This is a genomic window from Roseovarius sp. MMSF_3298, from assembly GCF_030733705.1.
Classification (GTDB): Bacteria; Pseudomonadota; Alphaproteobacteria; order Rhodobacterales; family Rhodobacteraceae; genus Roseovarius; species Roseovarius confluentis.
The window spans coordinates 1-57,200 of sequence record NZ_JASHIN010000007.1 but is presented as its reverse complement, the minus strand read 5'-3'; the positions used below and the strand labels follow the sequence as shown (position 1 = coordinate 57,200).

General features: G+C 60.2%; 52 protein-coding genes and 3 pseudogenes (1 of these 55 running past the window's edge). 18 read left to right on the top strand and 37 right to left on the bottom strand.

Translation table 11 applies throughout. The features are described 5' to 3' along the window. A pseudogene (locus RBB18_RS08370) lies at positions 1-496 on the bottom strand (IS3 family transposase) (its annotated part extends 8 nt beyond the left edge of the window); the annotation flags it as partial. Between RBB18_RS08370 and RBB18_RS08365 the strand changes: the two are divergent. The 4 genes from RBB18_RS08365 to RBB18_RS08350 all read left to right on the top strand — a co-directional run bounded on the left by RBB18_RS08365 (position 464) and on the right by RBB18_RS08350 (position 4,436). Beyond that, the gene (locus tag RBB18_RS08365; protein WP_306121245.1) at positions 464-790 is read left to right on the top strand and encodes a DMT family transporter; all 327 of its coding nucleotides are present in this window, start codon (positions 464-466) and stop codon (positions 788-790) included. The pseudogene RBB18_RS08370 and the gene RBB18_RS08365 sit on opposite strands and share 33 nt — an antisense overlap. A 385-nt stretch (positions 791-1,175) precedes the next feature. Continuing rightward, complete coding sequence (locus tag RBB18_RS08360) at positions 1,176-2,144, top strand: ABC transporter substrate-binding protein (RefSeq protein WP_103763659.1); 969 nt, start codon at positions 1,176-1,178, stop codon at positions 2,142-2,144. A 202-nt stretch (positions 2,145-2,346) separates the two neighbouring features. Beyond that, positions 2,347-3,375: a proline/glycine betaine ABC transporter permease gene (locus RBB18_RS08355; protein ID WP_103763660.1), complete on the top strand. Its 1,029-nt coding sequence runs from the start codon at positions 2,347-2,349 to the stop codon at positions 3,373-3,375. Then, positions 3,372-4,436: a glycine betaine/L-proline ABC transporter ATP-binding protein gene (locus tag RBB18_RS08350; protein WP_103763661.1), complete on the top strand. Its 1,065-nt coding sequence runs from the start codon at positions 3,372-3,374 to the stop codon at positions 4,434-4,436. The genes RBB18_RS08355 and RBB18_RS08350 overlap by 4 nt, the downstream gene beginning before the upstream one ends. A 252-nt stretch (positions 4,437-4,688) precedes the next feature. Here RBB18_RS08350 and RBB18_RS08345 read toward each other — a convergent pair. From RBB18_RS08345 to RBB18_RS08280, 14 genes and pseudogenes are all read right to left on the bottom strand, one after another. Further along, positions 4,689-4,994 (bottom strand): annotated as a pseudogene (locus tag RBB18_RS08345) (transposase); the annotation flags it as partial. A 135-nt stretch (positions 4,995-5,129) separates the two neighbouring features. Continuing rightward, positions 5,130-6,122, bottom strand: coding sequence for an NAD(P)H-quinone oxidoreductase (locus RBB18_RS08340; RefSeq protein WP_306112032.1), 993 nt, complete (start codon positions 6,120-6,122; stop codon positions 5,130-5,132). Between the two features lie 9 nt (positions 6,123-6,131). Next, positions 6,132-7,508, bottom strand: a complete 1,377-nt coding sequence (locus RBB18_RS08335; RefSeq protein ID WP_306112031.1) for a hypothetical protein — start codon at positions 7,506-7,508, stop codon at positions 6,132-6,134. Further along, positions 7,501-8,328, bottom strand: coding sequence for an SDR family NAD(P)-dependent oxidoreductase (locus RBB18_RS08330; RefSeq protein ID WP_103763663.1), 828 nt, complete (start codon positions 8,326-8,328; stop codon positions 7,501-7,503). Before RBB18_RS08330 ends, RBB18_RS08335 begins: the two co-directional genes overlap by 8 nt. Next, entirely contained in the window at positions 8,325-9,830 is a 1,506-nt protein-coding gene (locus tag RBB18_RS08325; RefSeq protein WP_103763664.1) for a tripartite tricarboxylate transporter permease, read from the bottom strand. The genes RBB18_RS08330 and RBB18_RS08325 overlap by 4 nt, the downstream gene beginning before the upstream one ends. 3 nt (positions 9,831-9,833) lie before the next feature. After that, on the bottom strand, positions 9,834-10,355 hold the full coding sequence (locus tag RBB18_RS08320) for a tripartite tricarboxylate transporter TctB family protein (protein ID WP_306112030.1): 522 nt from the start codon (positions 10,353-10,355) through the stop codon (positions 9,834-9,836). A 73-nt stretch (positions 10,356-10,428) separates the two neighbouring features. Next, complete coding sequence (locus RBB18_RS08315) at positions 10,429-11,412, bottom strand: tripartite tricarboxylate transporter substrate binding protein (protein WP_306112029.1); 984 nt, start codon at positions 11,410-11,412, stop codon at positions 10,429-10,431. A 56-nt stretch (positions 11,413-11,468) separates the two neighbouring features. Beyond that, entirely contained in the window at positions 11,469-12,182 is a 714-nt protein-coding gene (locus RBB18_RS08310) for an SDR family NAD(P)-dependent oxidoreductase (RefSeq protein ID WP_274592725.1), read from the bottom strand. Then, positions 12,179-12,949 (bottom strand): citryl-CoA lyase, encoded by a 771-nt coding sequence (locus RBB18_RS08305; protein ID WP_103763668.1) that lies wholly within the window; start codon positions 12,947-12,949, stop codon positions 12,179-12,181. Before RBB18_RS08305 ends, RBB18_RS08310 begins: the two co-directional genes overlap by 4 nt. Positions 12,950-12,952: 3 nt before the next feature. After that, positions 12,953-14,476 carry a class I adenylate-forming enzyme family protein gene (locus RBB18_RS08300; RefSeq protein ID WP_306112028.1) on the bottom strand — a complete coding sequence of 508 codons (1,524 nt, stop codon included), beginning with the start codon at positions 14,474-14,476 and terminating at the stop codon, positions 12,953-12,955. Positions 14,477-14,488: 12 nt separating this feature from the next. Further along, positions 14,489-15,310 (bottom strand): IclR family transcriptional regulator, encoded by an 822-nt coding sequence (locus tag RBB18_RS08295; protein WP_103763670.1) that lies wholly within the window; start codon positions 15,308-15,310, stop codon positions 14,489-14,491. 340 nt (positions 15,311-15,650) lie between these two features. Then, positions 15,651-16,361, bottom strand: a pseudogene (locus tag RBB18_RS08290) (IS6 family transposase). 83 nt (positions 16,362-16,444) lie between these two features. After that, entirely contained in the window at positions 16,445-16,891 is a 447-nt protein-coding gene (locus RBB18_RS08285; protein ID WP_103763671.1) for a GAF domain-containing protein, read from the bottom strand. Positions 16,892-16,912: 21 nt separating this feature from the next. Further along, positions 16,913-18,586: a gamma-glutamyltransferase family protein gene (locus tag RBB18_RS08280; RefSeq protein WP_306112027.1), complete on the bottom strand. Its 1,674-nt coding sequence runs from the start codon at positions 18,584-18,586 to the stop codon at positions 16,913-16,915. Between the two features lie 96 nt (positions 18,587-18,682). Between RBB18_RS08280 and RBB18_RS08275 the strand changes: the two genes are divergently transcribed. From RBB18_RS08275 to RBB18_RS08260, 4 genes are read left to right on the top strand one after another with little or no spacing between them, the layout of a single operon-like run. Continuing rightward, positions 18,683-19,471 carry a GntR family transcriptional regulator gene (locus RBB18_RS08275; protein WP_306112026.1) on the top strand — a complete coding sequence of 263 codons (789 nt, stop codon included), beginning with the start codon at positions 18,683-18,685 and terminating at the stop codon, positions 19,469-19,471. Between the two features lie 35 nt (positions 19,472-19,506). Further along, the gene (locus RBB18_RS08270) at positions 19,507-20,445 is read left to right on the top strand and encodes a tripartite tricarboxylate transporter substrate binding protein (RefSeq protein WP_306112025.1); all 939 of its coding nucleotides are present in this window, start codon (positions 19,507-19,509) and stop codon (positions 20,443-20,445) included. A gap of 11 nt (positions 20,446-20,456) precedes the next feature. Then, on the top strand, positions 20,457-21,065 hold the full coding sequence (locus tag RBB18_RS08265; protein ID WP_245890496.1) for a hypothetical protein: 609 nt from the start codon (positions 20,457-20,459) through the stop codon (positions 21,063-21,065). 12 nt (positions 21,066-21,077) lie between these two features. Beyond that, the gene (locus RBB18_RS08260) at positions 21,078-22,664 is read left to right on the top strand and encodes a tripartite tricarboxylate transporter permease (RefSeq protein ID WP_103763676.1); all 1,587 of its coding nucleotides are present in this window, start codon (positions 21,078-21,080) and stop codon (positions 22,662-22,664) included. 60 nt (positions 22,665-22,724) lie between these two features. Here the strand turns inward: RBB18_RS08260 and RBB18_RS08255 are convergent, their stop codons facing one another. Beyond that, on the bottom strand, positions 22,725-23,606 hold the full coding sequence (locus RBB18_RS08255) for a LysR family transcriptional regulator (RefSeq protein ID WP_103763677.1): 882 nt from the start codon (positions 23,604-23,606) through the stop codon (positions 22,725-22,727). A 1-nt stretch (position 23,607) separates the two neighbouring features. On the opposite strand from RBB18_RS08255, the gene RBB18_RS08250 reads away from it, so the two are divergent. Further along, entirely contained in the window at positions 23,608-24,051 is a 444-nt protein-coding gene (locus RBB18_RS08250; RefSeq protein WP_306112024.1) for a hypothetical protein, read from the top strand. A 124-nt stretch (positions 24,052-24,175) separates the two neighbouring features. After that, a complete protein-coding gene (locus RBB18_RS08245) occupies positions 24,176-25,765 on the top strand; it encodes a gamma-glutamyltransferase family protein (protein WP_306112023.1) in 1,590 nt (529 codons plus the stop codon). Positions 25,766-26,157: 392 nt separating this feature from the next. Here the strand turns inward: RBB18_RS08245 and RBB18_RS08240 are convergent, their stop codons facing one another. From RBB18_RS08240 to RBB18_RS08190, 11 genes are all read right to left on the bottom strand, one after another. After that, entirely contained in the window at positions 26,158-26,973 is an 816-nt protein-coding gene (locus tag RBB18_RS08240) for an IS3 family transposase (protein ID WP_306112034.1), read from the bottom strand. A 26-nt stretch (positions 26,974-26,999) separates the two neighbouring features. Then, a complete protein-coding gene (locus RBB18_RS08235) occupies positions 27,000-27,518 on the bottom strand; it encodes a putative sulfate exporter family transporter (RefSeq protein WP_306112022.1) in 519 nt (172 codons plus the stop codon). Between the two features lies 1 nt (position 27,519). Next, entirely contained in the window at positions 27,520-28,725 is a 1,206-nt protein-coding gene (locus RBB18_RS08230; protein WP_103764467.1) for a flavin reductase, read from the bottom strand. A gap of 58 nt (positions 28,726-28,783) precedes the next feature. Further along, complete coding sequence (ribB, locus tag RBB18_RS08225; protein ID WP_103764466.1) at positions 28,784-29,857, bottom strand: 3,4-dihydroxy-2-butanone-4-phosphate synthase; 1,074 nt, start codon at positions 29,855-29,857, stop codon at positions 28,784-28,786. Continuing rightward, complete coding sequence (locus RBB18_RS08220) at positions 29,854-30,615, bottom strand: enoyl-CoA hydratase/isomerase family protein (RefSeq protein WP_306112021.1); 762 nt, start codon at positions 30,613-30,615, stop codon at positions 29,854-29,856. Before RBB18_RS08220 ends, ribB begins: the two co-directional genes overlap by 4 nt. Next, the gene (locus RBB18_RS08215; RefSeq protein WP_306112020.1) at positions 30,612-31,790 is read right to left on the bottom strand and encodes a CaiB/BaiF CoA-transferase family protein; all 1,179 of its coding nucleotides are present in this window, start codon (positions 31,788-31,790) and stop codon (positions 30,612-30,614) included. Before RBB18_RS08215 ends, RBB18_RS08220 begins: the two co-directional genes overlap by 4 nt. A gap of 49 nt (positions 31,791-31,839) precedes the next feature. After that, positions 31,840-32,970 carry an LLM class flavin-dependent oxidoreductase gene (locus tag RBB18_RS08210; RefSeq protein ID WP_103764463.1) on the bottom strand — a complete coding sequence of 377 codons (1,131 nt, stop codon included), beginning with the start codon at positions 32,968-32,970 and terminating at the stop codon, positions 31,840-31,842. A 523-nt stretch (positions 32,971-33,493) separates the two neighbouring features. Then, positions 33,494-34,384 (bottom strand): LysR family transcriptional regulator, encoded by an 891-nt coding sequence (locus RBB18_RS08205; protein WP_146050073.1) that lies wholly within the window; start codon positions 34,382-34,384, stop codon positions 33,494-33,496. A 42-nt stretch (positions 34,385-34,426) separates the two neighbouring features. After that, the gene (locus tag RBB18_RS08200) at positions 34,427-35,746 is read right to left on the bottom strand and encodes a short-chain fatty acid transporter (protein WP_103764461.1); all 1,320 of its coding nucleotides are present in this window, start codon (positions 35,744-35,746) and stop codon (positions 34,427-34,429) included. Positions 35,747-36,298: 552 nt separating this feature from the next. Beyond that, positions 36,299-36,562, bottom strand: coding sequence for a DDE-type integrase/transposase/recombinase (locus RBB18_RS08195; protein ID WP_371931615.1), 264 nt, complete (start codon positions 36,560-36,562; stop codon positions 36,299-36,301). 192 nt (positions 36,563-36,754) lie between these two features. Continuing rightward, positions 36,755-37,648, bottom strand: coding sequence for a LysR substrate-binding domain-containing protein (locus tag RBB18_RS08190; protein ID WP_306112019.1), 894 nt, complete (start codon positions 37,646-37,648; stop codon positions 36,755-36,757). Positions 37,649-37,828: 180 nt separating this feature from the next. Between RBB18_RS08190 and RBB18_RS08185 the strand changes: the two genes are divergently transcribed. The 6 genes from RBB18_RS08185 to RBB18_RS08160 are packed head-to-tail and all read left to right on the top strand — an operon-like array spanning position 37,829 to position 41,982. Then, positions 37,829-38,995, top strand: coding sequence for an acetyl-CoA acetyltransferase (locus RBB18_RS08185; protein ID WP_103764473.1), 1,167 nt, complete (start codon positions 37,829-37,831; stop codon positions 38,993-38,995). A gap of 11 nt (positions 38,996-39,006) precedes the next feature. Next, positions 39,007-39,384 (top strand): Zn-ribbon domain-containing OB-fold protein, encoded by a 378-nt coding sequence (locus RBB18_RS08180; RefSeq protein WP_211286181.1) that lies wholly within the window; start codon positions 39,007-39,009, stop codon positions 39,382-39,384. 57 nt (positions 39,385-39,441) lie between these two features. After that, positions 39,442-39,888 carry a MaoC/PaaZ C-terminal domain-containing protein gene (locus RBB18_RS08175; protein ID WP_103764457.1) on the top strand — a complete coding sequence of 149 codons (447 nt, stop codon included), beginning with the start codon at positions 39,442-39,444 and terminating at the stop codon, positions 39,886-39,888. 3 nt (positions 39,889-39,891) lie between these two features. Continuing rightward, positions 39,892-40,635 (top strand): SDR family oxidoreductase, encoded by a 744-nt coding sequence (locus tag RBB18_RS08170; protein ID WP_103764456.1) that lies wholly within the window; start codon positions 39,892-39,894, stop codon positions 40,633-40,635. Between the two features lie 13 nt (positions 40,636-40,648). Next, positions 40,649-41,497: an enoyl-CoA hydratase gene (locus tag RBB18_RS08165; protein WP_306112018.1), complete on the top strand. Its 849-nt coding sequence runs from the start codon at positions 40,649-40,651 to the stop codon at positions 41,495-41,497. A 20-nt stretch (positions 41,498-41,517) separates the two neighbouring features. Beyond that, complete coding sequence (locus tag RBB18_RS08160) at positions 41,518-41,982, top strand: thioesterase family protein (protein WP_103764455.1); 465 nt, start codon at positions 41,518-41,520, stop codon at positions 41,980-41,982. A 48-nt stretch (positions 41,983-42,030) separates the two neighbouring features. Here RBB18_RS08160 and RBB18_RS08155 read toward each other — a convergent pair whose 3' ends face one another. The 6 genes from RBB18_RS08155 to RBB18_RS08130 form a co-directional block, all read right to left on the bottom strand. Continuing rightward, positions 42,031-43,539, bottom strand: coding sequence for an AMP-binding protein (locus tag RBB18_RS08155; RefSeq protein ID WP_306112017.1), 1,509 nt, complete (start codon positions 43,537-43,539; stop codon positions 42,031-42,033). A gap of 34 nt (positions 43,540-43,573) precedes the next feature. After that, on the bottom strand, positions 43,574-44,779 hold the full coding sequence (locus RBB18_RS08150; protein WP_103764453.1) for a CaiB/BaiF CoA-transferase family protein: 1,206 nt from the start codon (positions 44,777-44,779) through the stop codon (positions 43,574-43,576). A 269-nt stretch (positions 44,780-45,048) separates the two neighbouring features. Then, the gene (locus RBB18_RS08145; RefSeq protein ID WP_306112016.1) at positions 45,049-46,185 is read right to left on the bottom strand and encodes a hypothetical protein; all 1,137 of its coding nucleotides are present in this window, start codon (positions 46,183-46,185) and stop codon (positions 45,049-45,051) included. 35 nt (positions 46,186-46,220) lie between these two features. After that, positions 46,221-47,294 (bottom strand): ABC transporter ATP-binding protein, encoded by a 1,074-nt coding sequence (locus tag RBB18_RS08140; protein WP_306112015.1) that lies wholly within the window; start codon positions 47,292-47,294, stop codon positions 46,221-46,223. After that, positions 47,291-48,943: an iron ABC transporter permease gene (locus RBB18_RS08135; protein WP_306112014.1), complete on the bottom strand. Its 1,653-nt coding sequence runs from the start codon at positions 48,941-48,943 to the stop codon at positions 47,291-47,293. The genes RBB18_RS08140 and RBB18_RS08135 overlap by 4 nt, the downstream gene beginning before the upstream one ends. A gap of 190 nt (positions 48,944-49,133) precedes the next feature. After that, positions 49,134-50,135 (bottom strand): ABC transporter substrate-binding protein, encoded by a 1,002-nt coding sequence (locus tag RBB18_RS08130; RefSeq protein ID WP_306121242.1) that lies wholly within the window; start codon positions 50,133-50,135, stop codon positions 49,134-49,136. A gap of 40 nt (positions 50,136-50,175) precedes the next feature. Here RBB18_RS08130 and RBB18_RS08125 point away from each other — a divergent pair, with 40 nt between their 5' ends. Next, entirely contained in the window at positions 50,176-50,508 is a 333-nt protein-coding gene (locus RBB18_RS08125) for a hypothetical protein (RefSeq protein WP_306112012.1), read from the top strand. Between the two features lie 75 nt (positions 50,509-50,583). On the opposite strand, the gene RBB18_RS08120 is transcribed toward RBB18_RS08125, so the two are convergent. Together RBB18_RS08120 and RBB18_RS08115 are read right to left on the bottom strand one after the other, a co-directional pair. Continuing rightward, positions 50,584-52,032, bottom strand: a complete 1,449-nt coding sequence (locus RBB18_RS08120; RefSeq protein WP_103764471.1) for an NAD-dependent succinate-semialdehyde dehydrogenase — start codon at positions 52,030-52,032, stop codon at positions 50,584-50,586. A gap of 17 nt (positions 52,033-52,049) precedes the next feature. Continuing rightward, the gene (locus tag RBB18_RS08115; RefSeq protein ID WP_103764448.1) at positions 52,050-53,333 is read right to left on the bottom strand and encodes a 4-aminobutyrate--2-oxoglutarate transaminase; all 1,284 of its coding nucleotides are present in this window, start codon (positions 53,331-53,333) and stop codon (positions 52,050-52,052) included. Between the two features lie 146 nt (positions 53,334-53,479). On the opposite strand from RBB18_RS08115, the gene RBB18_RS08110 reads away from it, so the two are divergent. Continuing rightward, positions 53,480-54,052, top strand: a complete 573-nt coding sequence (locus tag RBB18_RS08110; RefSeq protein WP_103764447.1) for a cupin domain-containing protein — start codon at positions 53,480-53,482, stop codon at positions 54,050-54,052. A 310-nt stretch (positions 54,053-54,362) separates the two neighbouring features. Here the strand turns inward: RBB18_RS08110 and RBB18_RS08105 are convergent, their stop codons facing one another. Next, positions 54,363-55,514: an HPP family protein gene (locus RBB18_RS08105; RefSeq protein ID WP_306112033.1), complete on the bottom strand. Its 1,152-nt coding sequence runs from the start codon at positions 55,512-55,514 to the stop codon at positions 54,363-54,365. A gap of 238 nt (positions 55,515-55,752) precedes the next feature. Next, positions 55,753-56,670: a DMT family transporter gene (locus RBB18_RS08100; protein ID WP_103764446.1), complete on the bottom strand. Its 918-nt coding sequence runs from the start codon at positions 56,668-56,670 to the stop codon at positions 55,753-55,755. Between the last annotated feature and the right edge of the window lie 530 nt (positions 56,671-57,200).

Below are 57,200 nucleotides of genomic sequence, written 5' to 3'. Positions count from 1 at the left end.
CTGCCTTGTTCAGTTTCTGCTGTCTGATCTCATAGTCAACGGGCGACAGCATGCCGTTATTCGTATGTTTGCGCTTCGGGTTGTAGAACAGCTCAATGTATTCGAACACGTCCTGCCTGGCGGCGTCGCGGGTCGGGTAGGTCCGACGCCTGATCCGCTCTCGCTTTAGCAATTGGAAGAAGCTTTCGGCCACTGCGTTGTCGTGGCAGTTGCCTCGTCTACTCATGCCGGGTTCGAGGTTATGCTGGTGCAGAAACGTCTGCCACTCCCGGCTGGTGAACTGGGAGCCCTGATCGGAATGCACCATGACCTGCCCAGCGGGCTTTCGTCGCCAAACAGCCATCAGCAAAGCTTGCAAAGCCAGGTCCTTGGTCATTCGGGATTGCGCAGACCAGCCGACCACGCGGCGCGAGAACAGGTCGATGAGGACACACAGATACAGCCAACCCTCGTGGGTCTTGATATGGGTGATGTCGGTTACCCAGACCTGATCGGGGGGCAGAAGCTTGTTCCGACCCTGACCGATGGCGGGGTCGCCATGGGGATGGGGCGGTTCCAGGTCGGGGCGGGCCTGATCCTGTACACGCTTGGATCTCATAGCCTTCCGGCCGCGGAATTGGCCTTGCTTTCGTTGACCGAGGTGCTGCTAGGGCCGGGTTGGGTCTGGTTGTTTCTCGGCGAGACGGCGAGCATCAATACGCTGATCGGCGGTACCGTGCTGCTATTGGCGATTGCCGGCAATGCGATCTCGGGCAAGCGTCGGAAGCTGCCACCGATCACGTCGCCGTAGAGACTTCTGATGCGATCGACAAAACCCGACCGCTCGTCATCCATGCACGGGAAACTGCGGGTCCGCGCTTCTGTGAAGAATGCCCGATTTGTCTGAACGCGCGGTTGAAGTCTCGGGGGTAAATTGGTGCTGAGTGTGCGGTATAAAGCTTGGTCTGTAAGCTTTCCCTGACGTCACGCATGACCCAATTCGCAGAGGTTTGGTGATCGGGTTGCACTCCATACGCAAACCTGTTTCGTTCCGGCCATCGCTTGCCACACGCGCCATCTGGAATGCGGCCACCAATCGGTTTCCGCAGACCCGACCTTTTTGCGTGGTGGCGTCCCGTTGGCGGTCAACGCCCTGACGGCGAAGCTCGCGAAGAAAAAACTAAGGAGATGTCAGAATGAAACGATTTTTGCTGGGAACCGCGTTCGCCGTAGCCACGCCCGTGGCTGCAGCCGCACAGGATTGCGGGGAGGTCTCGATCGCTGAAATGAACTGGGCCTCGGCGCAGATCGTCGTCGCGGTCTCGGACTTCCTGCTGACACAGGGCTATTCCTGCGACGTAACCGTTGTTCCGTCGGACACCACACCGGCCGTCACCTCGCTTTCGGAGAATAACGAACCCGATGTCGTGCCCGAGATGTGGCCGAACTCGGCCGGCGACGCCTATGACAAACTCAAGGAAAACGGGCGCATTGTCGAGCTGACCAGCGTCCTGAACCCCGGCGGCGTCGAAGGTTGGTGGATCCCGACCTACCTTGCCGAAGAGCATCCTGAACTGACCACCATTGAGGGTGTGCTCGAAAACCCCGACCTCGTTGGCGGCATGTTCAACAACTGCCCCGATGGTTGGGGGTGCCGCACGGTCAGCGATAACCTGGCCCGTGCTTTCGATCTCGAAGGCAACGGCATCGAGGTGTTCAACCACGGTTCGGGCGAAACCCTCGCGACCTCGATGGCCTCGGCCTATGAAAGCGAAGAACCGTGGTTCGGCTACTACTGGGGTCCGACAACGCCGCTGGGCAAGTTCGACATGACCCGCGTGGAGCTGGGCGAGTATGACGAGGAAGCGCATTCCGCCAACCAGAACCCGGATAATCCGGATCCGCAGCCCTCGGAGTTTCCGACGGCGCCGATCCTGACGGTCGTCACCAAGGACTTTAACGACAACAACCCCGAGCTGGCGGAGTTCTTCAGCAAGGTGTCGTTCGAGACATCCGAGATGAGCCAACTCCTTGCCTGGCAGGACGAGAACAACGCCTCAACCGAAGAGGCTGCGGTCTACTACCTGCAAAACAACCAGGACACTTGGAGCGAGTGGCTGAACGAAGAGGCACGCGGGAACCTGTCCGAACTGCTCGAGCAGTAAGCGCGGACGCGTGATGGTTCCGGCGGGAAGGGCACAGCTTCCCGCCGGAATTTGTCTTTTCCAACATAGCTGCACCGCCCTGAGCGTCCGGGGCAGTTGTGCCACAATAACATGCGAAGGTTGCTAAAGGCCGGGCGTCTTCAAGGTTCGCCCCAGCCCAAAGACAATCGGACGGTCCGCTCGGGATCCGGGGAAGTGATACATGGCGACATACGATTTTTTATTCGACAAACTGGGCCTTCGAGGCTGGTGCGGCGAAGAGCAGGGCGGCGGCCTGAGCTCGATGGCGGACCTCATGGGGCAGGCCGGAGGCGAAAGTGACACCTCGCTCTGGGAGCTTCCCTTTCCATCGCTCGACGCCCTGAACGATGCCTGCAGCAGCGTCCCGCAATCGCGTGACCTTACGCGCGGACTGGAGCGCGGCTTTCTCGACATCAAGGACAGCCTGAAAGTCGTGGTCGACCCACTGACCCAACCGCTGAGCTGGGCCCTGGAAAACGCGCTCTGGATCATGCAGTCGGTTCCGTGGTGGATCATGATACCGCTGCTGATGCTGATCACCTGGGGCGTGGGCCGGTCGGGCAAGCTGGTGGCGCTGGTCGCGGCCTGCTTCGGGTTTCTCGCCTTCATCGATTTCTACGATCATACCATGCAAACGCTCGCGATAATTTTCGTCTGCGCCTTCATATGCGTGCTCTTCGGTGTGCCCATCGGGATCGCCATGTCACGCAATGACAGGGTGCAGAAAGCGCTCATACCTGTGCTGGACATGCTGCAGACGTTACCCCCCTTCGTTTATCTTATCCCGCTGATCTTCCTCTTCTCGGTGACGGAGCCCAAGCTCTACGGCATTGCCATTATCCTTTATGCCATCGTTCCGGTGGTGCGTTTGACAGACCTCGGGATCCGGTTGGTGGACAAGGACGTGATCGAGGCCGCCGATGCGTTCGGGATGACCAGGCGGCAGAAGCTATTCGGGGTACAGATCCCGCTGGCCCTGCCCAACATCATGGCCGGCGTGAACCAGACGATCATGATGAGCCTCGCGATGGTGGTCATCGCCTCGCTGGTCTCGGCGCCGGGCCTCGGCGTGCTGGTGCTGCGCGGCATCCGCAGCCTCGAGTTGGGCGTCGGCCTCTTGTCCGGCCTCGGCATCGTGCTGCTGGCGATCATTCTTGACCGGGTCACCAAAGCCGCGCTCGCACGGATCAACGCGGAGCAGAAATCATGAGCGATGAAAGCAAGATCTCGGTATGCAATCTGTACAAGATATTCGGTGAGAACCCGCAGGGCGCACTTGAAAAGGTGCGCGCCGGCATGGGCAAGGCCGAATTGCAAAGCGAGACGGGCCATGTGCTTGGTCTGAACAACATCAATGTCGACATGCCGACGGGCAAGACCACGGTCATCATGGGCCTGTCTGGTTCCGGCAAGTCCACCCTGATACGCCACCTTAACCGGCTGATCGAACCCACGGCGGGCGAGGTGTATGTCAACGGCGAGAATATTCTGGACTACAACGAGCACCGTCTGCGCCGTCTGCGGCAGGCGGAAATGTCGATGGTGTTTCAGAAATTCGCGCTTCTCCCGCACCGTACGGTGCTGGAGAACGCCGGCATGTCTTGGGCAATCGAAGGCAAAAACCGAAAGCAATACGCGGAAGAGGCGACCCGGTGGCTCAACCGCGTCGGCCTCGAAGGCCAGGGCGGGCAATATCCCGCACAGCTTTCCGGCGGCATGCAGCAGCGGGTCGGGATTGCCCGGGCGCTGACCTCGAACTCGGACATTATGCTGATGGACGAGGCGTTCTCGGCCCTCGATCCGCTGATCCGTACCGACATGCAGGACTTGTTGATCGAATTGCAGGACGAGCTGTCCAAGACGGTCGTATTCATCACCCACGACCTCGACGAGGCGCTCAAGCTGGCCGATCACCTGGTGATCCTCAAGGATGGCTTCGTGGTGCAGCAGGGCGAACCGCAGGATATCCTGCTGAACCCGAACGATCCCTACATCGAAGCCTTTGTCAGTGACATCAACCGCGCGCGTGTGCTGCGGGTACGTTCCGTGATGAAGACGACCAGTGATACGCCGCAAGAGATCGCGGGAGAGGTCGATGCAAATGACACGCTGGAGTCGGTCATCGCGACCTCGCGGGGCGACACGACGAAGAACTACCGCGTCATGCGCAATGGACGCCAAGTGGGCGTACTCCACATGCGCGACCTCGTCCGTGCATTGGTGCCGCGGGTCGCGAGCGATGCAAGTGGTGAATGGATGCTAGAAAAGTGAAGACGCCGCTGCCTGGATTCATTCAAGTGTTTGAAGACCGGTCGCGAAATCATCAGATTGTTGGCAATGCTCTCTGCCAGAACACAGTGATTGGTATGAGCGGCCTTGCCAACTTATTTGGATCTGCCCGAATGCGGCCTGACCCACGCCCGCCAGGTGGTCATTTCAAGTGTGTAGGCGCTCCAAAGATCGAGGGCATCAGCTCTGCTGTGGCGATAGGATTTGGCGGTGAGACGACGGCGGCGCGGACGCAAGATCGAGTATGTTCCCATTCGCGTCAACTGCCCGCCAGAGCCAGAACTTCACGTCATTGATCGGAACAACGACTTCATCCAAGTGCCATTTGTCGCAAATGCCAGGCCTGTCGCGCTTGATACAATCGGCAAAATGAGGGCCAAACCGGTTCATCCAGTTCCGGACGGTTTCCCGGCTGACCATCACGCCGCGTTCGGCAAGAAGATCCTTGTCATCCGCCGTGCTGAGCGCAAAACGATGGTACGTCCAGACCTTATAGGCGAAGATCTCGCGTGGAAAACGGTGGCCTTTCAGCCCGGGCATTGTGCAAGGAGTTTTCCTACCTGATGCTTTTGCGAAAGCCAACGAGCAAACAAGTTGGTAATGCCCGCGGCCCTGATCCCGCCCGACCTGATGATCCGCCGCACCAGCGGCCCGCCGCAGGACGGTGCCTGACCGTCAGCGCACCGACAGGACGATCTTGCCCACATGACCGCCGTCCTCGAGTTCGGCATGGGCGTCGGCGGCGCGGGCCAGAGGATGGACGGAGTTGATGACCGGTTTGATCTTGCCCTGTTCCAGGAGGGGCCAGACCCGGGCCAGAAGGTCGGCGGCGATCAGGCCCTTTTCCTGTGGGGATTGTGGGCGCAGTGTGCTGCCGCACAGGGTCTGGCGCTTGCGGATCATGCCTTCGATGTCGATCTGGGTCTTGCCGCCACCAAGGAAGGCGATGATGACCAGTCGCCCTGCCACGGCGAGCGAGGCGAGATTGCGGTTGAGGTAATCGGCGCAAATCATGTCGAGGATGACATCGACGCCGCGCCCGTCGGTGAGATGGGCGATCTCTTCCTCGAACCGTGCGGAACGATAGTTGATGGCTTCTGTAGCGCCGAGGTCGCGGCAGGCCTGGCATTTCTCGTCCGTGCCGGCGGTGGTATAGACGGTGGCGCCTATGGCGCGCGCGATCTGGATCGCCGTGGTGCCGATACCGCTGGCGCCGCCGTGGATCAGGACAGTCTCGCCCTCGGCGAGGCGCCCGATGCGGAAGAGATTGGTCCAGACGGTGAAATAGGTTTCGGGCAGGGCTGCAGCCTCGACCGCCGAAAGACCGGCAGGCCACGGCAGGACCTGGGGGGCGGGCGCGACGCAGTATTCGGCATAGCCGCCGCCTGCGACCAGCGCGACGACCTTGTCGCCCTCGGCAAAGGACAGCACGTCGTCGCCGCAGGACACGACTTCGCCCGCCACTTCGAGCCCCAGCACCTCGGTCACGCCGGGGGGCGGGGGATAGCCGCCCTGGCGCTGGCGCAGGTCGGGGCGGTTGACGCCCGCGGCCTCGACACGGATCAGCACTTCGCCCGGCCCCGGCGCCGGTATGGGGACCTCGCGGGGCTCGAGTACGTCCGGACCGCCCGGGCGGGTTGCGAAGACGGCTTGCATGTTCTGGGTCATATGTACGTCCTAACCTTGCAGGGATATGTAGGAACCGGCGGCGCAGAACAGGCCCAGCACCGCCAGTGACAGGACCGTCAGCCGGATGTTGTGCCGGCGCAGAAGCGGGCCGGGAGCCACCTGCATAATGCGGGTGGTGATGAGCACGTTGGCAGTGAACGGCGTGGAGGCGGCGGTGATGCCCCAGCCGATGATCGCCGCCAGCGCCAGCCACAGCAGGGCCGCTTCGGGCACCAGCGGGTGCAGAAGGCCAAGGAGGATGCTTGCCGAGACGATCGGGTTCAGCGCCGATACGCCGCCCAGCACCATACCCATGGGCACGAGCGCGATGAGGACCGGCGCTAGAGCATCGGGCGGAACGGGCAGGTCGCCGTCGAAGCTGGAGACGAACCACGCGATAACGGCGCCGAGAAAGCCCGCGCAGGACACGATGACGATCTCGTTGGCGCCGCTTGACGCGGTGGCGGCAAGTTCGTCGTGCAGGCCGGGAGCGCTGCCTGAAGTGACCTGGATCATCCACCAGGCCAGCGAAAAGATCAACACGGCCAGCAGAACGGACGCGGGCATTGACAGATCCGCGAACCGGTTCAGGGCGAAGGCCACCGCCACGAGAAGGGCGACACGTGCCACCACCCGCAGAAGAATCAGCTGTTCGGAGCGCGTGGGCATGACCGGCGTGGCCGTCGCCGGCCCGGACGCGGGAACGGGACCTTTGCGCGCCATGTAGCCGGCGGCAAGGTAAAGCGCGGCGGCGGCCAGACCGTAGGGCAGGACCTCGAAATAGTTGATCTCGGGCAGGATCGACAGAGTGACGATGGTCGAGAGCGCGAGCGGCGACCACATCGGCATGGCGCCGAAGCCGCGCAGCATCGACAGGGTCACATCCTCGACCGCGTTCTGGCGTTCCAGCTTGTCACGGGTCTGGGCCAGCAGCGTGGCCATCAGGCTGGCCGCGCCGAAATTCAGAAAGATCGCGAAGATATGCGTGCCCAGTGAAACGAAGAGATAGCGCGCGCCGCGCGGACGGCTGGCGACCACGACGGCGGCACTGCGGATATCGGGCGCGCGCGAGGCGGCGCGGCTGAGCATGCCGAGCGCGACCAGGAAGGCCGACAGGAAGGTGACGCGCGATAGTGCCCCGGCCTCGTCCAGCCAGCCCGCGACAAGGCCCCAGATGACCAGCATGACGACGAGGCTGCCGATGATCCATGCTGGCCGGTTGAGGGCCTGCCGATTGAGCAGGGCCAGCGCCATGAGCGCCGCCACTGCTGGGATTTCAGGCACCGGTGCGAAGATGGCCGCAGTCCCCGTGCCCAACAGGTACAGGGCCAGCCCCGCATTGAGGACGAACCGCGACCGGCCCGACGGGGGTGGGCGGTCAGGCATCCATCGCCTGCCGGATGCTGGCCGACAGGCCGCCGTCGACCACCAGCTGGGTGCCGGTGATGTAGCCCGCCTTGTCGGAGGCGAGGAAAGTTGCGGCCTCGGCGATGTCCCAGGCGCTGCCCATGCGGCCCATGGGGCATTGCGCGGCGCGGGTAGCGCGCATCTGAGCTTCGGTCCGGTCCCCATAGCTGTTGGCCAGTGTCACGCCGATGCGGGGCGTGTCGATCAGCCCCGCGATGATGGAATTGACGCGGATGCCATTGGGCGCAAGCTCGACCGCGAGGGACCGCACGAACTGGTTCGCGCCGGCCTTGGTGGCGGAATAGGCAAGGTGGGGATAGCCCACGTGCCGGATCGAGGCGATGGAGGACGTGACCGTTATGACCCCGCCGCCCTGCGCGCGCATCATCGGGATCGCCGCCTGTGCGGCCACGTGCAGCGAGGTCAGATTGGCGTCGCTGATGCGGCGCCAGTCTGCGGGGGTGGTGGCCTCGGACGGGCCGCTTTTGCCCAGGCCCACGTTGCAGTTCAGGATGTCCAGACGGCCATGTTTGGCCTCGATGCCAGATATCAAGCCGGTGACGCTGTCGTCGTCAAGGACATCGACGCGGGCCGCCTCGGCGCGACCGCTCTCGTCGGCGATCAGGCCCACGGTTTCCTCGGCCGACGCAAGATCGTTGTCGGCGGCGATGACATTGGCGCCCTCGCGGGCGAGGCTGATCGCGATGGCCCGGCCGATGCCGATGCCCGACGCGATGGACCCCGCGCCGATCACCAGCGCGATGCGGCCCTCAAGACCGTTGTCTGCGCCCTCGCTCATGCCGCACCCGATGTGCGCAGCGCGCTGCGCTTGGCGCGGGTGGCGCGCAGCTCGCGACGGACGCCGACATAGGCCGACAGGACGGTGATGACGATGAAGATCCAGCAGATCGGACTGCGGAAGAAGATCGTCACGTCCTCGGAAATGAGGAACGACCGGCGCAGGTTGTCCTCGAAGAGCGGGCCGAGGATAAAGCCCATGAGGAAGGGCGCCGCGGCCATGTCGATCTTCATCATGATATAGCCCAGCACGCCGAAGGCCAGCATCACGCCCACGTCGAACATCTGGCTTTGCACGGCATAGCTGCCGAACACGCAGAACATGAGCACGATGGGCAGAAGGATGTGGCGGGGAATGTCGGCGATGCGCGAGAAATAGCGGATCGCGAGTTTGCCCGATCCCAGAAGGACGACCGAGCTGAGCATGATGCCGATGAAGATGGCATAGATGATGCTGATGTTGTCCTGGAACATCAGGGGCCCCGGGGTGAGGCCCTGAAGCATGAAGGCGCCGAGGATCACCGCCGTCACCACGTCACCGGGAATGCCGAGCGCAAGCAGGGGAATGAGCGTGGCGCCAGCGACACCGTTATTGCCCGCCTCCGATGCGGCGACGCCTTCGATATTGCCCTTGCCGAAGGTTTCGGGAGACTTCGAGGTGCGGCGTGCCTCGCCGTAGGAGAGGAAAGCGGCGGCGGTGGCCCCGGCACCGGGGATGGTGCCGATGATGACGCCGATGAAGCTGCCTCGCACGATGGTGACGAGGCTGGATTTCAGCTCGGCCAGGCTGACGCGGCTCTTGTCGGCGGTCTTGACCGTGAAAGGCGCGACCTTGCGCATGTAGAAGTCGATCACCTCGGGCAGGGCGAAGAGGCCGATCAGCAGGGGGATGTAGCTGACCCCGCCCATCAGGTTGAAGTTGTCGAAGGTGAAGCGTTGCGTGCCATAGACGAGGTCCAGCCCGATGGTGGATGTGAGAAGGCCCAGCAGGCCGGAAATCAGCCCCTTGGTCAGGGACGACCCCGAGATCGAGATCACTACGGTCAGCGAGAAGCAGATCAGCCAGAAATATTCAGGCGGGCCGAAGGCAAGGGCAAGGCCGGCGATCAGGCTGGCGAAGAAGATAAGCGACAGATTGGACAGGAAGTCGGCGATGCACGAAGCGTAGAGCGCCATGTTGAGCGCCTTGCCCGCCTGGCCCTGCTGGGCTAGCGGATAGCCATCCAGCAGGGTGCAGGCGGCCGCGGGCGTGCCGGGCGCGCGAATGAGGATCGCGGTGATCGAGCCGCCGAAGACGCCGCCCTTGTAGACTCCGACCAGCAGCAGGATGCCGGTGACGGGATCGAGATTGAAGGTGAAGGGCAGGGCGAGCGCCACGGCCATGGTCGCGGTCAGGCCGGGGATTGCGCCCACGGTTACACCGAGGCACACGCCGGCGGTGATCGCCAGCAGGTTGGCCAGCGTGAAGAACATCTCGAAGCCGGTGGCAATATTCTCTATCATGGATCACATCCAGTCTTCGAAAAGGCCCATGGGCAGGGGCACCTGCGCGATGTGGGCGAAAAACAGATAGACCAGCACCGGCACGGCGATGCCGACGCCTAAGAGGATAAGCGGGCGGCGCTCGCCGCCGATGGCCATCAATGCGATGGTCACAATGATGGCGGTGAGCGGCATTCCCAGCCGCTCGGGCATCAGAAGGTAGAGCGCCAGCAGGCCGACAAGCAGCAGCAAGCGGGATTTCCAGCGCGGATGTGTCCCGAGCGAGGCGTCGTCCTCGCCGGGGATATGCGCGGCAAAGATCGCTTCCAGAAGGTGGATCAGGGCGAAGAGGCCCACGCTGATCGTCAGAACGTAAGGCAGGAAGACGGGTGACAGCGGCAGGTGTTTGACCGACGCCGGTCTGGTGACGCCGTTCGGGATGACGACGAAGGCGAAAACCAAGGCGGCCAGGATCGTGAGCACCGCGAAGATGATTTCGCGGCGGCGGCCCCTGCGGGCGTCGGTGTCGGTATCTGTTTCGCTCATGGCTGGCCCTCCTCCATGCCGCCCTTGACGGGTGGCGGCCCCGGCGGGCCGCCACCTTGGAAATGTCGAAAGATTACTCGACTGTTACGCCGGCCTCGTCGACGACCGCCTTCCAGCTGGAAAGCTCGCCCTCGATGTAGGCGGCGAAATCGTCGGGGCTGCCGCCCTCGATCTGGCCGCCGCGGGTGTCGGCGAATTTCTTGAAGCTGTCGCTTGCAAGGACTTCGCCCATCGCGTCGTTCAAGGTGGCGACGACCGCTTCATCGGTGCCCGCAGGGGCCATCAGGCCGAACCACGAACGCGCGGCGAACCCTTCAAGCTCTTCAATGCCCAGCTCGTCCAGGGTCGGCACATCCTCGAGGTGCTCGGAACGCTCCGGCGTAGTGACTGCCAGCGCGCGCAGGGCGCCCGACTCGATATGCGGCATGGCCGAGGGCAGGTTGTCGAACATCACGTCCACGTCGCCTGACAGCAGAGCCGGCACGGCCTCGCCACTGCCGCGGAACGGCACGTGAGTCATGTCGGCGCCGGTGCTGGCCTTGAACATCTCGCCCGAGAGGTGGATCGAGCTGCCCACGCCCGAGGACCCGAAGGTCATGTTCTCGGATTTCGCGGCTTCGAGGAATTCTTCGGCCGACTGGTACGGGCTGTCCTCGTTGACCACCATGACGTTGGGGATCGACATGATCAGCTTGATCGGTGCGAAATCCTCGACCGGATCATATTGCAGGTTCTTGTAGACAGCGGGCGCGATGCCGTGCGACGACACCTGCCCCATGAAGAGCGTGTAACCATCGGGGCGGGCGTTGGCCGCCTGGGTGGTGCCCAGAGTGGCGCCGGCACCGGGGCGGTTTTCGACCGTCACCGTCTCGTCCAGCACCTTGCTGAGGCCGTCGGCGACCTGGCGGGCCAGAACATCGGTTGCGCCGCCGGCGCTGTAGGGCACGATCAGCGTGATGCGCTTGGTCGGGTAGTCCTGCGCCATGGCAGAGCCGCCGAAGGCCAGCATGGCAGTGGCGCTGACGGCGCCGATCATGTTTCTACGGTTGAGTTTCATCTTGGTCTCCTCCTTTGATGAAATGCCTTTTCTTTCAGTCTGGTCCGGATTCTTCTTCAGACGGATCCGATGGTCATGCCTCCGCAGACGTAAAGGACCTGTCCGGTCACGAACCCCGCCCTCTCCGAACAGAAGAACGACACGGCGTCGGCCACGTCCTCGGGGGTTCCGGTGCGTTTCATGGGCACCGTCGCGATGATCTTTTCGGTGCGCGGGTCGCCCGGAGGGTTCACCTTGTTGAACAGCTCGGTGGCGATGGGGCCGGGGCCGAGCGCGTTGACAGTGATGCCGTGCTGGCCCAGTTCGAGCGCCCATGTCTTGGTCATGCCGTGCAGACCGGCCTTGGTGGCCGAATAGGCAGTGCGCAGCTCCTTGCCCAGCGCAACGCGGCTCGAGATGTTGACGACCCGGCCCAGCCGTGCCTCCTTCATCGATGGCAGGGCGGCCTGCAGGCATACGAGAGGCGCGCGCAAGTTGACCGCAGCCACCTTGTCGAGGGAATAGGGATCGGTCGAGGCGACATCCGCAGGTTCTACGATGCCGGCATTGTTCACCAACCGCGTCACGCGCCGCCCGTCGCAGAATTTCTCCAGCGCGGTGCGGGTGGCCTCGACATCCGACAGGTCGAGTTCGAGCACCTCGTCGGCGTGGTCATGCTCAGGCGCGATGCGGTCCACGACGGCGATGCGCAGCCCGTCGGCCTTGAGCCGCTCTGCAATCGCCGCGCCGATGCCGCGCGCGCCGCCGGTGACGATAGCGAAGTCGCTCATGCGTCGTCCTCGAACGGCATGGCCTTGTCGATTGTTTCCCAGATGAAGCGACCGGAGGGTTTCTGCTGCTCTTCGGCGATATGCGCCACGAGGCCCGCGGCGCGGGAGATGATGGCGAAACCGCGCATCAGTTCCACGGGGATGTCCATGTCGCCCAGAAGCGCGGCGGTGGCGCCGGTGGCGTTGATGGTGATGTGGCGGTCGAACTCGGCGTCGACGGCGGCGGACAGGGTTTTCAGCGCGCGCAGGTAGCGCGGGTTTTCGGATGCGGTCTCGCCGATCTCCAGCAGCTTCAACGCGCGGGGATCATCCGGGCGGTGAAGGTGGTGACCGAAGCCGGGCAGGTGAGCCTTGCGGGCGCGGTGTTCGCGCACAATTTCGGACGCGCGGGTGGCCTGTGCGTCGGCGTCGAGATCGACCAGTTCCGAGAGCAGGCGGGCGTTGTTCTCGATTGTGCCGACAAACTGGCTGCCGACGGCCAGAAGCCCCGCCGCGACGGCGCCCTGCAGATTTTCGGGCGCGGACATGTAGATCGACCGGGTGGTGATGGCGCTGGGGGTCAGCCCGTGTTCCATCATCACGATCAGGATCGCGTTCATCACGCGTTTCTGGCTGGGGCTGACCGGGCGGTTCAGGATGTGCTGCATCATCACGGTGACGAAATCGCTGTCATCGGTCAGCAGTTCGTCCACCAAGTTGCTGTTGCGATAGAAAATCTCGGTGTCGGTGTAACGGCACAGGGATGTCGTGGGCGCTGGTTTGGACATGGGTCAGCCTTTCTGAAATGCGTCGGCGTGCGCGGTGGCGTGCTCTTCCGCAAGTTGGTTTTTCTGAAGCTTGCCGATTGCGTTGCGCGGCAGGCTGTCACGGAAATTGACGGATTTGGGCGTCTGGACGGGGCCGAGACGCTCGCGGATGAAGGCGATGATCTCGTCTCCGGTGACGGCCTTGGCATCCCGCACCTGAACGGCCGCATGAACCGCCTCGCCCCACTTGTCGTCAGGCACGCCGTAGACGGCGCAGTCAATGATCTCGGGGTGTTCGCCCATGACGGTTTCCACATCCGCCGGGTAGACATTGAAGCCGCCGGTGATGATCATCTCCTTGGCGCGGCCCCGGATGAAGAGATAGCCGTCCTCGTCCTTCTGGCCGAGGTCGCCGGTGTGGAGCCAGCCATCGGCCAGCGTCTTCGCGGTGACCTCCGGCTGGTCCCAGTAGCCGGTCATCAGAAGGTCGCCGCGAATGACGATCTCGCCGGTTTCGCCCACGGGCAAGATCTTGCCCGCGTCGTTCATGATCTCAACCCGGCTGAGAAAGGTCTCGCGGCCGACCGAGGCGCGCTTGGCCGGGTTCTTGAGTTCCTCGGCCGAGATCATCGTGGCGATCTGGGGCGCCTCCGTCTGGCCATAGGTCGAGGCAAGGCAGGGGCCGAATATTTCCTGCGCGCGGCCGATCGCGTCGGGGCGCATTGGGCCTGCGCCGTAGATCAGGTTCTTGAGGTGCGCGTAATCGGCGTCGCGGACGTTTTCGAGCTCCATCAGCATGTAAAGCACGGTGGGCGGCACGAAGGTCGTGGTGATCCGGGCGTTCTGCAGGAAGTCCAGCGTCTGCTCGGGGCGGGGCCGGTCGAGCAGCACGAGCGTGCCGCCGGTTGCCAGCGTCGGCAGGATATAGGTCGAGGTGCCGTGGGTGATGGGCGCGGCGGCGAGGTAGCGCTGGCCCTCGCCCAGCGACCAGGCGGCGACCTGCGTGGCGATGTTGGTGTTCCAGGCGCGGTAGGGCTGCATCACGCCCTTGGGCAGGCCGGTGGTGCCACCGGTGAACTTGATCGCCTGCGTTGCCGAGAGAGGCAGGTCGGCCTCTGCCGGGGTCTGGCCGGCATGGTCGCGGCAGAGCGCACCCGTGGTGCCATCGCCGCCCTCGGGATCGGAATATAGGAACATGGCCTCGGCACCGGCGAGTTTCGCTGCCGTGTCCTTCTGGACGATGACGATGCTTGTGCGAGTGAAGGAAACGGCGCGGACCAGTTCGGCTGCGGCGTTCATCGGTTGCAACGGCACCCAGATCTTGCCCGCGGCCAGAACGGCCAACCAGCAGACGAGGTGGTCGATCGTGTTGTAGCTGCAAATGCCGACACGGCTGCCGAACTCGGGATCGAGCTTTTGCAACCCGGTTGCCAGCGCCTGCACGCGGGCGTGCAGATTCCGATAGCTGAGCTGCTCGTTGCCGTGTTCGATGGCGATGTGATCGGGCCAGAGCTTGGCTGCGCGGTTGAAGAAGTGGATGGGATACATGCTTGGTCTGCCTTAAGTCTTGAAACCCACGCGCTCGATGGCACGCTTCATTACAGCTACGATTTCCTTGCGATGCTTGGGGCCGAGATGGGACTTCAGTGCCGCGACCGATATCGCTGCCCTGAGCTGTCCCGTCTGGTCGAAGACTGCCACCGCGATGGCCCCGACATCTGGGATGATAATTGATCCGTTGATCAGCCAGCGGTGTTCGCGCCAGTGCTGCACCATGCGCCTCACTTCGGCCGCGTTGAGCTCGCCATAGCGGCTGAAGGTGTCGCTGCTGGCGGCGATCAGCCGGTCGCACTGTTTTTCTGGCAGGGCGGCGAGGATCGCGGCGCTGCCGGCACCCACGCCAAGCGGACGCCGGGCCCCGACGCGCAAGGTGTTGGCACAGAGCGCATAGGTATCACCCGACGCGTCGATGCAGAGCGCCTCGTCGTTGAAGGGTACGGAGAGAAAGGTGGTCTCGCCCGTAACGGTCGCGATCTCGTTCAATGCCGGACGTAACTCCATGCGAACGGGGTCAAACTGGCGCGGGGAGCCGGGGGCGCCGGCGAGATTGAAGATGCCGATGCCCAGCGTGTAAATCTTGGAGTAGGGGTCGAAGCTCAGAAGTCCGCCGTCCACGAGCCCTTGCAGAAGCCTGCGCGCCGTCGCCGTCGTCAGGTTCGCCTTCCGTGCCACCGCCGACAGGGTGACGCCGCTCTCGTTGCGTTCCGCTACGATGGGCAACAGGCGGATCGCCTTGGCAAGCGAGGTCTCCGCGACGCGGTCCGGCTTGTGACCCGCAGTTTGGCCCGTGTCTTGTTCGGTATCCTGGCCCGTTCCAGTCAATTGTGTCTCCCTCCCAGAAGATCCCGTCGTGAGACAGGGAATCTGCTGGGAATTTCGTGATGTCACACCTCGCTGTCGAGTCAAATTTGATCGATATATGAAATTTTCTTTTCAACATGCGAAATAAAAAAGTGCAGGTTGTTGATTAAAATATGTTTTGCGTATTTAATTTTTTTAAACCTGCTCAAACGGAAGACGATGGTCATTCATTTGGGGTTTGTTACAACTTGTCTGCTAGACCCCTGCCAGAGGCGCAGTTTCCGCGGGTGGATTGCCAAGGGCTTTGTCCGGCATTGCCAACTTATTTGCATCCGCCCGAATGCGGTCTGACCTGCGCCCGTCAGGCGGTCATTTCGAGTGTGTAGGCGCTCCAAAGATCGAGGGCATCATCTCTGGCGTGGCGATAGGATTTGGCGGTGAGACGATAGCGGCGGGGACGGAAGATCGTGTTGATCTGGTCATGTGCGGCCAGAAATCTCTGCGCCTGTCCCGGCGACTTGAAACGCCCCATAAGTTTCTCTCGCTTTCAGGTCGGCCGATGGGATCCTTCGATCCGGTTGTTCAAGCCCTTGTGCGCCCGATGATCAGCGTTCGCCGCAAGGTTGCAGATCGGCCTGATGTAACTGCGCAGCTTGTCGGTGATCACGACTCGTGGCGCGCCATGCCGGTCGATCAGCCGCTTCAGGAACCGGCTGGCGGCCTTCGCATTACGTTGCTTTTGTACGAGAATGTCGAGCACGTTCCCATTCGCGTCGACTGCCCGCCAGAGCCAGAATTTCACGCCATAGATCGGAACAACGACTTCATCCAAGTGCCATTTGTCACTGGTGCTCGGCCTGTCGCGCTTGATACAATCAGCGAAATGGCGGCCAAACCGGTTCACCCAGTTCCGCACGGTTTCCCGGCTGACCATCACGCCGCGTTCGGCCAGCAGATCCTCGACATCCGCCGTGCTGAGCGCAAAACGATGATACGCCCAGACTGCATAGGCGACGATCTCCCGTGGAAAACGGTGGCCTTTCAGGCCAGGCATCGTGCACGGTATTTTCATCCCGGTTGCCTATGCGAAAGCCGGTGGGCAAACAAGTTGGCAATGCCAGCACCTCTGCTTGCAGGTAAGGCGATTTAGTTTCTTTAGATTTTTCGGCGTTCGGCGAGGGCTTCTGCGCAGGCCTTGCCGAACGCAATCTCCACCGCAGAAAAAGGTGGGGCCTTGCGCAGAAAGTTAATCGTGCCGATTACCTGGTTTCCGGCAATTACAGGTACGTTCAGAACGGCGTTGAGACCGAGGCCGAGGATCTTTGCGTGGTCGTCAAATGCCCACGCGATGTCATCGGCGCCGAAACCGCAGTTTGTTTGCTTCTCGATCAGAACCTTTTGGCCCCATGCGCTTTGTCGCTTGGGTTTGCGCCCGCTGATCGGATAGGCGTTGGGCATGGTGGAATAGACACGTTCGACCTCCATCGTTTCCCGGTGAAAACGCATCGCGGTGAACAAGGCGTTTGGAATTGCCGCGTCGCAATGCGCGAGAGCTTCTTCAAGCGTCAGGGCGGGCGAGGAGAGGTGCGAAAAGTCAGTCATTTCATAATCCCTTGAGAGGATCTAGCCGGATACGGTTTTGCTCGTGGCCGCGCTACCTGCGCGGCGCGGGTCGGCTACGGCTTGAACGCCGTTGTCGTCGCGCAGCGCAAGGCAGATGCCGCCGGCGATCCATGTGGCGGCCGGCCATGCCTCGAGGTCGTGGCCACGTGCCTTCAAATCGGAGACCTGATCAGGGTGAATATCGGATTCGTAGAGCACTTTGTTAGGATGCACATCATGCGGAGCAAAGCTGCCGGGAAAGGAATAGGTGGCGACACGTGGCGCACGGACCGCGTCTGCCGGGGATAGCCCGCCGTCCAGGAGATGTAGCAGGACCTGTGCCGTCGCCTGAACCTGCACATCGCCGCCGGGCGTGCCGAGCGCCAGCCACGGCGTGCCCTCCTTCAGCGCAAGGATTGGGTTGGGGGTCAGGCGCGGTCTCTTGCCTGGGGCAAGGGCATTGAGATGGCCGGGGATACTTCGCGATTGCGATCCTCGGGACGACACCGAAAGGCCGGTCCCGGGGACGACCACCGTATCGTAGCTTGGATCGCTGGGAGTGGCCGAGAAGATGTTTCCGGAACCGTCGATCACGCTGATATGCGTCGTATCGGCACAGCCAACACGGAAGGGAGCGTCGTCGGCGTCGCCGTTTCGAAGCGGCAGGCGGCCGGGCGCCGGTAACGGATCCGACTGATCGGAGATGCCGCCCAGCCGTTCGGCCAGAAAGTCAGGATCGAGGAGGGCCTCGGGCCGGATCGTCATATGGTCGGGGTCGGTGACATAGGCTTCTCTGTCCGCAAAGACCCGCTTGAGCACTTCCAGCAGGAAATGCACATTCAACATGCCATCACGACGCGCTGCATCCAGCCCTGCCGCCTCGATCATGGCGAGAGTTTCAGCCATAGAAATGCCCTGGCACCAGGCTCCACAGCAATGGATTTCCGCGCCTCGGAAAAGAACCGGTATGGACACTTCATTCCGCACTTCGTAGCCGGCCAGGTCGGCCGCGGTCAGCAGGCCGCCGTTTGCCGCGTGAAACGCGACGATTCGCTCTGCCACAGGCCCCTGGTAAAAAGCAGCGCGCGCGGCGGCGAGGCCTGCGCGACGGTCCCCGGGGCAGGCGGCTTCGGCGTCCAGCATCTGTTGCAGGGTCCAGGCGAGATCACGCTGGAAAAATGTATCCCCGGCCAAGGGCGGCTTTCCGTCCGGCAAGAATATCTCGGCAGTGGAAGGAAAACGCGCATATTTTTCCCGGCGCGTGGCGATGAAATCGGCCAGAAGAGGATAGACCTTGAAGCCTTCTTCAGCTGCCGTAAGTGCCTCTGCCGCGACGTCGGCCAGGCGCAGGGTCCCCTTTTCCGACAGTGCCTTGATCCAGCTTGCCGGGGCGGCGGGGATAACCGTGCGAAGAATACCTTCGGGCACGTGCTCGCCGTGATCGCGGTGCATCTGGTGAACATCCGCTGCGGCAGGCCAGCCACCGACCCCATCTTGCGCTGTCACCTCTCCGGTTGCCGCGTCGTACATGATGATCGGTGCTACACCCGCAACCGATACGAGGTCTGGCTGTACCACGCCGAGGGTCAGTCCGGCGGCCACGCCGGCATCCACTGCGTTGCCGCCGGCACGTAAGACCCGCACCGCTGCCTTGGTCCCCAAAGGGTGTCCGGTGGCGACTGCCCAATCATTCATCATCTTTTCCTGGACTCGTAATTTTAATAATTAACTCACCCTAACCCTTTAACTACGTAGTTGACTAGCCCTCGACGATAATATTAGCGTTGTAATATGAGCGCGAAACCAGACAACCTGCCCCTTGGCCCCTTGCTTGGCCACTGGAAGGCGTCCGAGGCGAAATTGGTCAAGTACCAGCGTCTGACAGAGGCATTCGCAGCTTGCATTCGCGCTGGAGATTATCGCCCTGGGGGGCGTCTTCCAAACGAGACGGAAATTTGCGCGGCGTTGCCGGTAGGCCTGTCGACTGTCCAGAAGGCCCTGGCGCAAATGGTAGAAGAGGGGCTGGTGGTCCGTCGCCGCAAGTTGGGCAGCTTTATCGCTGAAGCCAGCAACCAGGTGCCAGAGGTCCATATCTATCGCTTCCGGGATCCGGCGACGGGTGAAGAGATGATGCCTTATACGCGCGTGCTGCGCGTGTCGCGGGTGCAGACCGAAACCTACGGTAAGTTGCTGGCGGAGTTCGACGCCGAAGAAGTTATCCGAATTGACCGGCTGGTCTGGGTAGAGGGCGAGCGGCCAGCCTTCAGCGCATTTTACCTGCCTGTAGAGTATCACAAGGGCATGCCCGACGAGAAAACCGAAACTCTGCACGGAGCATCCTACCACCGAATCTTGTGGGAAACCTACGGCGTCCGCATCGCACATGTGCGCCACGCGGCCTCTGCCGAGCTGCTTTCGGGAATGGCCTGCGAGCATCTCGACCTTGCCGCGCCTCACGTCGGAATGCTTTGGGACGCACACGAATTCAACCGCGACAATCGATTGCAGATTGTCCAGCGGTTTGAACTGCCGCGCGGGCACAGGCCCATGGAATTGGCAGAACGCAAGTCGGTCCTGTGACCAGATGAATGTATCACAACAGTGGAGGTTGAATAATGAGAAAGATACTGACTATGGGCGCTGCGTTGTCGTTGCTTGCAGCCCCCGCCTTGGCGGAATGGAATCCCGATGGCCCGATCCGTCTGTGGATCGGTTATGGTGCGGGTGGCGGTACAGATGTACAGGGCCGTACCCTTGCCAAGGAGATTGAGGCTCTGCGGGGATGGAAAGTCCTGCCGGAGAACAAGGCAGGTGAGGATGGCACCGTGATGTCTGCTCAGCTCAAGGGCGAAGAGCCTGACGGCCAGACGCTGGGTTTTGCAATAACCACGACCTACGACTTCGCGCCGATGAACAGTGACAACCTGTCGCCTGAAGATTTCACCTACGTCACGACGACTGCAGGGTCGCAGATGGCTGTGCTGGCGCGTGCAGAGAGTGGCTGGGAAACCCTGGACGATCTAAAGGCTGCGGCAGATGCAGGCGAAGAACTTGTATGGGCCAACTGGGGTACGCAGGTAGAAGCAGGCGCCGAAATCGTCGCGCGTGCGTTGGATATCAATGTGAATCATCTTCGCACAAAGGGTGGTCGCGGTGCGCTTAACGCACTGGTTTCCATGGATGCAAATGTCGGCTGGGGCGGTGGCGTGCAGAAGCCTCTGGTCGAAGCCGGCGAGCTGAATATTCTGGCTTCAGCCGAGACTTCGCCGGTTGCGCTGGCCCCGGAAAAACCCACCCTGCAGGATGTGGGCATCGATCTGAACCTCGGCTACCAGTACATCATCACAGGGCCGGCCGGCATGCCGGATGAAATCCGGGATGAGATCGCCGCCGTGGTCGCCGAGATTCTCAACAACCCGGACAGCGAAACCCGCCAGTTCATCGAAAAGCAGTATCCGCCGGCACCGATCCTGACCAGCGGTGACGAACTGCGCTCGCAGGTGATGACCACCTACGAAGCCAACGTCAACATGATGGAAGCGCTCGCCGAGTGACCGGGACTCCTGTGGAAAACGAGGCTCGAGAAGGGCAGGGCGGGAGCTGGAATCTCTGGCTTGGGCTTGGAGTACTGGGCTTTGTCGCCCTGTGCCTGACGGTCTGGTTTCCTCAGGATATCGGTAGCGGTTTCATGCAAAAAAACCTGACCGGGCGCACCGTTCCAGGCGATGCATTCTTTCCGGTTCTGCTGGTGGGGCTCATGGTCCCACTGGCAATTCTACTTGTATTTTCTCAACTGCGCCCGCGTCCGGGCGCGAGCGGTGAACCTGTCGGACACGTTGGTGCCGGCAATCTGGTTTTCCTGATACAGGTCATCCTGCTGACAGGCATGTCGATCGTGTTGATGAACCTTACCGGGCCCGCGGTCGTCTGGTTGACCAACAAGGCAGGACTGACAGCCTTCAGCGGATACCGGGCCGCATCGGCTACGTTTCCCTTCAATGTATCAGGGTTCGTCGCTGGTGGTTTCCTTCTAATCTGCGGCTTCATCCGGCTGACCTGTCGTCGGCTGAGCTTGCTCCATGTGCTGGTGGCCCTTGGGGTCGTGCTTATGCTTGTCCTGGTGTTCGACATTCTTCTGGAAAACGTCCACCTGCCGCCGAATGCCGATCTATAGGGCGCCTACAGAATGGATCTCGTTTTTCAGTACATACAGCTGGGTATCACCTCGGTTTTCGAAGGGCCGGAAGGTGGGCTGACCCTGCTGCCAGTGTTCATGGTGTTGATCGGGGTGCTGACCGGCGTTCTGATCGGGGCAATTCCAGGCATGTCAGGTCCTTTCGCCATGGCGATTGCGTTGCCGATCCTGGTGTCCATTTTCGGTTACGGGAATGATGCGCTATACCCTGTTCTGGGCTGCCTGTTGGGTATCATGAAAGGCGCGACCGTTGGTGGGGCGGTGCCGGCGATACTGTTCCGCACGCCGGGGACACCCGATGCCTTCCTGACCACGCTGGATGGCTATCCGATGGCGGCCAAGGGGCATGCGCGAAAGGCGATCCAGACCGCACATTTCTCGTCGGTTCTGGGCGACAACTTTTCCGACCTCGCGCTGTTCATTGCTGCGCCGGCCATCGCGCTGACGGTCGAACGCATTCTCGGTCTGCCGGAAAAATCTGCGCTGATAATTCTGTCGCTGTGTTTCATGGCCGCCGTAGTGGGAAAGGCCCCGTTGAAGGGGCTGCTGGGCGGATTGCTGGGCATGTTCGTTTCACTGATCGGGTCCGCAATGTCGGGCAACGGACCGCGCCTGACCATGGGAATGCCGGAGTTGGGCAACGGCCTGCCGCTGACCTCCGCGGTGCTGGGGGTGCTGGTGATCTCGGAGGTGCTGGTTTCAATGGAGGACATTCGTAACAACTGCGACGACGCGTCTTCAAGCGACGGTAAGCGCCCTGAGATGGGGCCGCGCCTGACATGGGTGGAGCGGACTGCGATGCTGCCGGGCATCCTGCGTGGGGCGTCCATCGGGACGCTGATCGGCTCACTGCCCGGTATTGGCACGACCACCGCTGCAACCCTCAGCTATGACAGCGCCAAACGTGCATCGAAGACGCCAGAAGCCTTCGGTACCGGCGTGCCGGCCGGCGTGGTGGCCACGGAATCGGCCAACTCGGCCGTGTCGGGGGCGAATCTCATCCCGGTCATGAGTCTGGGTATCCCGGGCAACTCGGCGGCGGTCTTCATCATCCTGGCGGTGGAGACGATTGGCGATTTCGCATTCGGTCCGCAGGTCTTCCAGTTCACGCCAATCCGCGAGATCGAGGGATTCGACACGATCCTGAACGCCGGCCTGGTCACGGCATTCGGCATCTTCACGATGATGATGATTGCCAATTTCTGGAACTGGACCTTCGGCGCGATGCTGATGGGTGTACTGGGCCATCTTGCGAAGATCCCCAAGTCGGTGATGCTGCCGGTTATCCTTATGGTGTCGCTTACCGCCGCCTACACGCAGGATGGCGGGTATCTCGGGCTGCTGACGGCATCGGTCTTTGCGCTGATCGGCTACGTGCTGCGGCGGCTGGACGTGTCGATCCTGCCCTTCGTGATCGGGTTCTTGCTGGCGCCGACGCTGGAGGTGCTGGTGCGCGGCGCCTTCACCGCGTCGGGGGGCGACCCGTTTTTCCTGCTGAAATCCCCAATCGCTCTGGTGATGCTGGCGTTGTCTGTCTTCCTGCTGGGACGCATGGTGGTTCAGGCGCGCAAGACCTAACGCCTTCGACATGTCTGCGGCGTGGCCGGGTGTCGGCAACGGTTGCGGGCGTATGGTGGGTCAGTCGCAATCGTCGTCGGGTCTGCCGACTTCGCGCAGGGTCTCGGAGAGGCGCGACAGTACTCCACCGCGGGTCGAATGAGGACTTTGCACGATGCCCAACCGTCGGTGGATGGGTGGATGGCCGAACGGGAACCAGCCCAGAGAGGCGGTGACCGCGTTGTGCATTACCGCGTGAGGAACCACCGCAAAGCCTAGCCCCGCCTGCACGCAGCCAATGACGGAGGTCATTGTGTTGACCGACACGATCTGCTCGGGCTCGACGCCGAGGCGGGCAATTTCCGTGTCGACCTGACGGGCCAGCGGGACCTGGGTGCGGTATCGGATGTAGGGAATGTTGCTTACGACCTCTTCTAGCGACCGGCTGTGCGTGCCCGGCGGAGTAATGACCACCAGCATCTCGCTAACGACCTCTGTCCAATAGAGGCTGGGCGGCACCGCCACATGCTCGGCCACGAGCGCCGCGTCGAGCTGGCCGGATGCGACCTCGTTCATCAGTTCTTCCGACATGCCGATGCGCAGTCGGTAGGTCAGGTCGGGGTAGATCGGGCGCAAGGCTGCAAGCGCGCGCGGCAGGATCGACTGCGCCCCGGTACGCAAGGACCCGATGGCCAGTGTGCCACGCACCGCGCCACCGGCCGGGGTTCGGGCATCGTGCACAAGCTGTAGCACTGCGCGGGCGGTACGGACCACTTCGGCGCCCTTGGCCGTTAGTTTGGGAGGGCGGCGCGAACGGTCGAAGATTGGCGCGCCAATTTCCTCCTCCAACCCGGCGACCTGCTGGCTGACCGCAGAGGCTGTCAGATGGACTGCACGCGCGGCGGCGGCAAACCCCCCATGTTTTACGATGGCCAGCAAGGTTTCGAATTGTCGAGTATCCATGATGGCTAAGTTAAGAAAAATCGCTCTTAAAGGCAAAAACTTCGCGCTTTGCGCAGGTATTACTTGTGCTATTTCGGTAAGCAAGGGAAATGCCCTACTTTCGGGGCACAACAGGAATACACCGGATGAGTTTGACAACTCGCTTCTCGCCCTTCACGACACCGGCCCCATTGCCGCCCGACGACGTATCCGAAAAGCGGTTGCGTCTGCTCCGTGGCCTGGCCGACATGCCGAGAAACCTGATCGGACCGGTGGTCACAACCCGCTGCACCATCGGCTCCTTCTTGCTAAACTTTCGTTCAACGAGCCTGCCGGGCAGCGAAGTCGCAGGGGAAGGGCCGACTTCACACCGCGCGCGATCACTCATGTGCTGCATTCGTTTGTCCTGGGCATGATCCGTATGTCTCTTGTACAAGCCAATCAGCGCCGGGTGCTGACGACTTAAGGCGACCCGAGAATGTTCCTATCGTATAAAGCCAGCCTGCTGCTACGGATCGCTGCAACTCTGAAGGTTGTCTGGATCATCGGCAACCTTCCCAAACAACGAAATTAAAGAAAGAGGTCCTTCGATGCAGTTGCGTCATGATCCCGTCTATCCGTCCCGTCGCTCGCCTGTCCTGGCGAACAACATGGTTGCCACGTCGCAGCCGCTAGCCACGCAGGCCGGGCTGACCATCCTGCAACAGGGCGGCAATGCGGTGGATGCTGCCATCGCCACGGCAGCCGTTCTGTCTGTTGTGGAACCTACGGGCAATGGCCTCGGCTCCGATGCTTTCTGCATCTTGTGGGACGGCAAGCAGCTGCATGGGCTTAACGCTTCGGGACGTGCGCCCGCCGCATGGTCGCCCGAACGATTTCCCAATGGCATGCCTCAACAGGGATGGGATTCGGTGACAGTACCGGGTGCGATTGACGCCTGGGTCACACTCTCGGAACGGTTCGGCAGACTGGGGCTGGCGTCTGTCCTGTTGCCGGCGATCCGCTATGCAGATGAAGGATTCCCGGTTTCGCCTGTCATCGCTTTCTTGTGGGAAAAGGGCTCGCAACTTTTGGGCAAACAGCCCGGATTTGCTGAAACCTTCATGCCCGATGGCCGTGCTCCACACGCGGGCGAAAGGTTTCGCAATCCCGGCGCCGCACGCACGCTGCGCCTGATCGCGGAGACCAAGGGCCGCGCCTTTTACGAGGGTGAAATCGCGGAGGAAATCATCGCCTTCGCCAAGGCACACGGAGGCGCGATGACAGCCGAGGACTTGGCTGGTCACACGTCCGACTGGTGCGGTACGATCTCGCAAGGCTTTGAGGATTGCGAATTGCACGAGATCCCGCCCAATGGGCAGGGGATTGCAGCCTTGATGGCCCTGGGCATGTTGCAAAACACACCGATCCGCGAGCACGGGGCCGACGATGTCGCGGCGGTTCACCTGCAACTCGAAGCGCTCAAACTGGCCTATGCCGATTTGGATGCCTACGTCGCCGATCGCGTCCACATGACGGAGGTGGATGAAACGGCCTTGCTGGATGAGGATTACCTGAAATCCCGCGCGGCGCTCATTGATCCGGCGAAGGCGCAGAATTTCGGAGCGGGGGCACCGAAACGAGGAGGAACCGTTTTGATGAGCACTGCGGATTCATCCGGCATGATGGTCAGCTTCATCCAGTCGAATTATGCCGGGTTCGGTTCCGGTGTTGTCGTGCCCGGCACCGGTGTTTCGTTGCAGAATCGTGGGGCCGGTTTCACCACTCAGGCTGGTCACCAGAACCAGGTCGCCGGGGGCAAGCGCCCATTCCATACGATCATTCCCGGCTTCGCCATGAAAAATGGCGCACCTTTGATGTCCTTTGGAATGATGGGCGGCCCGATCCAGGCGCAGGGTCATGTGCAATTGTTGTTGAGAACGCAGCTGTGGGACCAGAATGTTCAAGTCGCCGCAGACGCACCGCGCTGGCGGTTCATCTCGGGTCTTGACGTGGCTTGTGAACCAACGATGGCGAAAGCGACCTTGGCAGGCTTGCGCGATTTGGGTCATCGGATAACGGTGGAAGACCCCGACAACGCCTTCGGTTTCGGAGGGGCCCAGTTGATACATCGGACGGATTCCGGTGACTATGTCGGAGGGTCTGACCCGCGCAAGGACGGGCTGGCAGCCGGTTTCTAGATTTGATCTATTTGATTAGCAAAACGCGCAAGGCTATTGCATAGGCACCTTACGATCCCAAGGGTTCCGTTGCAATAATCGTCGAGATCTCCGACAGATCACTGGTTCAAACTGTGGAATGAACGATGGCAAGTAGCAATCCATTCAAGCGAAACAGGTTCCCCCGCGAGATCAACTTGCTGCCAACGGTCTATGCCTCGACGAGGTTTGTGGGAACGTTCCGACAGGCAGGGTTCATGAAACTAAACAATTACAATACGCTTTAAATGGAAATCGTTCGAGACGTTGAACCAACCAGCGGAGGGCTAACATGAGTAAGCTGCTGTCCTATGGCTCAGAAAACGAAAAATAGATTTCGGCGATCAATCACCGCCCACCACAGGGTAACGTGTCTAGCCCCGAATGACTGGGCCATTTCTTCGTAGAGTCTCGGGCACCGGCGGTCGCATATTTAGGGCCTGGTGTGGGCGGGTATGATTGTACTGTTTGAGCCAGCCATTGATGACGATCTGGGCCTGTCTGGTGGTGGCGAACCACTCCGCGTTCAGGACCTCGCGACGCAGGGTGCCGTTGAAGCGCTCGTTGTATCCGTTTTCCCAGGGTGAGCCGGGGTAGATCCTGATGGGCTCCACGCCGACGCGTTGGAGCCAGGTCTGGAAGACCTCGGAGGTGAACTCCGGCCCGTTGTCACTTCGCAAGTGCTCCGGTTTGCCGTGGCGCAGGAAGAGCCCGTAGAGGACCTCCAGTACGTCGCCGGCGGTCATCCTGGTTCGCACTTCTACGGCCACCGCCTGGCGGGTGTACTCGTCCAGCACAGTCAGCATCTTGTAGGGGCGGCCTTTGCTCAGCCTGTCGTGGACGAAGTCGATGCTCCAGACATGGTTGGGATGCGTCGGCCGAAGCCGGATGATTGAGCTGTCGTGGTGGTAGAGACGCTTGCGCTTCTTGTGGCGCTGAGGTTGCTGCAGCCCTTCCTCGCTCCAGAGGCGCTCCACCTTCTTATGATTCACCCGCCAGCCTTCAATCCGCAGCAGTTCGGCGACCTTGCGATAACCATTGCGGCCATAGCTCTTGGCAAGGCGGATCATTGCCAATCGCAGGTCGTCGTCGTTCCTGGGAACGGCTTGATACTGCATCGAGCTGCGGGCGAGGCCAATCACATGGCAGGTTCGACGCTCCGATGTCGCGAGCTTCTGGCGCGTGTGGATGACAGCCTGACGAAGCTGCTCCGTCGTCAGGCCCTCGGCTTTAGGTGGTTCAGGCTTTCCTTCAGAATCAGCTTGTCCAGCTCGAGCTCTGCTACGATCTTCTTCAGCCGGGCGCTCTCCTTCTCAAGGCTACGCAGCTCCGACAGCTGTGAACGCGCCATCCCGCCAAACCGTCGGCGCCAATTGTAGTACGTCGCGTGGCTTACGCCGACGGCGCGGCATGCCGACTGTACATCGCCGCCTTCCGCCAGCATCGAGACCGAGATCCTTGTGCCCAGAAGCGCAACGCCGATACGTGGGACTGACTTTGCAGTGAAGGATCTTCCCGTGCCGGTCGGAGAGTTAGGTTCGGCGAGAAAATTCAGCGAAAGACCGATTAAAAGCGCCATCAGCATGGCGGGAACGCCGTTGTGCTCGGCTAGGAATTGCGCGGCCAAGGCCACTAGGACAGACACAGCCAAACCAGGTGTGCAGGCACGAATTCTGACCTCGACACCAGCAGGCTCTGTGTTCCGGCGCCATTTGTGCAATTTCTTGATCAACATTTCAGAGTTTCGTATTGGTCGCGGCCCACGTGTTTTCCGGCTCGACACCACCGATCCGTTGTGTGGCTCGCAAAGCGGTCTCCAAGACTTTCGATGACCATTTGCCAACCTCCTCAGCTGGCATTTTTCCCGGCGGGCCCCACAACGTAAGCGCTAATTGAACTTGCGACTGGGCGTCGAAAATCGGTGCTTGGGCAAAATGGAACTCGTGATCCACCGACGCGTCCAAAGTTTCGGGATTGTAGTGTTCCAGCGTTGCCGCAATGCGCCTGCACAGTTCGGCGGCGGAGATCTGAGGGTCTCCTACTGACCTGAAGTAGGCAGCTTGCTCCCATGCCAAACTGCGGTTGTGTCCCAGTCCCAAAGCATAGCCACGCCGTCTTATGTTTGAGATAGAATTCATCGCGGCGTTGCGCTCTGTACTGCCGTCGGTTCCGGAATTGTTCAACCACGCATCCTTCAACGCTCCATCGCCCCAGCTGGCAAACACACCCCCGATTGGTGGAATGAAAGGCAGGTATTGACCGACACGAGTAGGAAAATCAACTGTACGTGACCGCCCATATGACCCGATTAGGACGACTTCGTTCTCGACAAGCGCCACTGCGGAAACCTCTGTGCCCAGTTCTTGCGCCAACGCTTCCGGCAGGTCTCGGATACGGTCCAAAAGCTGGACCTTTTCCATCAATGCGGACCCTCCGTTCACGAGAGACTGAGACGTAAACGTACCAAAGCCTCCCCGATAAAACAGCAAAGGCGTACCGGGTGCACTGGCAGCAAGATCTTCTACTTCGCAGATAACGATTTCGTGGTCGCCCTCGTCATGGACGGTTTCACGCTTGCAATGGATATACGCCAACGACCCGACGATCATGGGATTGCCCCAATCAGACTCTGAATAGGCGATCCCGTCGAATTTGTCTGGGCTCTTGGATGCGAGCGCGCGACATACGTCTTCCTGATTGGATCCCAGCACGTTGATGCAATAGCGTTCGCAACGCGCCAGCTTTGACCAGGAAGACGATGATTTACCTGGCAAAAACGACACCAAAGGCGGGTCAAGCGAGACCGATACGAAACTCCCAAGTATCATCCCGATGGGCTGCCCCGAGTCGCCCACGCCGGTTACGGCGACGACGCCCGTTGGGAAAAGCCCCAGAACATCGCGGAACAGGCTGGTCGTTATAGATTGTTTGGACTGCGTCATTCTTGACCTCACTCGATAGGACTTTGGGCTGACCCGCGAACGCTAATCTGGTCTGGCATCAATCGGCACGTTCCACGGCTTCGATCTTCAGGCCAAAACCGCCAAGGCCCACGTAGTTCACTTGGCGCTCGGTGATGAGCTTGATGCGGCAGACCTTCAGGCTATTCAATATTTGGGCACCAAGCCCGACCTCGAGCCATTGACTCTGCCTCTGTTCTTCGGATTTCGGCATATCGCTATCGAGCGAAGCCAAAGGTACCCCGCAGGATCCTTCGCGTAGGTAGATCAGCACCCCGCATCCCTCCGCGGCCATTTTTTGCAGGCTACGATGTACGATGCTGTCAGAGACGATGACGTCCGTCACAACGGACGAACGATGGATGCGAACCGGAACCGGTTTATCCCCCTTGATGTCGCCAAGGACAAAAGCGAAATGCCTGATAGAGTCAAACGGCGTGGAAAAGGCGTATCCCGTCATCGGACCAACAACGGTTTCGCACTGGAAAGCCTCGGAACGCGTAATGAGAACCTCGCGCTCTCGCCTCCAGCAAATCATCTCTTCTACGCTGATGACCGGAATTTCGTGAAGCTCGGCGAACTTGTAGATCTGCCTACCTTTCATCACCGTGCCGTCGTCGTTAGCCAGTTCACAGATCACACCGACGGGTGGTTGCTTTGCCAATCTGCACAAGTCGACCGCCGCTTCGGTATGCCCCGAGCGCATGAGAACCCCCCCATCGCGCGCAATCAGTGGGAAAACATGGCCGGGTCGAACGAAATCGGCAGACCCCATGTTCGGGTTGGCAAGCCCCCGGATGGTATTGCTACGCTGTTCGGCGGATATTCCGGTCGTGAGACCATGGGTTATATCGACCGAAACCGTGAATGCCGTTGCAAGTGGCGCGTCATTCTGTGCGACCATCGGCGCGAGTTGAAGGCGGCGTGCCTCGGCAGCCGACAATGGCGCACAGACAATGCCGCAACTGTGGCGAATGATAAATGCCATCGCCTCAGGCGTGCAATGGCTCCCCGCCATCACCAGGTCACCTTCCGCCTCGCGGTCGGCATCATCGATGACGATGACCATCCCGCCGTTTGCAATTCTCTCTATTGCTGCCTCTACATTGCTCATCTTCCGCTTGCCTCCAGATAGTGGGCAATGCGGTCCTTCAGCCCGGGCTCTGCAAGCGAACGGACCATGTCGGCAAGATCCGCGTCTCCACTATCCTGTCCGGTTAGCGCGACCATCCGCTCGGCTGCGCCAGTCGGAAACGTGACCGGCAACAATGACAATTCTTCAACCGTCGCTTCAAGATCTTCCGGTTCAACAAGATGTGTCAGCAGCCCGCACTCCAAGGCCTCTTGTGCCTCAAGCACCCGATTCTCAAACAGGATTTGCCTTGCTTTTCCAGTCCCGACAATTTCAACAAGGTGGCGCGTGCCAAGAGCGACACCAAACCCAAAACCTGGGAAACGGAACTTCGCGGCAGGCGTGCCGACCCGCCAGACGCAGGCAATCGCGAGATCGGCACCGGCACCATATGCCGCGCCTTCGATGACGGCTATCGACGCGACGGGACCCCGGCGCAGCTTTTGCAACAGCGTTTCGATCCTGACAAAGCGCAGCAGAATATCGCCCTCGGTCTGCTCTTGGGCTTCAACAAGGTCGAAACCCGCACAAAACGCACGATGGGCAGAGCGGAATTGTACCAGTTTCTGCTTCCGGGTCGCCTGCTGCGCTTCGGCCAACTTATCGAGACAAAGGGTCAAGCGATTAACCAGCTCCGCGTTCAGAGCGTTGGCCCGCTCAACACGCTGCAACGTGAAAGTCTCCAAATCCGTGTCTTCATTTGCACCAACAGACAGTATGTCGGCATTGCCGCCCGTCATGCCTGCCACTCCGTCATCACTTCTTGGTCATGCTCTCCCAAGGCAGGCGGGCGTCGTCGTATCGAATATTCGAACCCCGTCAGACCCACGGGAAACCCGACGGTGGAGACATCCGCGCCGTTGGGCATCTCGGTCTTCGTGATCCAGCCTGTACCCGACACGTGGGGATCACTCAGCACTTCCCGGAAGTCGTTGATCGGCGCGCAGGGAATACCCTTTGCATCGAACTCGGCCAGCCATTCGCTGGCTGACCGGGTGTAGAATACCGGCTGCAGGATTGCTGATAGCTGGTCCTGGTTCTCGGCGCGCAGCGACTGGGTCAGGAAACGCGGATCTTCTGCAAGCTCGGGCATGTCGACCACGAGACACGTTTCCCGCCATAGCTTGTCGTTGCCTGCGGCAATGGTGAACGGTCGGTCGGCCGACTCGTAGCCTTGGTAAGGGGCGTTGCGCGGGTGCTTCGACCCCATTCTTGCGGGCGGTATCCCGGTACCGAAGAACTGACTGGTCTGCAGTGCGGAAATGCCCAGCAATGAACCCAGAAGCGAGCAGTCGACATGTGCACCTTCCCCACTTGCCCGGGCCTGCTGGATCGCGGCCAGGCTGACGAAAGCCGCATAGAGACCGGCAGCGAAATCGCCGACCGGAACGCCGCACTTGACCGGTGCACCATCCTGCTCACCTGTAACGCTCATCAGGCCGCTCATGGCCTGTACGGTGACATCGAAGGCGCCCTTGCCCGCGTAAGGACCATCCTGCCCGTATCCAGTGATCGAACAATACACCAACCGGGGATTTATCGCCTTGCAATCCTCATAGCCGAAACCACTTCGCCCAAGCGCGCCGGGGCGAAAATTCTCGATCAGCACATCCGCCTTGGCAATAAGACGGCGGAGGCGGTCGGCGTCCTCTTTCTTCTTGATATCGATCGTCACCGAACGCTTGTTCCGGTTCAAAGACGTGAAATTCCCGCTGAACGACCCACCGTCCTCCATTTCATGAATCGGCGGCCAGCTTCGCATCCCATCGCCCCCGTCCGGCCTTTCGATCTTGACGACGTCGGCGCCAAGATCGGCAAACAAGCTGCCGGTAAACGGCCCGGCGGCGATTTGGGCGAATTCCAATACACGCAGGCCTTCCAGCGGACCAGTGGTGTTGCTTCGTGTGGGCGTCATGATTTTTTGCGGCTCCTGAATAAGGCACAAGACTTTGGGAGGGATGCGACTAGATGCGAAGGCCGGCCTGTTTCATCAACGGCATCACGCGATCGCCGAAGAACTGCAGATCGTTGATGTAGTCGTAGAAATTCACCTGGACGCCGTCGCATCCCGCTTCGTTGAGACGTTTGAAGCCGTCAACCACCTGCTCGGGCGTCCCGACGATGTGGACATTGCCGCCGACGACCCACTGGTCCCGGCTGGCCCCTTTCCAGGAGGATTGGTCCCCTCCCATGAAAGTCGCGTAGAAATTATCCGCAGCGACGGAATCCTGTTGCGCCAGGATCTGGTCGTATTGCTCCCTCGCTTCGCGTTCGGTTTCCCGGCAGATGACATGCGGGTTGATGACCGTTCTGATATCGCTCCCCGCCTCGCGTGCAAGATCCTTGATGCGACGGTTGTGATCCGGCAGGACCTCCACGGCCGCATCGAGATCCGCTCCGGCAGGGCTGGTTACAAAGATGAGGTCCGAGTTCCGGACAGCGTATTCCAGGCCAGCTTTCGATGAAGATGCGTTTACAAGCAAACACCGGCCATTCACCGGTTTGGGCGAGACGAAGGCGTTCTTGGATTGCCAGAACTTGCCGTCAAACGTCACCTCTTCGGAGTCCGTCCAAAGGCGGCGCATGAGCGTCACGAACTCTTCGGCCATCACATAGCGCTGGTCGTGTTCGACAAGACCCAGCCCGAACATCTCGACTTCAGATTTTTTGTATCCGGTGACCATGTTCAAACCCCACCGGCCATTGCTCATCTGGTCGATGGTCGCACCGAACTTCGCAAGGTGCAGGGGGTGCCATCCATAAAGGATATGCACGGTCGAAACCAGCATGATCCTTTTGGTCAACGCCGCAAGTCCAGCGGTTACGAGCAACGGATCGTTGGCATCCTCGCGAAAGCGCATTTCGCCGCCATAACCGCCTTTGCCGAGCCACTGGGCCAAGCCAAAAACGAGATCGAATCCCATTTCTTCCGCCATCACGGTACAACGGGCGTTGTAATCAAAACTTGGGTTTGTATCGCGCGGTGCAAGAGACGGGCTCCAGGCACCGGACTGCAGTGGCAGGAACAGCCCCAGAAGCAACGGATTCCTTTTCGCCTCCTCCAGCGCGGGTATGGTCATCGGTACTTCGGACATGGCTGTTGTCTCCTCCCATGCAAAACAAGTTTCAGGAAACCAGTTGGGCACCACGGCATCCGAAGGCCTCGCAAAGCGACTCCGGGAGCGGTTGCTCAATCAACGTCCGTCGATTGGTTTCCGTGCGCCACCAAGGTCTCTTCCCAGCCGTCGGCAGCTCACATGAAATTACCTAGCCCTGCGGCCCTTGACCGAGCAAACGAGTTATCTTGAAGCTCTGCCGACAACAGAATTGAACTCGGTCGCAGGCCCCTGCTTGATATGCTGCACAGCCGCCGCATCCTTGAGAAAACTCAAACTGCATCGGATCAAAATCGCATTCTTTTCGGGCGTGGCTCGCTATTGCGGCTGCCTCGGCATTTCTGCCTCACCCCCGGGAGCGGTAAAGAAAATGAAAGTCGACACGCGGCGGTCAAATAGAGCCAAGCTTTGTCTTTCTATCTCGCGCAATGACACTGCACGAAGACAACCGGCCGTCGCTAGTCGCTACAGGGAACGCAGCCATCACTGGTGGGCCAGCTGCTTACTGGGACGCACCTTTGAAGGTACTGATCTCGGCTGCAAGTTCGGAAATGTTCAGTGCAAGCCGGCTCGTCGTCGGAGGTGCCACCATTGCCCTGAACGGAATCATTGGAAATTTGCGCGTGGTCTTCAATTGCAGCAAGCGACCGTCTGCGACATCCGCCTCGAAACGCTCTGTCGGCAGAAGTGTTATGCCCAGGCCCGACATCGCGAGAGAGGCTGCAACGCCCATGCTTTGACAAGTTCCGGCATACTCGGTCCGCTCGTTGTCACCGAACCACTCTGTAATCGTGGCGGTGTGAAAACTTTCCTTCGCCAATGAGATGATTGGAAGATCGGCAAGCTCCGCCGGGGAATAGATCGTCTCGCTGTCGCACAATGTCGGGCTGGTCATCCACGCGAATTCGACCGACCCAAGGTCTCTGACAAGATATCGGGCGTTATTGCTGCCACCTGGCGCCAGAACCATGTCCAGGCGGCCCGTATCCAGACCTTGTTCAAGCTGGCGTGTCAGGGCCTCTTCGATCTCGATATGAACTCTGGGAAACCGAGCCCGCATTTCCGTGACAAACATGGGCAACCAGCTCATCGAAATGACTTCGGCAACCCCTATCCTGATCCGTCCAGAGCTGGTTCCAACTTCCGCCAGGTGCCCCGACATGTCAGCGGCACCGCGCAGGATTCTTTCGACGTAAGGGATCAGATCCCGGCCGGTTTCCGTAACTTTTACCTGCCCGGGTGATCGGTCGAACAAGGTGACGCCCAGTTCTCGCTCCAATTCCTGTATTCGCATCGAAACCGTGGACTGGGTCGAGTTCAGCTTCTCGGACGTGGCTTTGAAGCTGCCGAGCCGCACTGCCCAGAAAAAGGTTTCAAGTCTGCGAAGGTTCATGGCTGCTATCCTGGACGTCACCCTGTTCCGTTTTTCTGTTCCTCAGATCAGCAAAAGGCAAACAATAATGATGCTGGCGGAAACAAGCGTATGCATCATGCAGAACCCCATGATGTCGCGGGCCTTAAGGCCGGCGATCGCAAGGATCGGCAACGCCCAGAAAGGCTGGATCAGGTTCGTCCATGCGTCGCCCCAGGCTGTCGCCATGGCGACACGTGGAATATCCGCCCCAAGTTGCTGTGCGGCTTCCATCATGATCGGCCCCTGCACGGCCCATTGGCCACCACCCGACGGAATGAACAGATTGAGAAACCCGGCGGACAGGAAGCTCCAGACTGGCAGGGTTGTTGCGGATGCGACGTTGATGAAGAAATCGCTCAGCGCGGCGGACAACCCGGACATCGACATGATCCCCATGATCCCCGCGTAGAAGGGGAACTGGATCACGATGCCCGAGACATGTTTGACGCCTTCGTTCAGTGCCGCAAGAAACCTGCGAGGCGTGCCGTGGAGAATGATGCCGACCGACAGGAACAACAGGTTGACCACGTTGATGTTCAGGCCAGACTTCCCGGTCCACAGGCTATGAACCACGTAGATCAAGGCGGTACCGCCGATAATCAAGGACAGCAGCCAGCTGTTCTCGATGCGATCGGCCAGCGTTTCATTCCGGTCGTCCACATTGGTCTTTTCTTCTTCCAGCAACTTTTCGGCGTCGACGAAAACCGGATTGTCGATACCGCGTAGCATCAGAAGGTTTATGGCTGGAACGGCAATGAAAAGAGCTATCACGATTGCGAGGTTGAACGGCGTGAACAGCGTGGAGGATATGGGGACGACCCCGATGCTTTCCTCAAGGAAATGTCCTGGCGTGGCGATAAGCAGCGGGATGGACCCCGACAGGCCGCCATGAAAAACGAGCCATCCGGAATAGGCGCTCGCGACGAGCAGACGATAGTCGACATTCTGCACCCGTATCGCAATCCGTCGGGCAAGCACGGCGCCAACGATCAGGCCCAAGCCCCAGTTGAGCCAAGACGCGGTCAACGTACCGAGACACACCAGGAAAATAGCCTTTACCGGCGTGGTTGCCAGCGAAGCAAAGCTATTGAGAAGACGACTGAAAAGCGGGGTGGTGGACAGTACGAAGCCACTGACGACGATCAACACCATTTGCATGGCGAACGCCAAAAGGTTCCAGATTGAATCGCCCCAGTACGTCATGACGTCCGCAGGCGATGACTTCATGAAGACCATCGCGGCGACAGCCGAAAGTATTGTCAGGATGTAGGCGAAGAGCAGTGGATCAGGCATCCATCTTTCAACTGCCCGGACAGAAATCTTGAAAGTCGTTTTGAACATACGGCACCCTCCCGAAGCGCATATCGAGGCTTATCGGACCGAGAAAATGTGCTGCGGCATTGTGAAAGTGTTCGTGAGCGCGCTCCTCCACACGCCACGCTTCGTCATGCCGCATCAGGCAAGCATCCTCGCGGTATTTCTCCGATCTCGGATTGAATATTGAGCGGCTCCTCAACCGCTACGCTGTTGATGAAACCGAAACGGATCGCTCTTCTCAAGCGAGTTAATCTGTTACTCGCCAATCAAATTTCTTGAAGCCTGAATGCAATTGCCACCGGATTCACCACGTGCTCGGAGCCCATGCACCTTCAGGCGCGGCTCGCAATCGGGCACAGTAAACTTAAGCGCCTCCAATGAAGGCATTTGAGTAGATCGCGATGTTCAGGCGGCTTCGACTTGAGCGATTTCGCATCACGTGTCCGCTGCGGCGGCTCGAAGCTCGCGGAAATTAGCAGGTGTCATCTTGTGTCGGGGCGGTTCAGAACAGATTGGCAATGGGATCGTGATTAGAAACAAATCTCTGGACATGACAGGGGTATTTGAACAGTTTCATCATCCACTCGCGGCGCCGGATTGCTTGATGGGAATTCTCCCCCGTTTGTTGAGACCTTTTCGTGAGCGATGCTCGACTAGGGGCATGACCTCCCGTTTTGCGGCACCACATGAGCGAAGTTTGTCGGTGATTATGACCCGCGAGGTCTCCTTTTGCCGCTTTAGAAGTTCACGAACCACGCGTTTGGGGGCACGGGCATCGCGGCGGCTTTGGACAAGAACATCGAGGACGATACCATCACAGTCTACTGCCCGCCAAAGCAGCGAAAAAACAACTCAGGAATTTTAACATCAGACAAATTATGCGAACTAAAGTTCACACCTGAGCGCATTCTAAATTGCGCTGCGACGCCCAGAAAGTGCCTCGAATGGCGGATCCCAGCCGAAGCCTTCAGCGAAGAGATGATGAAACTGACGTAGCGAAAACCACTCCTAGTCGTGCCAGTCACAATTTCGTTATTCATCCGCAAATACACTGCGAAGGAAATCCAGAAGTTCCAGCACCTCTGCACGCTTCCAAGTTTGTTCCGACGCCATCATGTAGTAATCTCCCAACCGGACATCGCTTGGGATCACCTCGACGATATGGCCTTTCTTCAGCGCCGGTTGCGCGATCAAGGTGCTGACCAGCGCCACACCTTGTCCATACCTCGCACCCTCGATGGACAGGTTGCCTTGCCAGAGCTTCACGCCCTGCAACTCGGGGATCTGGGTCATGCCTGCCTTGGTAAGCCAGTTTTCCCACTGACGGGTGTTTTTTTCGTGGATCAGCGGCAGCGAGGATAGCATGTCCAAGGTCATCTCGCCCCGCACACCGTCCATAAAGGTCGGGCTTGCAACGGCAATGATTCTGGGGCTGGCGAAAATCTCGGCGGTGAGGCCGGGGATATCGGGAACAGTCTCGCTGTAGGTCAGTTCGACATCGGCACCGTCCTTTAGCATGTCCGCTCCCAGAAGCTGAGGCTGCAAGGTCAGGTTTCGAACGCCGATCCTGCTTTCGATTTCCGAAAGCATCCCGAGAATGCGCCGTGTCGCCAGACCAGGCTTGCACGAAATGTGCAGGGTATTCTCGGGTTTCCTTTGCAACTCCGCCGAGGCCGCAACGATAATACCGAAAGCCCGCCGTATCTGTTGAGCGTATCTCTGCCCCTCTTTTGTCAGTACGATATTCCTGCCGGATTTTTGAACCAGCTTCACCTTCAAGAAATATTCGACGTTCTGGATGTGGCGCGACACCACCGTATGAGAGATCGATAGCTCTTCCGCGGCCTCTCGCACCAGCCCGTGACGCGAAAAAGCTTCGAAAGCACGCAAAGACGTCAGGGGAGGTGTACTCCTTGAGGCATTCATTCGGGGCAAGCTCCGCCGCTTGACAATGAGTAAAAGCCCTGCTCGGGGAAACATGCTTACGCGACGTGAAAACGGCAGAACCGGTGCAGAATATGCAACTATTCACGGTTGTCAAACTGCTTGTGGCAACTGCGGTTCATGCCGATCCTGACGCCACCAAAAAAGCAGCAGAGGCAGCAAATGTCAGGCATAAGCAACAAGGCCGCCATTGTCGGATTGCACGAGTCTCCCTTGCGCAAGGCGCCGGGAGTTCATCCATTTCGCATCATGATGGACAGCGTGAATGCCGCGCTGGGGGATGCCGGCCTGACGGTTGACGATGTCGACGGGCTATGCGTCGCGTCCGGAGACTGGGCCGAGGGTGGAGCCGTCGAAAGCGTCACCGAATTCGCGGACTATGCCGGCATCACACCCACGTGGTTCAACGGAACCGACGTGGGTGGTTGCTCCTACATCGTTCATGCCGGCCACGCAGCTGCCGCCATCGCGACGGGCATGGCTGATGTCGTTGTAATCACCTATGCTGCCTGCCCCCGCTGGTGGCCGCTGGACACGCCCTCTTTCGACCCGTTCGTGCTACCCGCGGGTCCGGGGCAGTTCGAACTGCCCTATGACCCTACCCTTATCTCGACCTACGCACTGATGGCGCAGCGGCATATTTCCGAATACGGCACCAAGTCCGAGCAACTCGCGGAAATCGCGGTGACTTTCCGCCGCCATGCGGACCACAATCCGCAAGCCAAGATGCACGGCCCCTTGACGATAGATGATGTGCTCAGTTCGCCGATGGTGGCCAGCCCCCTGCACAAGTTCGATTGCTGTCTGGTGACGGACGGGGGCGGTGCGATCGTGATGACCAGTGCGGAACGCGCAAGGGACTTGCGCCGCAAGCCTGTCTACCTGACCGGCTTCGGATCGGCCGTCCGGCGCACGCAGATCAGCCAAATCCCCGAAGACCTTTCCACGCCAGCCCGTGTATCCGGAAAGCGCGCCTTCGACATGGCCGGCCTCGGTCACGCTGATATCGACGTGGCACAACTTTACGACGCATTCACGATCACACCGCTTCTGGCCTTGGAAGACCTAGGCTTCTGCAGACGTGGTGAAGGGGGCGACTTCGTGTCGGACGGCAACCTTGGCATTGGCGGTGCATTGCCCTGCAACACCGATGGTGGTGGGCTCTCTTCCAACCATCCGGGCAAGCGCGGGCTTTTCGCGCTCATAGAAGGCGCACGGCAACTCCGGAGCGAAGGACCGGGCGTGCAGGTAGAAAACGCGGAAACAGCCTTGGTACACGGGCTTGGCGGCACCTTCTGCGCCTCTGCCACTGCGATACTCACGGTCTGAGGAGGCATATGATGAAACCTGTGATCGACAACGACAGCGCCCCTTTCTGGGATAGGTTGAAAAAACGGCAGCTTCTGATCCAACGCTGCCCGGCGACCGGGAAATACCAATGGTACCCACGCGGCCATTCCATCTACGCCCCGGGCGTTTCCCCTGAATGGGTCGAGGCGAAGGGCACCGGCACACTGTTCTCCTACACTGTTATCCATGTCGGCAATACGAAACGCCCGCCCTACAACTGCGCAATGGTCCGTCTCGACGAAGGGGTGATCATGCTCTCGTCGCTGCGCGACGTAGATCCCACGGATATGTACGTGGGTCTGCCCCTGCGCGTTTGCTTCGAGCCGCTGGATGACGAGATCGACCTGCCCGTCTTTCGTCCGGCCTAGCTTTTCAAATGCCAGCCTGGCGCCACTCCGTTGACTCTGCCAAATAAGGTGACTTCCATGTCTCAAGTCTACTTCGACGAAATCCCACCGGACGCCAGATACGTTTCGTCGCGTGTCACAATCACAGAAACCCATATCGTCACGTTTGCCGGCCTGACCGGGGACTTCAATCCATTGCACATGGACGAAATTGCCGCCCAGGAGTCCGGTTTCGGCAAGCGCATCGCGCACGGGATGCTCGGCTACTCGCTTTCCACGGGACTCCGTTCCGGTATCGACGATTGGGCCATCATGGCCTTCCTGCAGACTTCGCGCGCCTTTTCCGGCCCGATCCTGATCGGTGACACGGTCCATTACCGCGCCACGATCCTGGAAAAGCGCCCCTCCAGCTCGAAGCCCGATCGTGGTGTGGTGCGCGTGGGTATCGAGCTCGTGAAACAGGATGACAGCATCGTGCAGCATGGCGAGGACACCTTTCTCGTTGCGCGCGAAGGGGGGGAATGATCAATGCGCGGGCTTGCAAAGAAAACCGCTCTTGTAACCGGTGCGGCAGGTGGAATCGGGCGCGCCGTGGCCGCTCGCCTAGCGGATGAAGGCGTCAGGGTCATCGCGGCGGATCGTGACCACTCAGCCACGCAAGAGGTCGTAACAGGCCTCTCCTCGCCAGCTATCGCCGTGGAGCTGGACGTGGCCGAGCGCGCCAGCTGGGAAAGAATGATCGCCCAATTGCCAGCCGAGTTCGCCGAGATTTCCATCTTTGCGAATATCGCAGGCATTAACCGCGACCGTTCCCTGATGAAGATGCAGGACGAAGAGTGGGACTCGGTAATCAACGTCAATCTTCGTGGCTCGTGGCTGGGGTGCCAGACCGCGCTTCGCCAGGTCGCAGAGCACGGCAAGGGCGGCGCCATCATCAACATCGCTTCAACGGCGATCTTCGGCACATACGGCCAAGCGAATTATTCTGCGTCGAAGGCCGGTATAACCGGCCTGACCCGGACCGCCGCGATCGAGGGCGCACGGCACAACATCCGCGTCAACGCGATCGCGCCGGGTGTCATCTCCACACCAATGGTCATGGCCGTCCCCGACGACATACGCGCAAAATGGACCGATCAGATCCTTGCCGGCCGTTTTGGCGACCCGGAAGAAATCGCGGCCGTGGTGGCATTCCTCGCCTCTGAAGACGCGTCCTACATTACCGGCCAGACACTCGTCGCCGATGGCGGCGCCACGACCGGCGATTTCTAGAAAGGAAAGAGACATGAGCGACATGCCCCTTCCCCCTGTCAACGAGAGGATGCTCAAGGCGGGCAACAAGCTCGCCGGAGGTGAAATCCTGCGACTGCGCAACGGCCGCATAGAATGGTTGGCTTTCAACCGCCCCGAGTCGCTGAACGCGATGACCAGCGCCATGGAGGCAGCGATGGTCGACGTTTTTCAAGAGCTTGAGAACGATACATCCGTGCGGGCGCTTGTCCTGACCGGCATCACGGGCAAGAAGCCCTCCTTCATGGCAGGCGCGGACATGGGCGACCTCGGTGCGGTTACAAGCCCCGAGGCGGCGCTGGCTGCGGAGACCCAAGCCGAAGCCGTCACGACCGCGCTGGAATCCCTGCGCGTGCCCTCTGTTGCGGCGATGAGCGGCCCTTGCGTCGGCATGGGCGCATTGATCGCGGCCAGTTGCGATGTGCGTGTTGCGGCGCCTTCTTTGCGGTTCGGTTTTCCCATCGCCCGCACGGTGGGCAACTGCCTCTCGGCCCTCAACTTCGCCCGGCTGACGGCAATGGTCGGCCCCGCGCGCACCAAGGAAATGGTGTTTTCGGCGCAGCTTCTTTCGGCCGAGTCACTTCTATCCGCCGGAGCGCTGCGCGAGGTTTCAACCGACGAAGCGACATTCCTGCCCCGGGTGCACGATATTGCAGAGGAACTAGCGGCCCTTGCGCCTCTAACCCTCTCGGGCACGAAACGCTTGCTGAACCGCATGCGCGACGCCACGATCAGCAGCGTCAAAGACGAGGACGTTTTGATGAATTGCTATATGTCGCGCGACTATCAGGCCGCCATCGAGGCCTTTACGACGCGCCAAAAGCCCGAGTTCGAGGGCCAGTGAGCCCTCAGCCGGTTCAGACGATGCAGGAAATCAAGCACGGTCTTCCGTCAGTCGCGCCATCGCCGAGACGGTCGCACTGGCAGGGCAACTACAGGTTATGCGTCGCCGCTCCGGACTGGATCGACCTGTACGGCCATATGAACATGGCCTGCTACGCAATGGTCCTCGATCTGCTGGGTCATGATATACTCGAAGATTGCGGCTTCGGCGAGAGTTGGACACGTAAGACCCAGCTTGGGTTGTTCACCGTTCAAGCCAACATCCGGTACCACCGCGAGATACGCCAAGGCGATCCGCTGAGGATCACGATGGTTCTCAATCGCCATGACGATAAGCGTATTTTCGCGGAGCTGAGAATGCACCAGGACGAAAAAGGTTACCTGGCCGCTACCATGGATCAGGTTTCGATCTGCGCCAGCCTGGACACCCGTCGCGCGATGCCTTTCCCCGAAGCGGACCGCGCAAGGATCGCCTCGCTTCTGTAAATCGCTCCGCAAGCGAAAGGCGTCCGACGCTTATCTGAGCCGCACCCTTCAGGCCGTGTAGAGGCCACTGTACTCAGACCGCAACTGTGCCTTCTGTACCTTGCCCATTGTATTGCGCGGCAAAGCATCGAGAAAGATCACCTTTTTCGGCAGCTTGAACGCCGCGAGCCTGTCACGCAGCGCCGCCTGGACCCCCTGCTCGTCGATGGCCGATCCCGGTTCCGCGACGACGACCGCTGTAACGGCCTCGCCGAAGTCGGCATGCGACAGGCCGATGACGGCGCTTTCAACAACGCCGTCAAGCGCATCTATCTCTGTTTCGACTTCCTTCGGATAGACGTTGTAACCACCGGAAATCACTAGGTCCTTGCCGCGCCCGACGATCTGCAGATAGCCGTCCTCGGACAGGGACCCGAGGTCGCCGGTGATGAACCAGCCATCGGGGTGAAACTCGGCCGCGGTCTTCTCCGGCAAACGCCAATACCCCTTGAAGACATTCGGTCCTTTGACCTCGACCATGCCGATCTCGCCTTGTTGGAGGACCTCATCGCTGCCCGAGCGGGTGATGCGTACCGCCACGCCCGGCAATGCCGGACCCACGCTGCCCGGACGGCGCTCGCCGTCATACGGGTTGGAGGTGATCATGCCGGTCTCTGTCATTCCATAGCGTTCCAGGATCGCGCAACCGGTGCGTTCCGTCCAGGCAATGTGTGTCTCAGCCAGCAAGGGAGCCGAACCGCAGGTGAACAGGCGCATCCCGGCGACAAGCGACCGGTCCAGCCGGTCATCCGAAAGCATCCTCGTATAGAACGTTGGTATACCCATCATCACCGTGGCGTGCGGCAGAAGCGCGTTCGCGCCATCCAAGTCGAACCTGGACTCGAAAAGCATATGCGCCCCTGCCATCAACATGACGTTGCAACCGACAAAGAGCCCGTGCGCATGAAATATCGGCAGCATGTGCAACATGACGTCCCGGTCCCTGACCTGCCAGAGGTCCGCCAGCGCAGACGCGTTGGAGATCAGGTTGCCATGCGTCAGCATCGCCCCCTTTGGCTTTCCGGTCGTGCCGGATGTGTACAGGATCGAAGCCACCTCATCGTCGGCGGTGGGATAGATTTCGAAACACGGCTCCGAAATGGCGTCCGGCAAGCTGCCCGCACCATTCCGGTCGAGCGTGAGTACCTCCGCACCGATATCGTCCGTGACGGGACTTATGACCGCGACATCATCCGGGTCACAGACAACCAGTCGCGCACCTGTATCCCGAAGAAAGTATTCCACCTCCTGCGCCCGGTAGCCTGTGTTCAACGGCACGTAGATGACGCCTCGCTGCAGACACGCGAGGTAGAGCGCCAAGTTGACGACAGATTTCTCCACCTTGACGACAACACGGTCGCCTGCGCACAGGCCACGCTGCACGAGAACACCTGCCAGGTGTGCCGCCCTTGCGCCAAGTGCTCCGTAGGTAATCTGGTTCTCGCCGTCTGACCTCAGGGCCAGTGCCGGCAGGTCGGCTCGGCCCGCTAGGTCGAATTTCTCGATCAGATTGCTCATCGTCTGCCTCTGTCTCCCCGCCCCATCCGCACGTTCAAACGGCGCCTTCCGCGCGCAGCCGAGCAATCTCGTTGGCATCCAGCCCCAACTCTTCAAGGATCTCGTCCGTATTTTCGCCAAGCTTCGGGGCGGGTCTTTGCGGCAGGTCCGCTTCCCCGGGCCGGGCGATCGGCACTTTCACAAATCGCCGCCCCGAACCTTCCGGCACCTCGGATATCATGCCCCGATGGCAAACCTGCGGATCCTGTATCGCTTCGGCCACCGTATTGATCGCACTGGACGGTACGTCGGCGGCCTCGAGGATATCAAGCCATTCGTCCCTGCCACGCGCGGTGAATGCTTCAACGAGGATCGGCTCCAGCCGCGCGTGGTTCTTGGCACGAAGCGACCCTGTCGCAAAATCCGGCTCGTCCAGCAAGCGCGTAAGCTTCAGCGCGTCGCACAACCTTTCCCATTGCTCATGAGTGTCGACGCAGACCGCCAGAGGCTTGTCCGAAGTCGGAAACGCCTGGAACGGCGCAATCAACGGGTGGCGGCTTCCCAACCGGCCCGGCGTGTCGCCTGCAATGGCAGAGCGCGCGATGGCGTTTTCCATGAGCGCCAGCTGGCTGTCCAGCATCGCGACATCAAGCGTACCACCCGTTCCTGTCCGCCCGCGGCGCGACAAGTCGGCAAGAATGCCGATCACCGCGAAAAGCGACGCTGCGATATCTCCGATGGAGGCCCCGACCCGAGATGGGCCCCGATCCGATTCACCGGTGATGCTCATCATTCCCGAAAGCGCCTGTGCGATCACGTCAAAGGCCGCGCGTTTGCTGTATGGCCCATCCTGCCCGAAACCCGAGATCGACGCATATATCAACTTCTCGTTCAATTCACGCATCGTGTCTGCACCCAGCCCAAGTCGGTCCATCGCGCCGGCACGGTTGTTTTCCACCAGCACGTCCGCTTTTGCGGCTAGGCGACGAAAGATCTTCTTGCCGTCTTCGCTTTTGAGGTTGATCGTCATGCTGCGCTTGTTGCGGTTGACCGACAGAAAGTAAATGCTCTCATCCCCGTCGAACGGCGCGATGATACGGGTAAAGTCGCCACTGCCAGGGCGCTCGATCTTGATCACATTGGCTCCGAGCGCACCCAGGATCCACGTGCAGTATGGTCCTGAAAGCATATGCGTGACATCCAGCACAGTGATACCGGCCAGCGGTGCGGCACTATCTTCGGGAACAGCTTCGTTGTGCATTTAAACCTCTGTGATGGGTCGGGCCAAAATCGAAAAGAGCGCCGCCACCTTCGCGGATGGGGGCGGCGGAACGCCGACGACTGATTTGGGTCATTCCGGGCTTCCAGTGGACGTTCAAAGGTGAGTTTCCACCCTCTCCTGAGGGCTATTCTTCATAAAAAGTGTCTTCGTAACAATCAGTTATTCGCTGCCCAATAAGTGCCTAATCTGCACAGGTGGGGTTCGTTGCGCTCGAAAAACACAGGCGTCATACCTCTCGTAGTTTCGCCTCAGGCGCGTCTCGGCAACAAACGGCAGAACCATGCTATTCCGACGAGGCCAAGACCGGTAGCGACGAAAATGTACTGAAGGTCGAAGAAGATCAGCATAACGGCATATGCCCCGGCAGGAAAAACCTGTGCCGCTTCGCGGAACGTGTTGTAGACCGGAATCATCCTCGCTGCGTCCCGCGCGCGCACGGCGCGCAACACGGGTGTGTTGGCCACACTGTCGATCGCACTGACCGAAACCGCCGAGGCAAACATCGCGACTGCAAAGAGACCGAACGAATGCTGCGCCAGGAAACCTGCCACGCACGCAAAGAGCCCACAAATCGTATACGCCAGCGCCATGAACCGTCTCAGGCCAAGCTTTCTCGTCAATCCTTCCCATAGCGGTGCGCCAAGCAGTAGCCCCGAGGAAAGCGAGATCAAGATCCCGGCTTGGACCAAATCCACGCCAAGCGAGACTGCAAGCAGGGGCGTGTAGACGAAAAGCATCTGCCACCACATCGCGCGTCCGATCGCGAGGATCCAGGCCGCACGCAACCGGGCCGAGGCCAGGAAATTGCGAAGCGCGAAACCCTTGTGCGAAGGGTGCCGCATGCGCGCCAGACGTTCCGTCGTTCCGGCGGAAATCGCGACCAGAACCGGCGCCAGACAGGTGCATGCCGCCATCGATGCAAAAACAAGCGCAACCAGTCCGTGATCCTGCATGGCCGTGCCGATCACGGGCCCAAGCATGTAGGATGGCGCGGCCAGCATGACGCGGCGGGATTCATACGCCTTGTGATCTCTCCTTGGGATCAGCCCCAGAACGGCCATGTTGCTCGCGTTCTCGAAGAAAAGCACCATGAGTACGTATAGGGTCAGACCGGCAAACAGACTGACGAGACCGGGTATCAGGAAAGTCAGCCAGCAGGATATCCCCAACAGCGCGCAAGCAATCAGCGTCCCGGCCAAGCCAATGCGTGGCAACAAGCGCGGCAGTGCAATTCCGGCGGCGAGGGACAGGCAACTCGTACCCATGTAGAGAGCACTCACAAGCCCCGGATCCCCTAGCCGCCCAAGTGCTATCGTGGGGATGATCGAGATCGGCAGGCAACGCGCAAAGGTGCTGACCGCATAGGACAGTCCAAGCGTCCACATGCTGCGCGTCGCGTGGCTCGCGTCTTCCGAGCGGCTCAGCCTTTTGCCATGATACGGCATTGATCGGCGGGCAGTTCCAGCATCACCTGGTCTCCCGGCGCTGGTTGTTGTTCAGGCGGGACCATCACCCGCATCTTTGTACCAGTCGTCAGTTCGGCCAGTATATCACGAGTTTCCCCTAGGTAGGCAGACCGGATTACAGTTGCCGGCAGGCCGTTTTCAAGCCCGGCCGGAAGGCTGTTTCCATCGTGAAGGCGCGTTTTGGTCGGGCGGATGGCCAGAATCGCGCCGCCGCCTTCGCTGACGTCGTTGGTGTCCTGTCCCCTGATTACCCGGTCACCAATGCGGATCGCCGATTTTCCGGCACTTACGCCAGGAACGATATTGTTCTTGCCAATGAAGCCGGCAACGAATTCGTTTTTGGGGCGCTCGAACACTTCGGTTGGGCTGTCGAATTGCTGTAACTCGCCATCCTTCATCACCGCGATCCGATCCGCGGTGACAAGCGCCTCCGACTGATCGTGGGTCACGTAGACTGTCGTAATTCCCATTTCGTCATGCACGCGGCGGATCTCGAAGCGCATCTCGTCGCGCAGCGCGGCGTCAAGGTTCGACAGCGGTTCGTCCAGCAGCAGGATTTCCGGCTGCACGGCCAGCGCCCGCGCCAATGCGATCCGTTGCTGCTGGCCGCCCGACATTTCAGACGGGTAGCGATCTGCCAGCGGGCCCAGGCGCACCGCGTTCAATGCAGCCATGGTCCCTTCCCGCACATCATTGCGCGAAAGGCGCTTTACCTTCAGGCCGAAAGCGACGTTGTCAGCCACCGTCATGTGCGGCCATACCGCGTAGTTCTGGAATACAAGCGACGCCCCACGCTTTTCCGGCGGGATCACCGATGTCGGAGATGACAACAGGCGGTCGCCAGTCCAGATCTCGCCGCTAGTGGGCATTTCGAATCCCGCCAGCATCTGCAAGGTCGTGGATTTGCCGCAACCGGATGGACCGAGAAGTGCCAGCAACTGGCCATCCTCAAGGTCCAGCGTAAGATTTCGAAGGGCTTGAAAGTTACCGAAGCTCTTGCTGAGCTCTTTGATGCGAATTCCGCTCATGAGTTTTCTTCCATGGTCTGTATTTTTCGGGTTCGGCGACTGCCCTGACCGACAAAAAGCCGGGCCAGAAGAACGATGACCAGGGTACCGGCGAGCAACACGACGCTGGTGGCAGCCACGGCTTCGTAGTTTCCGCCGTCTTTGTAATTGTAGATCAGCGTGGTCATCACGTTGGTCTGCGGAGAGACCAGGAATATGACCACGGACAGTTCCCGCATGATCGGAATGAAGACGAGCAGCCAGCCGGAAATGAGGCCAGTTCGCATCAACGGTGCCGTGATCGACAGGAACGCCCTGATTTCACCTGCACCGACACTGCGCGCCGCCCGTTCCAGATCGGCACTGATGCCCTTGATCGTCGTCGTCGCCTGCGAATAGGCGATCGGCAGAAAGGTTGCGACAAACGCGATGATGACAAGCATCGACGTGCCGTAGAAACCAAAGGGTGGGCGCGTATAGGCCGAGAAAAACCCGACGGACAGCACGATCCCCGGGATGATGATCGGCATGGTCGCCAGCGCACCAAGTATAGCGGCACCGCTGAATAGTTTGCGCTCCGAGATGAAGGCAACGACCGTGCCCAGGATCATCCCCAGGGTGGCCGCCAAACCGGCATAAACCAGCGAGTTGATCATGGCGCGTTGCGTTTCGCCGTTTTCCCACAGCGCCCAGCGATACCAGTCGAGCGTAAAGTTATCGAGGCTAGGCCCCATGCCCCAGGCCTTGGAAAGCGATACGAGGATCAGGGCCGCGAACGGCAGGAACACCGCCGTGACCGGAACGATCATCGCAAACGCAAAGCCGACCCAACGCGCGCGTGCGCCCAGCTCGATCCGGCGGGTGCGGAGCGATTTTCCCCCGATGGTCACGAACTGGCGCCGTCCAAGCAGCCGGCGGCGGACCCAGAACAGGCCGCCCGTGACGACAAGCAGAGGCATGCAGTAAGCTGCGGCAAGGAAGATTTCCGGTGGGAATAGCTGGTAGAACTCGGCAAGCTGCGTGGTTACGACCCGCGTGCCCGACGGTGTCAGCAGGAATGCCGGAACGCCGAAAAGCGTCATCCCCTGGATGAAGGACAGGATGAACCCGACCAGAAAGGCCGGACGCGCCAACGGGATGGTGATGGTCAACATGGTGCGCCACTTCCCAGCCCCCAATGTCGTGGCGGCGTCTTCCAATTCCACGGCCATCTCGTCGAACGCGCTTGCCACCAACGAAAAAGTGTAAGGCACCGTGTAGATCGAGCAGACGAATATTGTCCCCGTCATTGTGTAGATATCGAACAACGGCCAGTCGCTCGACGTCAGGTTCTGCCATCCGACATTCAGCCAGCCGGCTCTCGGTGCGGCGAGCAGGATCCAGCCAAGCGCACCGATGAACGAGGGTGTAACGAAGGCCGTCATCGTCATCGCCCTTACCAGGCCCCTGCCTGGCATGTCCGTGCGCGAGACCAGCCAGGCAAGCGGTACGCCGATCAACGTCGAGAAGAAAGCGACGGAAAAGGCAACGATCAGCGAATTTACGATGGGGACCCACAGCGAAGCACTGGAGAATATCCGCCTGTAATTGACCAGCGACAGTTTCTGCGTCGTGTCATCGTGTACGCTGTTCCACAATATCCAGCCCAGCGGATGCGCGACGAGCAGCAAAAGCGTGACGATGACGACCGAAATAACAAGCCAGCGTGGCAGATTGTGCGAGACCAGGCCGAACAGGTCGGCGCGGGAGTGGGAGCTCATGTCAGACTCTCAGATATCGGAGAAGAGTAGCGCCGCGCTAGCGGCGAAAGACAATCCCGCCCTATTCGAAAACAGAGCGGGATTGTTGCGGCTGCGATGGTCAGCCTACGATGTTTTTCCACTTGTCGATAGCTTCTTTCATCGCTTCGTCCAGCCCTTCGGACGGGTTCCGGTACCAGCTGATCTGGTCCAGGCTGAGGTCACCGGCCCAGGGGACATCGCTGCGCAGTGTCGGCCAGTTGTTGGCGACAAGCACAGCCGACGCTTCCGGCGAGTACAGGAACTGGTTGAACAGCTGACCCGCATTTGGGTGCGGCGCCTTGGCAGGGATCCCCGTGATACCAAGGTTCAATACGGCCTCGTCGGAGGGGATCGTGATATCAATGGGGTTGCCGGCGGCTTTCTGCGTCAGCGTGTAGCTGTAAGGCGCGCTGGCGCCGACTGTACGCTCGCCAGCCAGAATGTCGGTAACCGAGTCTACGCTGGATTGGCCGATTTTCGGGTTTTGCGCAGCAAAATCCCGCAGGAAATCGTCACCGAATTTCGCCAGCATCGCGACGGTCCAGTGGGCAACGTCGCCCGAATGCGCCGGGCTGCCGCAGGAAATTTCTCCGGCAAAGTCGCCGCCGACCATCTCGGCCCATGATTGCGGCCCCTTTACATCCGCGGCGCGGTTGATGCAGATTAGGCTAATGGCCCCAACATGGTACATGTCGTCCTCGTCAAGCGTGCGGAACGCCTCGGGAATGATGGCGCTCTCGGTTGGCTTGTAGGGCTGCAAGGCATCTATTGCCTTTAGTTCCCGGTAGTGCAGCGCGTTCGTGGTACCCAGAGAGTCGCACTGCACCGCATCGTTCTGGAGTTCGAGGCGCAGGCGGGTGTAAACTGTCTGTGACGCTTGGCGCAGCAGGTTCACGTTGATGCCCGGATACTTGGCGGTGAACGCGGCGATCAGTTCGTCGATGGTTTTTTGCTCGTAGGAGCCCCAGTAAAGGTTTACTTCACCTTCTTCCCGGGCCGCTTCGTAAAGGGGATCGTGCTGGGCCAGAACCGGCCGAATTCCGAGGGCGGACGCGACACCGACCGCGGCGCCGGACGACAAAAGTGAGCGACGTGTTATCTTTCTCATTTTAGAACTCCTGTTGGCTTATCTGATCGTTCTTGCGGTCAAACCTTATGCTCCCGACGACACCAAACAAGCAGTTTCAAGCGGGGGGATTAGTGCGCAGAGTGCACATATTCCTCTGCACGAGAAAAGACCCAAGGCCGCTGGCCGAACCGCGAATTTCACGGTGAACAAGACCATTGATTCCGCTGTTTCGGGCCGCGGTGACCGGTTCGTGTGCAGCAAGAGAACTTTCCTGGCAGCAGGGCTACAGAACGCCTCTGAAACACGGACCGGAACAGTCGGCGGCACCCATGTGCCTGGACGCGAGCGCCATGCCCAAAGCGGCGCCGTCCTTTCAATTTGCTGACGATGCACACGCTGTGGCTTCTGGTAGGCCCGCGGTCATTAGCCACCTTCGCGCAAACAGGCGCAAATGTTGAAACTAAGCGATTCGTCCCATGCAGACATTCTTGATCTCAAGATAGTCATCGATCCCGTGTTTCGATCCTTCGCGACCGAGCCCTGATTGCTTGATACCGCCAAAGGGCGCGACCTCGGTCGAAATCAACCCGGTGTTGACACCGACCATACCGCATTCCAGCGCTTCGGCCACGCGCCACACACGCGACAGATCACTGGCAAAGAAATAAGAGGCAAGGCCGAAATCACTGTCGTTCGCCATCCCAATGACGTCAGCTTCGGTCTCGAACCGCACGAGCGCGGCCAGCGGACCGAATGTCTCCTCGTGGCAGACCCGCATGTCGTGCCGCACGTTACGCAAAACCGTCGGCTCGAAAAACACCCCACCGGCGTCTGACCGGGCGCCACCTACCGTAACCTGCGCGCCTTTATCAACCGCATCCACGATGTGGGCCTCGACCTTTCGAACCGCCGCTTCGCTGATCATCGGCCCGGTCGTCACCCCCGCGTCAAAACCGTTGCCCACCCGAAGGTCCCCCACCCGGCGCGTCATCGCCGCGGCAAAGCGGTCGTATAGTCCGGACTGAACATAGATGCGGTTGGCACAGACGCAGGTCTGCCCATTGTTACGAAACTTCGCAATCATCGCGCCCTCGACCGCGGCATCGAGATCCGCGTCATCAAAGACAATGAACGGCGCATTGCCTCCCAGTTCAAGCGACATCTTCTTGATCGTGCCCGCCGCCTGCTCCATCAGAATCTTGCCCACGCGGGTCGACCCGGTGAAGGTGATCTTGCGAACCCTGGGATTGATGCAAAGCTCTTTCCCTACGCCCTTTGCATCTGTCGACGGAACGACGTTCAAAACACCGGCCGGCAGCCCTGCGCGCTCGGCCAGCACGGCAATCGCCAGCGCCGAAAGCGGGGTCAGTTCGGACGGGCGCGCAACAAGTGTGCAGCCCGCGGCCAGTGCCGGGGCCAACTTGCGCGCGATCATCGCGTTTGGGAAATTCCATGGCGTTATCGAACCGACGACACCGACGGGCTGTTTCAGCACCATGATCCGCGTGTCACGCTGGTGGCCGGGAATGACCTCACCGTAGACCCGCTTGGCCTCTTCCGCGAACCATTCGATGAAAGAAGCACCGTAAAGGATCTCTCCCCGCGCCTCGGCCCGGGGTTTACCCATTTCCGCCGTCAGAATCGTCGCCAGATCGTCGGCATTCTCCAGCATCAGATCATAAAGCTTTCGCAACTGCCCGCCGCGTTCCTTGCCGGTCATGGCGGCCCAGCCCGGCCCCGCTTCGTGTGCGGCATCGACGGCCTTTGCCGTTGCATTTGCATCAAGGTCCGCGACCTGCGCAAGCAGATTGCCGGTCGCCGGATCGTAGACGTCGAATTTCCTCGCGTGGGCGATCCAGCGTCCGTTTACGAAGGCCCGCGTCTCCAGAAGGCCCGGATCCTTCAGCATCAGTGGCAAAAGACCCTTCACTTCACGCCTCCCTTGACTGCATCGATTGAAGCTTCAAGGATGTCCAACCCTTCGGCGAAAACACTGTCAGGAATGGTCAGCGGCGCGAGGAAGCGAATGACATTGCCGAACACACCGCAGGTCAACAGGACCAGCCCGCGATTCAGGGCTTCGGACCGAATCGCATTGGCCAGTTCGGGGTTTGTCTCTCGGCCATCGGCCGTGTTGAACTCCGCAGCGACCATGAAGCCCACGCCGCGAACCTCAACCATTTCCGGCACCCGGGACTGAATAGAGTTCAATCTCTGCCGAAGCCGGGACCCCAACTCGTTTGCCCGATTGCACAGGTCCTCCTCCTCGATCACGTCCAGGACGGCATGAGCAGCCGCGATGCCGAGAGGATTGCCGCCATATGTACCGCCAAGACCACCGGGCGCAGCGGCGTCCATGATTTCGGCCCGTCCGGTGATCGCCGCTAGCGGCAGACCGCCCGCCAGACCCTTGGCCATGGTCGTTATATCTGCGGCCACGTCGTAGCTCTCCATCGCAAAAAGATGCCCCGTCCTGGCAAAGCCCGTCTGCACCTCGTCGGCGACAAAGACTATTCCATGTGCGTCGCACAGATCGCGCACCCCCCGCATCAGTTCCACAGGTGCCGGGTAGAAGCCGCCTTCTCCCTGGACCGGCTCAAGTATGATCGCGGCCACGCGATCCGGGTCCAAGTCGGACTTGAACAGTTTCTCGATACCCGCCAGCGCGTCCGCGGTGGTGGTGCCATGCAGCCCGACAGGAAACGGCACGTGGTAGACGTCGGGCATCATCGCGCCGAAGCCCTGCTTATAGGGCGCAACCTTGCCGGTCAGGCTCATTCCCAAGAACGTCCGTCCATGAAAGCCGCCCCCGAAAGCGATGACCGCCGACCGCCCGGTAGCGGCCCGCGCAACCTTGATCGCGTTCTCGACCGCTTCCGCACCGGTCGTGACGAAAACCGTCTTCTTGTCGAAGTTGCCCGGCACCTTTTCATTTAGTCTTTCGGCCAGGTGAATGTAGTTTCCGTAAGGCAACACCTGGTGGCAAGTATGTGTGAACGCGTCGGACTGGCGCCGCACTGCCTCCATGACCTTGGGATGGCAATGCCCGGTGTTCACCACTGCAATTCCTGCGGCAAAATCGATATACCGGCGCCCTTCAACATCCCAGACCTCGGCCCCGGACGCGCGCTTGACATATATTTGCGTTTGCATACCGACACCCCGCGAAATGGCGGCATCTCGACGGGCGGACAGTTCGGCGTTGAGCATTGTTATTGATCCTTGGTTGGCGCACGCATTGCGGCGCGTGTTCGAAGCCGGCAAAGATTATTCTGTTGATTTCTGTACGAAAGTCCTTTTCATGAGCTCTTCAAATAATTGGAATCTAAAGGTCTGAAAATTGGTGTTGGTGTATAATGAACAAAACTAACACCCCGCACGATGGCGAGGATCTGGGCGTGCGGCTGCGCGCGGTCCGGGAATGTGCCGGAAAATCTCAACGTGCTCTGGCCAGGCAGACGGGCGTGCCGAACTCGACGATTTCCCTTATCGAATCCGGCAAGATGAACCCCTCGGTCGGCGCCCTGCGACGCATCTTGGACGGCATTCCGATTAGCCTTTCCGAGTTCTTCGCATTTCAGCCGGAACCCGAGAGGACCAATTTCTATGCGGCCGAAGACCTGACCGAGATCGGTAAGGGTAAACTGTCTCTGCGGCAGGTCGGCTCAAATCTTTTTGGCCGGCAAATGATGATCCTGCACGAGACCTACGACATCAACGCGGACACCGGTCGGGTCATGTACGGCCACCAGGGCGAGGAAGGCGGCATTGTCATCTCAGGCCGGGTCGAGATAACTGTCGGTTCGGAACGCAAGGTGCTGGGTCCAGGAGATGCCTATTACTTCGACAGCCGCGCACCGCATCGGTTCAGGCAGGTAGGCCCGGACAAATGCGTTCTGATCAGCGCATGCACGCCGCCTAGTTTCTAGCAACCCAACGTTGCACTGCCCGAGTCCCGCCTGATCGAGGCGTACCGGCACGAAAGTTGCCATCAGTCCGTTGCCAAGCGCAATTAGCGCCTCTCCGGCGACGAGCCCTCCAACCTGAACATAAGGACTTGGCCACGGTCGCTTGGCTTCCGTTACGTCTCGCGTTTTAGTCATCTCGCTCCTGATTTGACTGCAAGTTGGGGCCAATTCTCCATAGGCGCGTACCATTGACGCGGCCTCCGCCATCGCCCGATCCATTGTTTAGATCAAGTACTGTTACCTCAACCGAACTCCGTAGCCTCACGTCTACCTATTTCGGGTTTGTTCGTATTAAGTTTCTCGCCAGCGCAGCAATCAGATCCGTTCTTGTGACAATGCCGATTATCCGGCCGTATTCGATGACGGGCACAGCATCCGTCCCTCCGTCGGCCATCATCGGCAGCAACGCCCCGATGGGCGTATCGGCCATCGCACGGGGACCGGCGACACTCATGATATCCCCAGCCTTTGTCGGATTTTCGCGGCTTCGGTCCAGCAGGCGTCGCAAGGCGGCTGCGTATCCGCGGTCAAGACGCAAGGCATCCTCTCTTGCCTGGCGGATCAAGTGGATCTGGAAGATGACTCCAAGGAACTTCTCGTCCTGCTCGACGACAGGAAGGGACGTGAAACGATGCTGCCGGAACAGGTCCGCGACATCGCTCAGCGGCGTTTCGGGGTGGATCGTGACAAGGTCGCGAGACATGATGTCTTGCGCCGTCACCGGAACGGAGTGATGTGCCGCGGCCTGCATCTCCGCTGCCCCGATCAGGCGCGCCAGGTCCTCGACCCCAAGGTTGAAGGACTGGCTGTAGCGCTCTAGGATGTTTGTCAGTTCTTCCTCGGACAGCCCTAGCCGATCGGTCGGATTTCGGTCGCCAGTCCCGTGCTGGCTTGGGTCATCGAACTGCCGAAACGGGTAGTGCCGCCCCGTCAATCGCGCATAGATCGTCGCAAGAACCACAAGCGCCAGGGTACCCACGCCAATCGGCGCAATCGCGAACCAGAACCCCAGATGCGCGATGGCATCGGGCGACAGGGCCGCCGTCATGGCCACCGCACCCGCCGGCGGGTGGACGGCGCGACACAGCATCGTCGCGGTTACGGCCAGTCCCACGGCAAGGCCGACCCTCAGGGCGGGATCGTCGACCCATAGGCAAACGGCGACTCCGACCAGTGCTGCTATCGTATTGCCGACAATCGCGGACCAGGGTTGCGCGAGCGGACTGTTCGGGATCGCGAACAACAGAACGGACGTGGCGCCGAAGGGGGCGACAAGGTACAGCCCTAGTTGCAGGTCGACAGTCGGCGACAGCACGAGCAGTCCGGTCAGCCCCAGCCCGATCAGGGCACCAAGCCCTGCTCGAAAGGCCTCGACGCCGGAAACACGCGCAACCGCAGGGCCAAGTGATTTCAGAATGTGCAACGACACGCCTCCCGGCAAGATATGCACAAACTTTCATCACAGTGCGAAAGGTTCAATAGGCCGAAGGCACAATGACTTCTGCCCTATGACAAACCATGCCTCCGATCCTGCCCTGTCAGAGGCACTCATCGGTTTGACGAGGCTGCCTGCGCCTGAGGTCGAGCGTTCCTTCGATTTCATCCAATCCCGGAAGGAGAAAGCAGAGCGCGGCGGTTCGGACTGCTCATATCAAGAGTCTCTACGGCGACGTAATCGGTGGCGGCTTCCGGCGTTTACCCGAAATCGCATTGCCGGCAATCGCCAATAGCAGCACGCCACCGCCGATCAAAGTATTGATGCTCGCCGTCTCGCCGAGAAACAACCAGACCCAAACCGGCCCCAGCAGCACCTCAGCCAACGAGAGCAAGGCCAACTCAGCAGCGGGAAGACTACGAGACCCCAGCGTGTAGAGGATCAGTCCAGCTCCGACCTGGAACAGACCCATCCCCATGGCGACCCCGCCATCGTTCCAAGTCAGAACAAGTGACTGCCCTAGCATCAGGCATATGGACGACGTGATGATGATCGCGAAAATGCCTGACAGGAAAACAGCCGGAAGCATTTCCCCTGTCCGCCCCCAACGCAGCGCGACGGTGAACACGGCAAACCCGAACGCCGATCCGAGCGCTGCAAGACTGCCCGCCAGAACCACACCGCCGGATTTATCGGCCACCATGATGCCGATACCACCAATGGCAACCGCGATGGCAATCCAGGTAGCGGGTCTGACGGGCTCTCGCAAAACGAGCCACCCCAGGACCGCAGCCATGAACGGCGCCGTCGCGAATAACAGCATCGCATTTGCGACCGACGTGTTCTGTATCGCGAATATGCCCCCCGAATACGCGGCAACCAGCGACAGTCCTGCGACAATGGCAGGCCCGCCGATACGACCGGCCTGCGCGAATGGGCTTTCACCTGACCTGACACGAATGACGACATACAGGAACAACGACATGCTGATGGAGCGATACAGCAGGATCTGCCAGACCGATGCGTCCTCGATCAGGCGGATCCCGAGACCGACCGTCGACCACAGAACGCCTGCTGCGAACACGAACAGCACGCCATATCTGTGGCTCTCTCCGTGCGAAGCGGGTTGATCAATAGACGTCATTTGGATCCAATCTGGAAAACCTGACCGGCAAGGCAGAGCGAAGCAGGTCTATGCCCCTCCTCTGGCCGCCATTGCGAACTTACCTCTGTGTCTAAGCGAGTTCCTACAGAACGGCTATAGCACTCGCGGCAATTCGAACGCATCAGCAGTTCCATTTACTGTCGGGGCATAGGCAGGTGCAGGTCTACCCTTACCCATTAAAGTTTCAGCAATATCAACTGCCATATCTCCCGGACACGGGGAGAAAGACATGGACCATACCCGGACCTCGAAAACCGGCACTTGGCGCGCTTCAGCCGAAGAAACGAGGCGAGAATACACCTCATTTGCTTTAGCCGGGCTAAGGGTCCGGCACTACGTAGGCGTGTTTCAAAGAGTCGAGCGCGCAAAGAACCCAACGTTTCTGGCGACCATCCTGCTCCACGGGTTCGAGCGGGCGCTGGAAGTCAAGTTTGTCTAACGTCAGCACCTACCGGACAGATTTAGGTGTTTGAGGGACGGAGGATTTCTGGTTCATCGAAGCCATAATG

Coding starts and splice junctions, on each gene's coding strand:
- RBB18_RS08255 (WP_103763677.1), bottom strand. CDS start 23,606: ATGGATACTCGACAATTCGAAACCTTGCTGGCCATCGTAAAACATGGG.
- RBB18_RS08305 (WP_103763668.1), bottom strand. CDS start 12,949: ATGTCCAAACCAGCGCCCACGACATCCCTGTGCCGTTACACCGACACC.
- RBB18_RS08155 (WP_306112017.1), bottom strand. CDS start 43,539: ATGAGCAATCTGATCGAGAAATTCGACCTAGCGGGCCGAGCCGACCTG.
- RBB18_RS08260 (WP_103763676.1), top strand. CDS start 21,078: ATGGATCTCGTTTTTCAGTACATACAGCTGGGTATCACCTCGGTTTTC.
- RBB18_RS08340 (WP_306112032.1), bottom strand. CDS start 6,122: ATGACCCAGAACATGCAAGCCGTCTTCGCAACCCGCCCGGGCGGTCCG.
- RBB18_RS08275 (WP_306112026.1), top strand. CDS start 18,683: ATGAGCGCGAAACCAGACAACCTGCCCCTTGGCCCCTTGCTTGGCCAC.
- RBB18_RS08335 (WP_306112031.1), bottom strand. CDS start 7,508: ATGCCTGACCGCCCACCCCCGTCGGGCCGGTCGCGGTTCGTCCTCAAT.
- RBB18_RS08310 (WP_274592725.1), bottom strand. CDS start 12,182: ATGAGCGACTTCGCTATCGTCACCGGCGGCGCGCGCGGCATCGGCGCG.
- RBB18_RS08215 (WP_306112020.1), bottom strand. CDS start 31,790: ATGACGCCCACACGAAGCAACACCACTGGTCCGCTGGAAGGCCTGCGT.
- RBB18_RS08180 (WP_211286181.1), top strand. CDS start 39,007: ATGAAACCTGTGATCGACAACGACAGCGCCCCTTTCTGGGATAGGTTG.
- RBB18_RS08205 (WP_146050073.1), bottom strand. CDS start 34,384: ATGAACCTTCGCAGACTTGAAACCTTTTTCTGGGCAGTGCGGCTCGGC.
- RBB18_RS08285 (WP_103763671.1), bottom strand. CDS start 16,891: ATGACTGACTTTTCGCACCTCTCCTCGCCCGCCCTGACGCTTGAAGAA.
- RBB18_RS08235 (WP_306112022.1), bottom strand. CDS start 27,518: ATGTTGATCAAGAAATTGCACAAATGGCGCCGGAACACAGAGCCTGCT.
- RBB18_RS08115 (WP_103764448.1), bottom strand. CDS start 53,333: ATGCTCAACGCCGAACTGTCCGCCCGTCGAGATGCCGCCATTTCGCGG.
- RBB18_RS08100 (WP_103764446.1), bottom strand. CDS start 56,670: ATGACGTCTATTGATCAACCCGCTTCGCACGGAGAGAGCCACAGATAT.
- RBB18_RS08145 (WP_306112016.1), bottom strand. CDS start 46,185: ATGTGGACGCTTGGACTGTCCTATGCGGTCAGCACCTTTGCGCGTTGC.
- RBB18_RS08250 (WP_306112024.1), top strand. CDS start 23,608: ATGGCTAAGTTAAGAAAAATCGCTCTTAAAGGCAAAAACTTCGCGCTT.
- RBB18_RS08360 (WP_103763659.1), top strand. CDS start 1,176: ATGAAACGATTTTTGCTGGGAACCGCGTTCGCCGTAGCCACGCCCGTG.
- RBB18_RS08350 (WP_103763661.1), top strand. CDS start 3,372: ATGAGCGATGAAAGCAAGATCTCGGTATGCAATCTGTACAAGATATTC.
- RBB18_RS08230 (WP_103764467.1), bottom strand. CDS start 28,725: ATGACGCAGTCCAAACAATCTATAACGACCAGCCTGTTCCGCGATGTT.
- RBB18_RS08300 (WP_306112028.1), bottom strand. CDS start 14,476: ATGTATCCCATCCACTTCTTCAACCGCGCAGCCAAGCTCTGGCCCGAT.
- RBB18_RS08330 (WP_103763663.1), bottom strand. CDS start 8,328: ATGAGCGAGGGCGCAGACAACGGTCTTGAGGGCCGCATCGCGCTGGTG.
- RBB18_RS08365 (WP_306121245.1), top strand. CDS start 464: ATGGGTGATGTCGGTTACCCAGACCTGATCGGGGGGCAGAAGCTTGTT.
- RBB18_RS08315 (WP_306112029.1), bottom strand. CDS start 11,412: ATGAAACTCAACCGTAGAAACATGATCGGCGCCGTCAGCGCCACTGCC.
- RBB18_RS08325 (WP_103763664.1), bottom strand. CDS start 9,830: ATGATAGAGAATATTGCCACCGGCTTCGAGATGTTCTTCACGCTGGCC.
- RBB18_RS08210 (WP_103764463.1), bottom strand. CDS start 32,970: ATGTCCGAAGTACCGATGACCATACCCGCGCTGGAGGAGGCGAAAAGG.
- RBB18_RS08120 (WP_103764471.1), bottom strand. CDS start 52,032: ATGCTGAAGGATCCGGGCCTTCTGGAGACGCGGGCCTTCGTAAACGGA.
- RBB18_RS08110 (WP_103764447.1), top strand. CDS start 53,480: ATGAACAAAACTAACACCCCGCACGATGGCGAGGATCTGGGCGTGCGG.
- RBB18_RS08165 (WP_306112018.1), top strand. CDS start 40,649: ATGAGCGACATGCCCCTTCCCCCTGTCAACGAGAGGATGCTCAAGGCG.
- ribB (WP_103764466.1), bottom strand. CDS start 29,857: ATGAGCAATGTAGAGGCAGCAATAGAGAGAATTGCAAACGGCGGGATG.
- RBB18_RS08280 (WP_306112027.1), bottom strand. CDS start 18,586: ATGAATGATTGGGCAGTCGCCACCGGACACCCTTTGGGGACCAAGGCA.
- RBB18_RS08200 (WP_103764461.1), bottom strand. CDS start 35,746: ATGTTCAAAACGACTTTCAAGATTTCTGTCCGGGCAGTTGAAAGATGG.
- RBB18_RS08170 (WP_103764456.1), top strand. CDS start 39,892: ATGCGCGGGCTTGCAAAGAAAACCGCTCTTGTAACCGGTGCGGCAGGT.
- RBB18_RS08320 (WP_306112030.1), bottom strand. CDS start 10,355: ATGAGCGAAACAGATACCGACACCGACGCCCGCAGGGGCCGCCGCCGC.
- RBB18_RS08355 (WP_103763660.1), top strand. CDS start 2,347: ATGGCGACATACGATTTTTTATTCGACAAACTGGGCCTTCGAGGCTGG.
- RBB18_RS08185 (WP_103764473.1), top strand. CDS start 37,829: ATGTCAGGCATAAGCAACAAGGCCGCCATTGTCGGATTGCACGAGTCT.
- RBB18_RS08190 (WP_306112019.1), bottom strand. CDS start 37,648: ATGAATGCCTCAAGGAGTACACCTCCCCTGACGTCTTTGCGTGCTTTC.
- RBB18_RS08140 (WP_306112015.1), bottom strand. CDS start 47,294: ATGAGCGGAATTCGCATCAAAGAGCTCAGCAAGAGCTTCGGTAACTTT.
- RBB18_RS08160 (WP_103764455.1), top strand. CDS start 41,518: ATGCAGGAAATCAAGCACGGTCTTCCGTCAGTCGCGCCATCGCCGAGA.
- RBB18_RS08245 (WP_306112023.1), top strand. CDS start 24,176: ATGCAGTTGCGTCATGATCCCGTCTATCCGTCCCGTCGCTCGCCTGTC.
- RBB18_RS08150 (WP_103764453.1), bottom strand. CDS start 44,779: ATGCACAACGAAGCTGTTCCCGAAGATAGTGCCGCACCGCTGGCCGGT.
- RBB18_RS08220 (WP_306112021.1), bottom strand. CDS start 30,615: ATGACGGGCGGCAATGCCGACATACTGTCTGTTGGTGCAAATGAAGAC.
- RBB18_RS08270 (WP_306112025.1), top strand. CDS start 19,507: ATGAGAAAGATACTGACTATGGGCGCTGCGTTGTCGTTGCTTGCAGCC.
- RBB18_RS08175 (WP_103764457.1), top strand. CDS start 39,442: ATGTCTCAAGTCTACTTCGACGAAATCCCACCGGACGCCAGATACGTT.